The 55,193-nt window shown below is 69.7% G+C and carries 51 protein-coding genes and 9 pseudogenes (1 of these 60 running past the window's edge); 34 read left to right on the forward strand and 26 right to left on the reverse strand.

The genetic code is table 11. From position 1 onward, the window contains the following. Positions 1 to 720 (reverse strand): annotated as a pseudogene (locus tag ACFY3J_RS19350) (N-acetylmuramoyl-L-alanine amidase); the annotation flags it as partial. 340 nt (positions 721 to 1,060) lie between these two features. On the opposite strand from ACFY3J_RS19350, the gene ACFY3J_RS19355 reads away from it, so the two are divergent. Beyond that, positions 1,061 to 1,258: a hypothetical protein gene (locus ACFY3J_RS19355; RefSeq protein WP_384180514.1), complete on the forward strand. Its 198-nt coding sequence runs from the start codon at positions 1,061 to 1,063 to the stop codon at positions 1,256 to 1,258. A gap of 460 nt (positions 1,259 to 1,718) precedes the next feature. On the opposite strand, the gene ACFY3J_RS19360 is transcribed toward ACFY3J_RS19355, so the two are convergent. Continuing rightward, positions 1,719 to 2,387, reverse strand: a complete 669-nt coding sequence (locus ACFY3J_RS19360; protein ID WP_384180516.1) for a hypothetical protein — start codon at positions 2,385 to 2,387, stop codon at positions 1,719 to 1,721. Between ACFY3J_RS19360 and ACFY3J_RS19365 the strand changes: the two genes are divergently transcribed. After that, positions 2,378 to 2,743, forward strand: a complete 366-nt coding sequence (locus ACFY3J_RS19365; RefSeq protein WP_390841333.1) for a hypothetical protein — start codon at positions 2,378 to 2,380, stop codon at positions 2,741 to 2,743. The genes ACFY3J_RS19360 and ACFY3J_RS19365 overlap by 10 nt on opposite strands. Positions 2,744 to 2,776: 33 nt before the next feature. Here the strand turns inward: ACFY3J_RS19365 and ACFY3J_RS19370 are convergent. Together ACFY3J_RS19370 and ACFY3J_RS19375 are read right to left on the reverse strand one after the other, a co-directional pair. Further along, positions 2,777 to 2,878: pseudogene (locus ACFY3J_RS19370) on the reverse strand (IS5/IS1182 family transposase); the annotation flags it as partial. A gap of 75 nt (positions 2,879 to 2,953) precedes the next feature. Continuing rightward, positions 2,954 to 3,427: a hypothetical protein gene (locus tag ACFY3J_RS19375; protein ID WP_384180521.1), complete on the reverse strand. Its 474-nt coding sequence runs from the start codon at positions 3,425 to 3,427 to the stop codon at positions 2,954 to 2,956. A 69-nt stretch (positions 3,428 to 3,496) separates the two neighbouring features. Between ACFY3J_RS19375 and ACFY3J_RS19380 the strand changes: the two genes are divergently transcribed. After that, entirely contained in the window at positions 3,497 to 4,183 is a 687-nt protein-coding gene (locus tag ACFY3J_RS19380; RefSeq protein ID WP_390841334.1) for a hypothetical protein, read from the forward strand. 200 nt (positions 4,184 to 4,383) lie between these two features. On the opposite strand, the gene ACFY3J_RS19385 is transcribed toward ACFY3J_RS19380, so the two are convergent. Then, the gene (locus tag ACFY3J_RS19385) at positions 4,384 to 5,895 is read right to left on the reverse strand and encodes a serine/threonine-protein kinase (RefSeq protein ID WP_384180525.1); all 1,512 of its coding nucleotides are present in this window, start codon (positions 5,893 to 5,895) and stop codon (positions 4,384 to 4,386) included. Between the two features lie 361 nt (positions 5,896 to 6,256). Then, on the reverse strand, positions 6,257 to 7,732 hold the full coding sequence (locus tag ACFY3J_RS19390) for a PucR family transcriptional regulator (RefSeq protein ID WP_390841335.1): 1,476 nt from the start codon (positions 7,730 to 7,732) through the stop codon (positions 6,257 to 6,259). Between the two features lie 165 nt (positions 7,733 to 7,897). On the opposite strand from ACFY3J_RS19390, the gene ACFY3J_RS19395 reads away from it, so the two are divergent. Both ACFY3J_RS19395 and speB read left to right on the forward strand, forming a co-directional pair. Next, positions 7,898 to 9,262, forward strand: coding sequence for an MFS transporter (locus ACFY3J_RS19395; protein WP_384180530.1), 1,365 nt, complete (start codon positions 7,898 to 7,900; stop codon positions 9,260 to 9,262). Positions 9,263 to 9,274: 12 nt separating this feature from the next. After that, a complete protein-coding gene (gene speB, locus ACFY3J_RS19400; protein WP_384180532.1) occupies positions 9,275 to 10,273 on the forward strand; it encodes an agmatinase in 999 nt (332 codons plus the stop codon). Between the two features lie 69 nt (positions 10,274 to 10,342). On the opposite strand, the pseudogene ACFY3J_RS19405 reads toward speB, so the two are convergent. Next, positions 10,343 to 10,532: pseudogene (locus ACFY3J_RS19405) on the reverse strand (transposase); the annotation flags it as partial. A gap of 14 nt (positions 10,533 to 10,546) precedes the next feature. Next, positions 10,547 to 11,284: a VOC family protein gene (locus tag ACFY3J_RS19410; RefSeq protein ID WP_390841336.1), complete on the reverse strand. Its 738-nt coding sequence runs from the start codon at positions 11,282 to 11,284 to the stop codon at positions 10,547 to 10,549. A gap of 347 nt (positions 11,285 to 11,631) precedes the next feature. Between ACFY3J_RS19410 and ACFY3J_RS19415 the strand changes: the two genes are divergently transcribed. Both ACFY3J_RS19415 and ACFY3J_RS19420 read left to right on the forward strand, forming a co-directional pair. Beyond that, the gene (locus tag ACFY3J_RS19415) at positions 11,632 to 12,792 is read left to right on the forward strand and encodes an FAD-dependent oxidoreductase (protein WP_390841337.1); all 1,161 of its coding nucleotides are present in this window, start codon (positions 11,632 to 11,634) and stop codon (positions 12,790 to 12,792) included. A 344-nt stretch (positions 12,793 to 13,136) separates the two neighbouring features. Next, a pseudogene (locus ACFY3J_RS19420) lies at positions 13,137 to 13,241 on the forward strand ((2Fe-2S) ferredoxin domain-containing protein); the annotation flags it as partial. Between the two features lie 428 nt (positions 13,242 to 13,669). On the opposite strand, the gene ACFY3J_RS19425 reads toward ACFY3J_RS19420, so the two are convergent. The 3 genes from ACFY3J_RS19425 to ACFY3J_RS19435 form a co-directional block, all read right to left on the reverse strand. Beyond that, positions 13,670 to 15,718 (reverse strand): spermidine synthase, encoded by a 2,049-nt coding sequence (locus tag ACFY3J_RS19425; RefSeq protein ID WP_384180538.1) that lies wholly within the window; start codon positions 15,716 to 15,718, stop codon positions 13,670 to 13,672. 611 nt (positions 15,719 to 16,329) lie between these two features. Then, positions 16,330 to 16,473 carry a hypothetical protein gene (locus tag ACFY3J_RS19430; protein ID WP_384180540.1) on the reverse strand — a complete coding sequence of 48 codons (144 nt, stop codon included), beginning with the start codon at positions 16,471 to 16,473 and terminating at the stop codon, positions 16,330 to 16,332. A gap of 22 nt (positions 16,474 to 16,495) precedes the next feature. Further along, positions 16,496 to 17,362 carry a CBS domain-containing protein gene (locus ACFY3J_RS19435; protein WP_390841338.1) on the reverse strand — a complete coding sequence of 289 codons (867 nt, stop codon included), beginning with the start codon at positions 17,360 to 17,362 and terminating at the stop codon, positions 16,496 to 16,498. A 167-nt stretch (positions 17,363 to 17,529) separates the two neighbouring features. Here ACFY3J_RS19435 and ACFY3J_RS19440 point away from each other — a divergent pair, with 167 nt between their 5' ends. From ACFY3J_RS19440 to ACFY3J_RS19480, 9 genes are all read left to right on the forward strand, one after another. Next, a complete protein-coding gene (locus ACFY3J_RS19440; RefSeq protein ID WP_384180544.1) occupies positions 17,530 to 17,967 on the forward strand; it encodes a hypothetical protein in 438 nt (145 codons plus the stop codon). Then, positions 17,964 to 18,893 carry a hypothetical protein gene (locus tag ACFY3J_RS19445; RefSeq protein WP_384180547.1) on the forward strand — a complete coding sequence of 310 codons (930 nt, stop codon included), beginning with the start codon at positions 17,964 to 17,966 and terminating at the stop codon, positions 18,891 to 18,893. The genes ACFY3J_RS19440 and ACFY3J_RS19445 overlap by 4 nt, the downstream gene beginning before the upstream one ends. Beyond that, a complete protein-coding gene (locus ACFY3J_RS19450) occupies positions 18,880 to 20,322 on the forward strand; it encodes a V-type ATPase 116kDa subunit family protein (RefSeq protein ID WP_384180549.1) in 1,443 nt (480 codons plus the stop codon). The genes ACFY3J_RS19445 and ACFY3J_RS19450 overlap by 14 nt, the downstream gene beginning before the upstream one ends. After that, entirely contained in the window at positions 20,307 to 20,720 is a 414-nt protein-coding gene (locus tag ACFY3J_RS19455; protein ID WP_384180551.1) for an ATP synthase subunit C, read from the forward strand. The genes ACFY3J_RS19450 and ACFY3J_RS19455 overlap by 16 nt, the downstream gene beginning before the upstream one ends. Before the next feature lie 2 nt (positions 20,721 to 20,722). After that, complete coding sequence (locus tag ACFY3J_RS19460; RefSeq protein WP_384180553.1) at positions 20,723 to 20,950, forward strand: V-type ATP synthase subunit F; 228 nt, start codon at positions 20,723 to 20,725, stop codon at positions 20,948 to 20,950. Then, the gene (locus ACFY3J_RS19465) at positions 20,947 to 21,456 is read left to right on the forward strand and encodes a hypothetical protein (protein WP_384180555.1); all 510 of its coding nucleotides are present in this window, start codon (positions 20,947 to 20,949) and stop codon (positions 21,454 to 21,456) included. Before ACFY3J_RS19460 ends, ACFY3J_RS19465 begins: the two co-directional genes overlap by 4 nt. A gap of 152 nt (positions 21,457 to 21,608) precedes the next feature. Next, a complete protein-coding gene (locus tag ACFY3J_RS19470) occupies positions 21,609 to 23,255 on the forward strand; it encodes a V-type ATP synthase subunit A (protein ID WP_384180557.1) in 1,647 nt (548 codons plus the stop codon). Beyond that, positions 23,252 to 24,646 (forward strand): V-type ATP synthase subunit B, encoded by a 1,395-nt coding sequence (locus ACFY3J_RS19475; RefSeq protein ID WP_384180559.1) that lies wholly within the window; start codon positions 23,252 to 23,254, stop codon positions 24,644 to 24,646. The genes ACFY3J_RS19470 and ACFY3J_RS19475 overlap by 4 nt, the downstream gene beginning before the upstream one ends. Continuing rightward, positions 24,643 to 25,263, forward strand: a complete 621-nt coding sequence (locus ACFY3J_RS19480) for a V-type ATP synthase subunit D (RefSeq protein WP_384180561.1) — start codon at positions 24,643 to 24,645, stop codon at positions 25,261 to 25,263. The genes ACFY3J_RS19475 and ACFY3J_RS19480 overlap by 4 nt, the downstream gene beginning before the upstream one ends. 63 nt (positions 25,264 to 25,326) lie before the next feature. Here ACFY3J_RS19480 and ACFY3J_RS19485 read toward each other — a convergent pair whose 3' ends face one another. After that, on the reverse strand, positions 25,327 to 25,749 hold the full coding sequence (locus ACFY3J_RS19485; RefSeq protein ID WP_384180563.1) for an Hsp20/alpha crystallin family protein: 423 nt from the start codon (positions 25,747 to 25,749) through the stop codon (positions 25,327 to 25,329). 170 nt (positions 25,750 to 25,919) lie between these two features. Here ACFY3J_RS19485 and ACFY3J_RS19490 point away from each other — a divergent pair, with 170 nt between their 5' ends. Further along, positions 25,920 to 27,314, forward strand: a complete 1,395-nt coding sequence (locus tag ACFY3J_RS19490; protein ID WP_384180565.1) for a nicotinate phosphoribosyltransferase — start codon at positions 25,920 to 25,922, stop codon at positions 27,312 to 27,314. Between the two features lie 970 nt (positions 27,315 to 28,284). Here the strand turns inward: ACFY3J_RS19490 and ACFY3J_RS19495 are convergent. Next, positions 28,285 to 28,941, reverse strand: coding sequence for a helix-turn-helix domain-containing protein (locus ACFY3J_RS19495; protein ID WP_390841339.1), 657 nt, complete (start codon positions 28,939 to 28,941; stop codon positions 28,285 to 28,287). A 589-nt stretch (positions 28,942 to 29,530) separates the two neighbouring features. On the opposite strand from ACFY3J_RS19495, the gene ACFY3J_RS19500 reads away from it, so the two are divergent. Continuing rightward, entirely contained in the window at positions 29,531 to 30,286 is a 756-nt protein-coding gene (locus ACFY3J_RS19500; RefSeq protein WP_384180571.1) for a DUF4118 domain-containing protein, read from the forward strand. Positions 30,287 to 30,345: 59 nt separating this feature from the next. Here ACFY3J_RS19500 and ACFY3J_RS19505 read toward each other — a convergent pair. Continuing rightward, positions 30,346 to 30,525 (reverse strand): annotated as a pseudogene (locus ACFY3J_RS19505) (hypothetical protein); the annotation flags it as partial. A gap of 5 nt (positions 30,526 to 30,530) precedes the next feature. Here ACFY3J_RS19505 and ACFY3J_RS19510 point away from each other — a divergent pair. Continuing rightward, entirely contained in the window at positions 30,531 to 30,800 is a 270-nt protein-coding gene (locus ACFY3J_RS19510; protein ID WP_384180573.1) for a helix-turn-helix domain-containing protein, read from the forward strand. A 183-nt stretch (positions 30,801 to 30,983) separates the two neighbouring features. Further along, positions 30,984 to 31,196, forward strand: coding sequence for a hypothetical protein (locus ACFY3J_RS19515; RefSeq protein WP_384180575.1), 213 nt, complete (start codon positions 30,984 to 30,986; stop codon positions 31,194 to 31,196). 563 nt (positions 31,197 to 31,759) lie between these two features. On the opposite strand, the gene ACFY3J_RS19520 is transcribed toward ACFY3J_RS19515, so the two are convergent. After that, a complete protein-coding gene (locus ACFY3J_RS19520; protein WP_390841340.1) occupies positions 31,760 to 31,930 on the reverse strand; it encodes a hypothetical protein in 171 nt (56 codons plus the stop codon). Positions 31,931 to 32,287: 357 nt separating this feature from the next. On the opposite strand from ACFY3J_RS19520, the gene ACFY3J_RS19525 reads away from it, so the two are divergent. Both ACFY3J_RS19525 and ACFY3J_RS19530 read left to right on the forward strand, forming a co-directional pair. Further along, positions 32,288 to 32,725, forward strand: a complete 438-nt coding sequence (locus tag ACFY3J_RS19525) for an archease (protein ID WP_390841341.1) — start codon at positions 32,288 to 32,290, stop codon at positions 32,723 to 32,725. Positions 32,726 to 32,778: 53 nt separating this feature from the next. Then, complete coding sequence (locus tag ACFY3J_RS19530; RefSeq protein ID WP_390841342.1) at positions 32,779 to 34,206, forward strand: RtcB family protein; 1,428 nt, start codon at positions 32,779 to 32,781, stop codon at positions 34,204 to 34,206. Positions 34,207 to 34,694: 488 nt separating this feature from the next. Here ACFY3J_RS19530 and ACFY3J_RS19535 read toward each other — a convergent pair. Further along, positions 34,695 to 35,724, reverse strand: a pseudogene (locus ACFY3J_RS19535) (alcohol dehydrogenase catalytic domain-containing protein). Positions 35,725 to 36,560: 836 nt separating this feature from the next. Then, a complete protein-coding gene (locus ACFY3J_RS19540) occupies positions 36,561 to 37,427 on the reverse strand; it encodes a universal stress protein (protein WP_384180606.1) in 867 nt (288 codons plus the stop codon). Between the two features lie 182 nt (positions 37,428 to 37,609). Between ACFY3J_RS19540 and ACFY3J_RS19545 the strand changes: the two genes are divergently transcribed. Next, positions 37,610 to 38,428 carry a universal stress protein gene (locus tag ACFY3J_RS19545; RefSeq protein WP_384180608.1) on the forward strand — a complete coding sequence of 273 codons (819 nt, stop codon included), beginning with the start codon at positions 37,610 to 37,612 and terminating at the stop codon, positions 38,426 to 38,428. Positions 38,429 to 38,593: 165 nt separating this feature from the next. Here ACFY3J_RS19545 and ACFY3J_RS19550 read toward each other — a convergent pair whose 3' ends face one another. Further along, positions 38,594 to 39,268, reverse strand: a complete 675-nt coding sequence (locus tag ACFY3J_RS19550; RefSeq protein WP_384180610.1) for a CBS domain-containing protein — start codon at positions 39,266 to 39,268, stop codon at positions 38,594 to 38,596. Between the two features lie 273 nt (positions 39,269 to 39,541). Continuing rightward, positions 39,542 to 40,203, reverse strand: a pseudogene (locus ACFY3J_RS19555) (CBS domain-containing protein). Between the two features lie 192 nt (positions 40,204 to 40,395). Between ACFY3J_RS19555 and ACFY3J_RS19560 the strand changes: the two are divergent. Both ACFY3J_RS19560 and ACFY3J_RS19565 read left to right on the forward strand, forming a co-directional pair. Continuing rightward, positions 40,396 to 40,632, forward strand: a pseudogene (locus ACFY3J_RS19560) (universal stress protein); the annotation flags it as partial. Between the two features lie 52 nt (positions 40,633 to 40,684). Next, complete coding sequence (locus tag ACFY3J_RS19565) at positions 40,685 to 41,704, forward strand: hypothetical protein (protein ID WP_390841343.1); 1,020 nt, start codon at positions 40,685 to 40,687, stop codon at positions 41,702 to 41,704. Between the two features lie 213 nt (positions 41,705 to 41,917). Here ACFY3J_RS19565 and ACFY3J_RS19570 read toward each other — a convergent pair whose 3' ends face one another. Both ACFY3J_RS19570 and ACFY3J_RS19575 read right to left on the reverse strand, forming a co-directional pair. Beyond that, complete coding sequence (locus ACFY3J_RS19570) at positions 41,918 to 42,151, reverse strand: hypothetical protein (RefSeq protein ID WP_384180612.1); 234 nt, start codon at positions 42,149 to 42,151, stop codon at positions 41,918 to 41,920. A gap of 64 nt (positions 42,152 to 42,215) precedes the next feature. Beyond that, positions 42,216 to 42,779 (reverse strand): TetR/AcrR family transcriptional regulator, encoded by a 564-nt coding sequence (locus tag ACFY3J_RS19575; protein ID WP_390841344.1) that lies wholly within the window; start codon positions 42,777 to 42,779, stop codon positions 42,216 to 42,218. Between the two features lie 88 nt (positions 42,780 to 42,867). Here ACFY3J_RS19575 and ACFY3J_RS19580 point away from each other — a divergent pair, with 88 nt between their 5' ends. The 5 genes from ACFY3J_RS19580 (at position 42,868) to ACFY3J_RS19600 (ending at position 47,432) form a co-directional block, all read left to right on the forward strand. Further along, a complete protein-coding gene (locus ACFY3J_RS19580; RefSeq protein ID WP_390841345.1) occupies positions 42,868 to 43,677 on the forward strand; it encodes an SDR family NAD(P)-dependent oxidoreductase in 810 nt (269 codons plus the stop codon). A 219-nt stretch (positions 43,678 to 43,896) separates the two neighbouring features. Next, positions 43,897 to 44,184, forward strand: a complete 288-nt coding sequence (locus ACFY3J_RS19585; RefSeq protein WP_384180618.1) for a TetR/AcrR family transcriptional regulator — start codon at positions 43,897 to 43,899, stop codon at positions 44,182 to 44,184. A gap of 98 nt (positions 44,185 to 44,282) precedes the next feature. Next, positions 44,283 to 44,966: an epimerase gene (locus ACFY3J_RS19590; RefSeq protein ID WP_384180620.1), complete on the forward strand. Its 684-nt coding sequence runs from the start codon at positions 44,283 to 44,285 to the stop codon at positions 44,964 to 44,966. 437 nt (positions 44,967 to 45,403) lie between these two features. Further along, on the forward strand, positions 45,404 to 46,177 hold the full coding sequence (locus ACFY3J_RS19595) for a polysaccharide deacetylase family protein (protein WP_384180622.1): 774 nt from the start codon (positions 45,404 to 45,406) through the stop codon (positions 46,175 to 46,177). A gap of 697 nt (positions 46,178 to 46,874) precedes the next feature. Continuing rightward, complete coding sequence (locus tag ACFY3J_RS19600; RefSeq protein WP_390841346.1) at positions 46,875 to 47,432, forward strand: DinB family protein; 558 nt, start codon at positions 46,875 to 46,877, stop codon at positions 47,430 to 47,432. A gap of 327 nt (positions 47,433 to 47,759) precedes the next feature. Here ACFY3J_RS19600 and ACFY3J_RS19605 read toward each other — a convergent pair whose 3' ends face one another. Then, positions 47,760 to 48,914 (reverse strand): serine hydrolase domain-containing protein, encoded by a 1,155-nt coding sequence (locus ACFY3J_RS19605; protein WP_384180626.1) that lies wholly within the window; start codon positions 48,912 to 48,914, stop codon positions 47,760 to 47,762. A 221-nt stretch (positions 48,915 to 49,135) separates the two neighbouring features. On the opposite strand from ACFY3J_RS19605, the gene ACFY3J_RS19610 reads away from it, so the two are divergent. After that, on the forward strand, positions 49,136 to 50,257 hold the full coding sequence (locus tag ACFY3J_RS19610; protein WP_390841347.1) for a histidine kinase: 1,122 nt from the start codon (positions 49,136 to 49,138) through the stop codon (positions 50,255 to 50,257). After that, the gene (locus ACFY3J_RS19615) at positions 50,245 to 50,889 is read left to right on the forward strand and encodes a LuxR C-terminal-related transcriptional regulator (RefSeq protein WP_384180630.1); all 645 of its coding nucleotides are present in this window, start codon (positions 50,245 to 50,247) and stop codon (positions 50,887 to 50,889) included. Before ACFY3J_RS19610 ends, ACFY3J_RS19615 begins: the two co-directional genes overlap by 13 nt. Before the next feature lie 1,149 nt (positions 50,890 to 52,038). On the opposite strand, the pseudogene ACFY3J_RS19620 reads toward ACFY3J_RS19615, so the two are convergent. Both ACFY3J_RS19620 and ACFY3J_RS19625 read right to left on the reverse strand, forming a co-directional pair. Beyond that, positions 52,039 to 52,217, reverse strand: a pseudogene (locus tag ACFY3J_RS19620) (site-specific integrase); the annotation flags it as partial. Continuing rightward, positions 52,184 to 52,330: a DNA-binding protein gene (locus tag ACFY3J_RS19625; RefSeq protein ID WP_384180907.1), complete on the reverse strand. Its 147-nt coding sequence runs from the start codon at positions 52,328 to 52,330 to the stop codon at positions 52,184 to 52,186. The pseudogene ACFY3J_RS19620 and the gene ACFY3J_RS19625, both read right to left, overlap by 34 nt. 150 nt (positions 52,331 to 52,480) lie before the next feature. Between ACFY3J_RS19625 and ACFY3J_RS19630 the strand changes: the two genes are divergently transcribed. Beyond that, a complete protein-coding gene (locus tag ACFY3J_RS19630) occupies positions 52,481 to 52,663 on the forward strand; it encodes a hypothetical protein (RefSeq protein WP_390841348.1) in 183 nt (60 codons plus the stop codon). 19 nt (positions 52,664 to 52,682) lie between these two features. Here the strand turns inward: ACFY3J_RS19630 and ACFY3J_RS19635 are convergent. Both ACFY3J_RS19635 and ACFY3J_RS19640 read right to left on the reverse strand, forming a co-directional pair. Continuing rightward, a protein-coding gene (locus ACFY3J_RS19635; RefSeq protein ID WP_384180634.1) for an IS5 family transposase occupies positions 52,683 to 53,500 on the reverse strand; the annotation gives its coding sequence in 2 pieces (ribosomal slippage) (positions 52,683 to 53,146 and positions 53,146 to 53,500; 819 coding nt in all). Positions 53,501 to 53,611: 111 nt separating this feature from the next. Next, positions 53,612 to 54,118 (reverse strand): DUF6584 family protein, encoded by a 507-nt coding sequence (locus ACFY3J_RS19640; protein ID WP_384180909.1) that lies wholly within the window; start codon positions 54,116 to 54,118, stop codon positions 53,612 to 53,614. A gap of 322 nt (positions 54,119 to 54,440) precedes the next feature. Here ACFY3J_RS19640 and ACFY3J_RS19645 point away from each other — a divergent pair. Next, a protein-coding gene (locus ACFY3J_RS19645) for an IS3 family transposase (RefSeq protein WP_390841349.1) occupies positions 54,441 to 55,193 on the forward strand; the annotation gives its coding sequence in 2 pieces (ribosomal slippage) (positions 54,441 to 54,726 and positions 54,726 to 55,193; 1,203 coding nt in all); it runs 449 nt beyond the window's last position.

Here is a 55,193-nt window from a genome sequence, read left to right on the forward strand (position 1 = left end):
GGGACTGATCGACTCGTCGGCGCCCCACCCGGCCCGCGACACGATGGTCGGCCTGGGCGCGGTGGACGGGGGGCCCGCGGGCGCGGTGGCGCCGGTGCTCGGGCTGGGGCCGGTGCTCTGCGACGGGGACTTGGAAGTGGGCGCGGGGGAACTCGGCTCCTGGCTCGGCGGGGCGGGCGCGGTCGGGGGCTCGGACACGGCCGGATCGGTGGTCGCGTCGTCGCCGGCCGGTGTCTCGGCCGGCGGGGAGTCGGCCGGTTGGGTCTCGGTGGGGTCGGGCGACTCGGTCGGATCGTCGGGCGCGTCGACCTGGAAGGCCGCCGGTTCCATCGCTCCGGTGCCACTCGGGGCGCCGGTTGTGTCCTTGCCGGGATCGATCATGTCCAGGCGCAACCCGGCAGGCAGACGGTCGGACGTACGCCCGCCCGCGGTGACCCGTACCTCCACTCCGTCGGAGGGGCCCACCCAGGCCGGTTCCGTACCGCCGCGCTCGGCGGCCGCCTCGCCCTGGCCGCCGCTGCCGTCCAGCCGCAGCCAGTCCGACCACTGACCGGATCCCGCCGCGCGGGTGCGGGCCTCGATCGTGCCCTCGACCCGCGCCGAGGGGTCGCCCCAGGTGATGCCGAGCATGCTGAACGGCTCGGTCCGCTCCTGCTTCAGAGTCGCCTCGGTGCCGTTCTCGATCGTCGGCAACTCGGCGGTGAGGGCCTGGCTCCTCACCGGACCCGGCTTGCCGTCAGCATCGGGGCCGTTGCCCGACTGGTCGGAGCCTGTGGTCAGTAAGAGCCCTCCGACAATGCCTGCCGTGACCACGGCAGCCGTACCCCAGATATAGCGAGGTCTACCCATGATTGATCTGCGATGTCCTTCGTGAGGGGTGAGATAAGGGGTCACATCGCACCGGCAGGGCGGGGCGACCCACCCAGCAGACCTTTAAGATCCGCTAAGGGTTGCAGCACCACACCCCAAGCCGCCAAGTGATTCAGACCACAGTTCCGGACGATCGACCAGCCGGGGTCCGTGAAGGGGAACGCGGGTGTCCTGCTGGCCTTGTGCGGGTTTGCTGCTGCACGCGGCGGTGGTACTGCAGCGGACGGTCGCGGGCGAGCGGCTGAAGGCCCGCAGGAACGTGGCCTTACGGGCGGCACACCGGCGCGGGATACCGGTCGAGGTGCTGGCCGCGCGGATGCGGCTCTCACCCGGCTGGGTGAGGCAAGTCGTCGGCGGACGGAAACCGGCCGTGGAGGAGGCGGCGTAGGCAGGACCGCAGCGGTGCTCCGTTCGGGTGCATTGCGGTTACGTCCGACGCGCCGGGGCGTTGGGCCGGTATGAGCAGGAGTCGCAGGTTGCGGGAGCTGTCAGGGCCGGCAGCGTTCGATCAGCTGCAAGCGCAGTTGGCTCGGGCTGCTGCGGGGGTGGTGAAGGCGGAGAGGTCGCCGCGGCGGAAGCCGCCCGAGGAGGCGCTGCGTCCGGCATCCGCGGAGCCGGACGACGACGCGGAGTTGCCGCCGCCCGGCTCGGACTGACGTCACTCCCCCGTCTTCTCACCGCCCGGGTGTGCGCGGTCGTCGGTGGAGCAGCCCCGCTCGAGCACCGTCGGCCCGGTTTCGGCGGACAGGCCAGCCAGCCACACGTCGCGCTCGGCGTGCCCTTCGAGCACAGTGACCGCGTGGGCGGTGGCGATCTTCAGCTCGGAGACGATCCGGGCGGGGACTTCGTCATTGTCCCAGTGCTTCGTCCAGCCGCTTGTTGACGGCGTTGAGGTGCTTGACGCCGATTTCCACCTCGGACGCCATGAGGTCGAACGATGCCTGGTCGCCGCTGACGGCGCCCAGTGTGCAGGCGATGGCTGAGTTGCCGAGGTGCTCGAGGGCGAGGCTCCAGCGTTTGTTGGTGGCCGTGTCGGGGAGCGGGTCGCCTTCTTGGGCGGTCTCGATGTCGGCGGTGAGGGTGGAGCAGCTGTCACGGAGGCCGTCGGGGTCGACTGGGTCGGAGGCTTTGCTGACGGCTTTGAGGTCGCCGGTCAGTGGGCTGAGGGTGTCGAGGCCGCCGCCGTCTCTCCAGTCGGCCAACTGTTGGGCGATGCCCTTGCCGGCGCTGGGTGTCGGGTCTGGCGCGCTGCTGCTGGCGGCCGGTGCGGCCTTGTCGTCGCTCTTGTTGCCGGAGATCGCGAGGCCTACGCCGGCGAGGCGACGATGGCGGCCGCGGCCGATCCGGTGGCAATCGTACGGGGGGCGCTTCTTCGTCAGCGGCTCGAATTCGGGCGCGGGTGCCGGTGTCGCGTCGTTGCTCAGAGGGTCCGTGACCGTCCGCGTGAGCGTGTCAGGATCTGCTCGTGGAGTGTGACGTGTGTGGGAGGGCGATGTCGCGATGGCCCGTGCTGCCAACTGCTTGGCACGAGGAGATCTGGTCCTGCTCCTGGTGCTACGCCGCCACGCATGTAGGTGGTGAGTGGTTCGAGATCGGGCGGCCGCCGTATCTGCCGATGGAGATGCGCTGGGAGAAGGCCGATGCGGATGGCCTGTCTGCTGACGTCTCCCACGCCTTCGGAATCATCGACAGGACCCTGTGCGGGATCCAAGAGGTCGGCATGTCGCCGTCTGACTACTGGTGGCAGCCGGAGCGGGAAAACGCCTGCGAGGCCTGCCGTGAAGCGGCGGTGGTCATCAGTGAGCGCTGGCCGCAGGCCATGAGGAGCGAAGACGCGCGGCTGAGTGTGGTACGTCGACCGGCCGCCGGATAGAAGTGCCCGAGTTCTGCCTGCCTCAATCGGCAGCTACGAGTACTTCCAGTTCGGGGTGGATTCCCCGGCGGACCTGCGGCTCATCAGGTCGATCATCGCGATGCGGATCATCGCCTCGGAGCGGTGAGCGTGGGAGCACGCCGACACCGACGCACACCAGGCCCGTGACCCGCCACGTCACGATGCACACCACTCACTCCGCGAGCCTGACTACAAGGAGGACACCGCGTCCCCGTCCCGCCAAGCGATCCGCGTCGGCATCGGCTCCCCCACCACCGAGTCCCGCAGGAACAGCGGTGTCGAGCCGGCCATGCTCAGGTAGCCGTTCACACTCTGCGTGAGTGCAAGGCAGTAGCCGTCAAGGGTGTCCGCCCAACCCGTGCTCGGCCGGGCAGCCCCTCCGTCCCTCGTCGCCCAGCCCCACTCGCGCCACACCCCCATCACCAGGTCGAAATACCGGTCGCAGGTGTCCGGCGTGGTTCCCAGCACCCAGTACCGGATGTCGAAGGTCGCCCAGCCGTCATCGGGATGGTTCAGGTCCTCGGACAGGACAACCCCACTGTGCAGGCCCGCGTGGGGCAGGTCCGGATGCCGTAGCGCCAGCGACAGTTCCGGGGGCACTTCACGGAGCGTCTCCGTGAAGTGCCGTAGCAGCTGGGTACGGGCCTCTGCCTGTGTTCTCATCGTTCTCACCCGCACAGGATGCCCGTGATCAAGCGGGAGAGGGGGGCTCCAGTGGGAGAAATACCAGGTATGCGTGAGGAGTTGGACCGGCTCGGGCGTGCCCTGCGTGCGCAGCTCGTCGAGCTGATCGACGACCTTACCCCCGGCGCCGACCTCGGCCTCCTCTTCCTCGACGAGCCGAACGTCGCCGACTGGCACGAACCTCTGCGCTACAGCTACTCGGCCGTGTTCCGTGGGGAACGTCCCGAAGGTATCGGCGCTGCCGACGTCGCCTCCCGGGCGGCCGGCCTGCTCAGCCCGGCCGACTGGGAGATCGCGGGGCCTCAGGAGGAGATCGACGGCACGAAACGCACGTACGTCCTCACCGCCCGCCGCTCCGACGGCACCCGCATCGAAGTCCGCACGGGCGACTACAACTCGGCCGTGCTCTACAGCGTGCAGACCCCCGCCCTGGCCCTGCGCGAGCCGGAGGAGTTCCAGTGGCCGGAGCCGGTCCGGACGCCCGAGACCCTCACGCCCGGCTACGTGCTCTGCTACGAGTGCGACGGCCTCGGCGCCTGCCACGGCTGTGGTGGACGCGGCTGGGTGCCCAGCGAGCCCCATGGGCGCAGTAACTGCCGCCAGTGCGGCAGGCACCGCGTCTGCCCCATCTGCCGGGGCGGGAGCCAGTTGGCCGTCTCCCAGCTGTCGCCGTACCAGCTGTCCACATCGCATGGACGGCGTGATTGGCGCACAGCATGGGCCCCACGACGTTGACGACTCGGCTCCTTCGGCGGTCGTGCATCCCGGCCTCGCCCAGCAGGCGGTAGCGGTCCGACCACCGCTTGGCTGACCTGGAAACGCTCCACGGCCCACCGCAACGGCCAGTCGTCGTCGAACCCAGGAGGCCCTCACCTCGTTCAAGGACTGCGTCAGGCGTGTCGCCTGTCACCAACGTCCAGGAACAGCACACCTGGCTAGGAGTCATCCCCTACCAGGGAAGCGAGGTGATTGAGGAGCCGGTCGAGCTCTGCGGTACTGGTGAACTCGTGATGCTTCTCGGCGTCAGCGAGTTTGTGCATGACGTCGCGGACCCGTTTGCGTACGTCCTTGGTCTTGTCCTTTCCTTCCTCCCTGCCCTCGGCCAGTTTGTCCCCGGCCTCGGAGAGCTTGCCCTCCAGATCGTGGGCGAGGTGCGGGTCGAGGCGGCCTTGGTTCGCGGCGTCGCTCAGCGCCTGGGACAGCTGGCTGAGCAGCACCCCGGGATCGTCCGACAATGCGGCGGGTGCGTCGACGGCCACGGCACTGGCGGTGGCTGACCCACGCTCCGGCGCAGGCGACACTGAAGCATCGGCGGCGGACAGCGCAGCTCCCTCGGGCGGGGTGGCCGACACTGCAGCATCGGTGGCGGACGGCGGTACGGGCGAACCGGAGGCGACGTCCGTGGAGTCGGGCTGAAACACGAAGAAACCCACGACCGCCAGGGCAGCCGCTGCGATCCCGGAGATCGCGGCCGTGCGTGGCCGGCGGCTACGGCTGCGAGATCGTCGTGTCGTGGGGGCCGGCAGCACGGCCGTGCGGTCCACCACGGCGCCCCGCCCCGCGGCAGACGGTGATGTGAGCCCCGCAGGCAGGGCCGCACTCCACCTCTCGGGGGCGGACAACCAGTCGGCAACCCCCTCGGCGTCCGGACGCTTTTCCGGCTCCTTGGCGAGCAGCGCCAGGACGAGTTGTTCGAGCTCCACCGGAAGCTCCACCCCCACGCTGTGCGGAGGCAACGGCGACTCCTGGACATGCTGGTAGAGCAGCGCCGTCGGAGTATCCGCGCGGAACGGGGGGTGCCCGACGAGAAGCTCGTACAGTACGCAGCCGAGCGCGTACATGTCGGAGGCAGGACCGGCGTCCTTTCCGAGGGCGCGTTCGGGGGCAAGGCAGGAAACCGTTCCCACGATCATGCCCGCGCTGGTGAGCGCGGCCGCCGTGTCATCGGCGAGACGGGCGATACCGAAGTCCACCACCTTGACCGTGCCGTCCGGCACCAGAAGGAGGTTGGCAGGCTTGATGTCGCGGTGGATGATGCCCTGCTGGTGCGCGGCGGCCAGGCCTGAGGCGGTCTGGCTGCCAATGGCAGCCACCTCGCGGGGCGTGAGAGGTCCCCCCGAGGCCAGCCGCTCGGCGAGACTGCGCCCCTGGACCATCTCCATGACCAGGTACAGGCGGCCGTCGGCCTGGCCGAAGTCGTAAACGGCGACGACGTTGGGGTGGCTCAAGCGAGCGGTCGTCTGCGCCTCCTGGTGGAAGCGGGCCGCGGCCGTCGGGTCAACGCCACCGGCCAGGAGCAGCTTGACCGCGACCGGGCGGCCGAGGACCTCGTCGCGTGCGCGCCAGACCTCTCCCATTCCACCTCGGCCGAGAAGCTCCTCGAGCTGGTACCGACCCGCCAACAACACGCCGAACGCCCTCTCCATAGCCGTCAGGACCGAACTCACAAGTACGCACCATGCCGGATCGCAGCTGCCGGCTCACCACGGCATCGGGAGCACATTTCGTTCGCGAGATGAGACACCGCCCGGTCAGGGCCGCTGATCGTGCGGTGGCCCGGTTGGGAGCCAAGGCTGATGAGGCCCGATCGCCAAGGCCCCGGCAGGCTATCAGGCCTTGATCCACTCGGGTGGAGAGCTATCACCGCGGCTGGGTGCCCGCCGGGTGGGAGGTGACGGAGCCGGGGGCACCTTCTTCTGCGGCGCGGGCGGCGCGGGCGGCGCGGATCGTCCTGAATCGGACGCCCAAGCAAGGAAGCGGACGTCGAGCCGTTGGGCGAAGGCTTCGGGTCTCGCCAGAGCCCCGTCCTCAGATGGCCTTCAGGGCGAGCCACAGCGCGGTCAGATCATCGGTGTCGGCGATCTGCCTCCCGGTCAGTTGCTCGATGCGGCGAACGCGGTAGAGCACTGTCTGCCGGTGGACTTGCAACGCCTCGGCCGTCCGTTGCCAGGACCTGCGGTTCTCGAAGAACACCCGCAGGGTCGTGAGCAGTTCGTCGGCCTGCCCCTGCGGCAGATCGAGGACGGGACGCAGTACGCGATCGACGAGTGCCCGTGCCTCTGCCGGGTTGCGGGGGCCGAGGAGTGGGTCGGCCTCCGCGTACCGCAGCAGTGGGGTTCCCTGTTCCCGCACGATGTCGAGTGACCATGTGGCCTCCCGTACCGCGTCGGCCATGCGGTCGGCGCGGACGATCAGATCGCTGACGCCCGCCCGACCGAGCTGCCCGAGGGCCTGCACAAGCACCGGAACAGCGGCGTCGGGAAGGATCGTGAGCGAGGTGCCGCCGCGCTGCACCGTGACGTGGCTGACGGCCGAGCGCCACAGTTCGAGGTGCGTGGTTGCGAGCAGGTCCTGATCGTCGTCGTTGCGTGCCGCCACGCACACTGCTTCCTCGAGCCGGAGGCCGATCTCCTCCAGCCGCTGCTGGGCTGTGGCCGGCGCCAGTTGCGCATCGAGGATCTGGAGCAGAAGTTCTGCACCTCTCCTGCGGTCGTGCTCGATCGTCAGGCGGGCTTGGGAAAGCGCCAGTGCACACACCGTAGCCGCGTGCTGCAGGAGCAGCGCGTCCGGCAGTTCGCTCTGCTCGGGGAGGGCGACGAGGACCGCGTCCGGATGCGTCGGTACGTCGACCAGGAGTGCGTAACGGTCTCCGGCGAGGTGGACCGCGATGACCCCGGCGCGGAGCCTTCCGCGACGCTCGGCCACGGCGATGCGGATCTCCTCGCGGAGCGGAACGACGCCCGGATACCAGTCGTGGCCGGTCGCCCGGTCGCACACCCGGACATCGCAGCCGAGCTCGCGGGACAGGGCACTCGTGAGCGATGTCAGTCCGGAACTCTGCGAGGAGATCTGCTGCAGCGCCTGGTAGATCCGTTCGGTCCGGATCAGGCGCTGGGACTGTTCGAGGAGGGTCGCCTCGGCGACAGCGCGGGAGATCGCGACGAACGGCATGGGATAGGCGATCCAGAGCACCGGGAAGCCCAGTTCCTCGCTCGTCCGGGCCAGCAGCCTGGTCAGTGGCGGGGCGTACATCTGCTCGCCGATGGCCAGAGCGGCGGCACCGTGATCGACCAGGTGCCGGATCAGCTCCTTCTGGCCGGACGCGCTCCGGGGGATGGGCCTGCCGTTCGTCATGAGGAGTTCACCGCCGGCCACCCAGCGCCACGGCTCGGGCAGGTCGGTCGTGTGCGTCCACGAGACGGGCCGGTCCAGCACGTCGGCCCCTGAGTGGAGCTTAAGGCGCAGATGCGGCATCTCGAGCAGTTCACCCACCGTGATCGGCATGGGCTCACGGTATGACGGCGCCTGACCATCCGCATAGCGGCATTGTGCAAATGGATAAACACGGTCGAGAACTTTGAGCGCTCCGGGTCTGCGCGACGCAGGTCACGGCGGCGTACATGTGGACGCAACACCTCCGCACGGCCGCCGCGAGCCAAGGACTCCTCCATGACTGCTCGATCGAATCTCATAGACGACGCGCCACTGACGCGCTTCCACAAGAAACTGACCGCCTACTCGTCGGGCGGACCGTTCATCGACGGTTACGCGATCGCGGTCATCGGTGTCGCTTTCACGACGCTCACGCCGGCCCTGGACATGACCACCGGCGACAAGGGGCTGGTCGCGGCCGCCAGCCTGGTCGGCATCTTCGTGGGCGGGGCGGTCTTCGGATACGTCACCGACAAGATAGGCCGGCACATCATGTACATCGCCGACCTCGCCGCGCTCGCGCTGTTCTCCGTGTTGTCCGCCTTCACGACGGAGGTCTGGCAGCTCGTGCTCCTGCGCTTCCTCCTCGGCGCGGCCATCGGTGCCGACTACCCGATCGCCACGTCGCTGCTGGCGGAGTACCTCCCGCGGCGGTTCCGCGGCCGGATGCTCGGTGCGACCTTCGTCGTCTGGGCACTCGGTGCCGCGGCGGCGTACGTCGTGGGCGTGGGCCTTGCGGGACTCGGCGCGAACGCCTGGCGGTTCATGCTCGCCAGCCCGGCCGTGTTCGCCCTGGTGACCCTGTTCCTGCGGCTCGGTACGCCGGAGTCGCCACGCTGGCTGCTCAGCAAGGGCCGTGCCGACGACGCCGACCGGGCGATCAAGAAGGTCTTCGGTCCGCAGTACGGCGTGGTGGACCTGCCCGCGGAACCGGCGCTCGCGCGAACCGGCTGCACCACGGTGTTCCGCCCGCCGTACGTCAAGCGCACCCTGTTCGTCGGAATCTTCTGGACCGCCCAGGTGATCCCGCTGTTCGCGCTCTACTCCTTCGCCCCCGACCTGCTGGCGGGCATGGGAATCACCGGCAACACCGCCGAGGTCTTCCTCGCCGTGCTCTTCGTCATCGGCGGCATCCCCGGACTCTGGCTGGTCGAACGGATCGGCCGCCGGGCGCTGCTGCTGTGGTCCTTCGGGATCATCGCGGTCGCCCTGGGCATACCCGGTCTGGTGCCCGGACTGCCGACCTGGGTCTCCTTCACCTCGGTCTGCGTCTTCGCCCTCGCCTCCGGAGGCTCCAGCTTCCTCGAGGTGGTCTACCCCAACGAGCTCTTCCCGACCGAGGTCCGCGCCACCGCCGTCGGGGTCGGAACGGCGTTCTCCCGCATCGGATCGGCCGCGGCCACCTTCCTGATGCCCTTCGCCCTGGCCAAGAGTCAGAGCCTGCCGCTGCTCATCGGCGCCGTCGTGTCGGTCGTCGGGCTCCTGGTCACGCTGGCCTGGGGCATCGAGACCCGAGGCCGGGCGCTCAGCGACACCGCCGCGGGCGCCGACCACCGGGCCGGACCCCCCTCTTCCTCCCTCACCACCACCGTTACGAACTGACAGGAGACCGTGATGAACCACGACAGCCGGCCCGCCCCGATCGGAGCCCTGGACGCCACGAAGGTCCCCCGGTTCGCCGGCCTGGGCACTTTCGCCCGGATCCCCGACATCGGCTCGGTCAGCGACTACGACATCGCGGTCCTGGGCGTGCCGTTCGACGGGGGCACGTCGTACCGCCCGGGCGCCCGCTTCGGACCGATGGGCGTCCGTCAGGCCTCGCGTCACCTGCGCCCCAGGTTCCATGTCGAACTCGACACCGCACCACTGGAAGCGGTCCAGGTCGTCGACGCCGGTGACGTTCCCTGCACGCCCTTCAGCATCGACGAGGCGGTTGCCCAGATCGAGGACTACGCCCGCGACGTCGTGGGACACTCCGACCGGCGCATCGTGACCATCGGTGGTGACCACACCGTCGCGCTGCCCATGCTCCGCGCGGCCAAGGACAAGTACGGTCCGATCGCGCTGGTCCACTTCGACGCGCACCTCGACACCTGGGACACCTACTTCAACGCCCCGATCACACACGGCACGGTGTTCCGCCGCGCCTTCGAAGAGGGCCTGCTCGCCGAGGACAAGTCCATACACCTGGGCATCCGCGGACCGATCTACGACCAGATGGACCTCGTGAACGACAAGGCGTTCGGCTTCCGCGCGATCCGTGCGGGGGACCTCGACGTGATCGGAATCGAGGGGGCGGTGGACGCCGTACGGCGACGGGTGGGCGACGCACCGGTGTACGTCTCGATCGACATCGACGTCCTCGACCCCGCATTCGCCCCCGGGACGGGCACTCCGGAGATGGGCGGGTTCAACAGCCGGGAACTGCTTCGCCTGCTCCGCAGCCTCGACGGACTCAACATCGTCGGCGGTGACGTGGTCGAAGTCGCTCCGGCATACGACCACGCCGAAATCACCAGCGTCGCCGCCGCCACCGTGGTCTTCGACCTGGTCACGCTCATGACGAAGAGCAATGTCACCAAGCCCGTGCTCAGGTCCGCGAACGGCTCCTGATTCAGGACGCGACTGAGCAGCTACCGGGGCCGTCAAGGCGCCGACCGCTTTGACGGCACCACCACCTTCGGCCAGGAGTTCGCGGCCCGTGGAGCGGCGGGCTTCGGTCCACTCGCCGTTCTGCTCGGCCAGGACCGCGCCGACGAGCCGGACCACGGCGGTAACGGTCGGGGAAGACGCCGACCACGTCGGTGCGACGGCGGATGTCCTTGTTCAGCCGCTCCTGCGGATTGTTCGACCGGATCTGCCGCCAGATCTCGCCGGAGTTCCGCGTCAGCCCCGGCCGAGGACGCAGAACTCGTTGCCCGCAGGGTCGGCCAGGACGACCCAGGAGACGTCACCCTGACCCACGTCGGCCCGTGTCGCGCCGAGGCCTTCGAGCCGGGCGACCTCCCTCGCCTGATCCCCGACGGGGTCGGACATCACGTCGAGATGGACGCGGTTCCATACGACCTCGTCGTCGGGCGTGCGGCGGAACTCCAGGTACGGCCCGACGCCCTTGACGGAGCGCAGCAGGGCGCGGTCGTCGGTCAGCTCGTGGACGGTCCAGTCGATCGCCTCGCCCCAGAACCGGACCATGGCCCGTGGGTCGGCGCAGTCGACGACCACGGCGGCTATCGGCCCGGTGTCCCGGTAGAGCTCCCGGGGCTCCAGGACGCTGAACACGTTGCCTTCCGGGTCGGCCATCACCGTCCACGGCGCGTCGCCCTGGTCCACATCGGCGGGCGTCGCCCCGAGCTCCTGCAGACGTGCGACCAACTCCGCCTGATGGGCGTCGGAGGTGGTGGCGAGCTCGATGTGCACGCGGTACTTCACCGTCTCCGGATCCGGGACGCGGACGAGATCGATGCAGACGGCGGACGGGTCCGGCCAGTCGAAGCCCACGGGTTCCAGGTTGGTGACGCCGGGCCCTTCGCTGGAAACACCCCAGCCGAGCACCTCCGCCCAGAACTGGCCGAGCGCCGAGTCGTCCCGGGCCTTGAAGTTGACCTGAACAAGTTGCAGCGTCATGGCGCACACCCTAGGTGATCCCCCATCGGGCAGGCGTGCGAAATCCAGAGCGATGCCAACCCGGACACTGACTACCCCCACCGCTTCCAGGAGCTGATCACGGTGCTCAACGGCCGCCAGGGTGAGGTGTACCAGTCGAACCCGACATCGACCGCGCGGACGTCCGCACCCTCCACGCCGCCCACCGCACCCTCGTGTTCCAACTCCTCGGCCGCCCCGTACGACCATGCGCCCTTCTGCCCCGCAGCTGAGCACGACGCGGATCATCCATCCGCTGGCTCACGCCGTCGTTTCGGTTCGGTGACGGGGCGGGACCGGCTTGGTGAGGGGCCATACGTTGTATCGACATGAGACCCCGTATCGCCGTGATCGGCAGCGGCCCCGCCGGCCTTGCCTTCGCCCGCGTCCTGCACCGTCATGGTCACCCTGTCACCGTCCTCGAACGCGATCCCGCCCGCGACGCCCGTCCCGCGGGCGGCACGCTGGACCTGCACGAGGGGCTGGGCCAGCTGGCGCTGGAGAAGGCGGGGGTGCTGGCGGAGTTCCAGGCGCTGTCCCGGCCCGAGGGGCAGGCCATGCGCATCCTGGACGCGGACGGGACCGTCCTCCGCGACTGGCAACCTCGTCCGGGTGACCGGGCCAATCCCGAGATCGACCGCGGGCAACTCCGTGACCTGTTGCTCGGGCCTCTGGACGTTCAGTGGGGGCGGGTCGTGACGGAGGTAGTGCCGGAGAGCCGGGACGGCGTGCTGGTCCATTTCGCGGACGGGCCACAGGAGACGTTCGACCTCGTGATCGGCGCGGACGGTGCCTGGTCCCGGGTCCGCTCGGCGGTCTCGTCCGCGACGCCGCAGTACACCGGCGTCACCTTGGTCGAGACCTCTCTGGACGACGTCGACACCCGTCACCCCGACCTCGCCCGGCTGGTCGGCGACGGTTCCGTGGCTGTGTACGGCGTGAACCGCGCGCTCGTCGCCCAGCGCAACAGCGGCGGCCACGTCAAGGTATACGCCCAGTTCCGCGTGCCGCTGGACTGGCACACGAACCCGGACCGGCATACGGGCTTGAACCAGCGCGCGGGCCTGGGCCTGGCCGACGTCGAGGCCGTGCGATCAAGCCTGGTGGCCCTGTTCGACGGCTGGGCCGCTCCCGTCCTCGACCTCCTCCGCCACGGCACAGCTTTCGTCCACCGCCCCCTGTACGCCCTTCCCGTCTCCCACACGTGGGCCCACGTCTCCGGGGTGCCGCTACTGGGCGACGCCGCCCACCTGATGCCGCCGTTGGGGGTGGGCGCGAACCTCGCGATGCTGGAAGGCGCCGAACTCGCCGAGTCCATCGCCGCCGCCACCGGCCCTGGAGATCTGGACGAGACCGTCCGCGCCTTCGAGGAACAGATGTGGGCACGGGCCGGCAGGTGGGCGAGCATCACGATGGCTGGTCTGGAACGCCTCGTGAGCCCGGACCCCTCCGAAGCCCTCGCCCTCTTCGACGAGGTCCAGCCTTCCTGACTGCCAAGCGCGAGAACATGGCCCAGTCCGAGGGTTCCTCGCCCCCGGACTGTCCCGGCGCGAATGAATGAGTTACTTCTGGTCCCCCAAGCACCCCGCCTGGCACCGATCCACCGGACCTGCCGGGCGCGGGCCCGGCCTGGGGTTGCCTCCGTGGTGAGCGACCTGGCCGAGAACGGTCCCAAGAACGCCGGTAGCGGCTGCCGGCCGTCGGTGTTTCGACGGTCACAGCCGGACCATGTACGGATGTGAGTAGGTGGCGTACAGGAAACCCCGGTGAGATTGATCTTGCTGGGGTTCTCCTGCCTCGTGGCTCCGGCGGGGCCGGTGCGGGTTGGAAGTAGTGGGCTGCGCGGGCCGGCGGGCCGGGGCTCGCCGAGCCGCCGGACATCCTCGACCTGTACCGGTTCGGCCCGTCCCGGCGCGTACGGCGAGCCGTGGAGGACTGAGATCCGTCCGTTCCGTCAGCGATGGGCGTGAAGGCCGTCGGCCAGACGGTGGAGGCTCTGCCGACAGCCGCCCTCAACCAGTACGGCGCCCACAAGGTGCGGATGGTTCTGGCGGCGGTCGGTGTGCTTGTGCTCGACAACTGCCGGTTCCCTTGACGGACACATCCGCACCGCCGACAGCCCGGCCGCTGGGGTGATCGCACCCAGGGCGGCCACGGCGACTCCGGGCCCGCCATCGAACCCAGCTACCCGGACAGCGGGTGCGGAAGGCCGCGAAGGGATCGACACGCTCGGCGGCCGGGCCGAGAGCGTCGCCCAGGTCCTCGACCCGGCAGCGGCCTCGCAGGTCGACGCCTGATCGAGGGCGAGCCATCCGCTGCGCTCCGCCATGACCACTGCTTCCCGGCCGGCACCAACCTGGCCGAGCTCTATCGGCTGTTGAGGGCTACCGTCTCGTCCGGCGCCAGCGGTGACTGCACGCCCGGCCCGCGCCCAGCGAACCGCATGGCGACGCAGGCCCCCAGGTACAGCAGGGCGACGACCAGCAGCAGCGCCTGATAGCCCGTCACCAACGCCAGATATTCGAGCGCGCCCCCGGTCAGCGCGCCCAGCAGATTCGCGCCGAACGCGGATGTCGGGTCCGGGGCGAGCGCGAGGCGGTCCGAGAAGATGAGGTTGGCGCAGAAGATGGGAGCGAAGGCCAGGGCGATGGCGGCGGCGAGCCGTCCGGCGAAGGGCAGCGAGAGCACGGCGTGCGCCGGGACGAGCCAGGCCACCGCGAGGGTGCCGAAGAGCAGGAGCTGCAGCAGCAGCTGGTTGACCCGCCGTAGCCGGCGCCGGACCTCGACCGCCGCGAGGACGGCGAGCAGGACGCCGATGAAGACCAGGGCGTTGACCAGCCAGGTGGTACCGAAGTAGAGCGCGAAGCCGATCACGTTCTTCGTCTCGAGCAACATGAAGGCCGCGCCCATCAAGAACATGTCGGTGTAGCGGATTGTGCCTCGGATGCGAACCCCGGTCAGGCGCACCGCCAGGAGCGTCACCAGCAGGATCGCGCCCAGCGCGCCCAGGTACAGCGTGGGAATGTCCCGGTGGAGCAGATACGGGAAGGGGTGGTCGTCGCTTGCGGCCGCCGGGACCGCGCCGCTGGGCTGCCAGATCTGATCGCACGACTGGTCGGCCGCCGTCATCCCGGCGACCAGCACGGCCGCGTTCTTGCTGAACGTCGTCATGCAGGGGGCGTGGCCGTAGATGTCATCGAGGGAGCCGGCGAAGCGGTCGATCAGCCAGCTCTTCCGGTAGTAGTTGTACATGGCGAACGCGCCGTGCGGCGCCAGGTGATCGCGCGCTGCCTCGAACGCCTGCTGGGTGAACAGGTAGCTCTCCAGGCGCAGATTGCTCGCCCCGGCCACCAGCGTCAACGAGTCCGGCAACGCCAGGACGACGAGGTCGTACTTGGTGCTCGTCCGTTCCAGGAAGGCCCGTCCGTCGTTGATGTGGACGTGCACCCTGGGGTCGTCGTACGGCCTAGCGGGGTGCAGTTGTGCGCCGATCTGCTGCAGCCGGGGATCGATCTCGACCGCGTCCACGCGCTGCGCTCCGTGCGCCAGTGCGACCGCGACGTCATTACCGTTGCCGGCTCCGATGACCAGCACACGCTTGTGCGGGTTGCCGGGCGTCTGGTCGTACGCCTGCCGATAGGGCGAGTTCTTTTGCATCAGTACCGGGAGCGGCGCGATGTTCTGGTGCGGGACGCCGTTGGCGGAGATGCTGTAGCCCCGGGTGGTGGGCGTCAAGGGCGTGAGCTGGATCTTGTAGTAGGGCGACCAGGAGATGCCGGCCGTCGTCGTCTCCACGAACAGCGCAGCGGCCATCGCTGTGAGCGGGATGCCGTACCGCAGGGTGTTGCGCCGTCCGCCGAGGATCAGCAGGGCCGCGGCGGCGAGTACGCCCCACACGGCCGACGGGGCGCGCAGCCAGGACAGCAGGGCGAAGGACACCGAGCCGGAGAGGCTGCCGAGCAGGTCGTAACGGTAGGCATCGAGCGAGGGAAGCCGGCGGAAGAGATCGGCGGTGATCTTGCCGATCGCGGCCATGATCACTGCGGTGAGGAGGAAGATGGTCGGCAGCGTCACCCACTCGGGCAGGCCGGTGGTCTTCACGGTGGTGAAGTAAATGACCTGGTCGCTGCTCTGACGCACTTGCACCGGAAACTCGCGTACCAGGATGACGAGAAGCGCGAGCGGGACCGGTGCCCAGCGTTTGAGCCATTGCCCGCGCGTGGCTGGGATCAGGAACCCGATGCCGATGCCCAGGAACGACCCGAGCAGGATGAAGTTCGAAAAGTAGCTGAGGTGGACGACGTTGGCGCCCGCCCATCTGATCAACGCCAGCTCGACGAAGAGCATGGTGGCGCTGGCCAGCAGGAGCCTCCAGCGCACCGAGCGGTCGGCTTGTCCGGTTTTGATCAGTTTCACGCGCAATTACGGTGCCATCTTCGGTGCGATGGGTCGAGGCGACTTGCCGCAGACCGCCCCAGCCGCAGCGAAAGGCAGGCGTCGCCTGCTCCCGTGCTTCCCCGTCCAGGAGTTTCGCCCTCGCGTGGCCCGTTTCGAACGGGGACCTGGGGCGGACCGGGAGCCTGGCTCGGCGCATTTCTGGATGCCATCGTGCCACCTCAGGGCACCTGCGGCAGGCATCGGCTCTTCCATCCCAGCATGGAACCCGGACATGGGGAGCGCCCTGTGGGGTGGGTGAGGCTCCGCGCGTTCCTCCACGTCAGGTCAGTGACCGCAGGCGGGCTTGGGATGGTCCAGTACCTGCCAGGCAGCAGGACCGACCTGTCCGTCAGGGGTGAGGGCACTGCACGACTGCACCTGCTTCACTGCCACTTCCGTGCCGGATCCGACTTTCCGTCGACCTTCAGGTCGTGACCATGGTTGTAGTTCAGTAGGCACTGAAGCCGGCTGACCTTGGAGCCCACCATTCCCTTGGCTGAAGCGCCGCCTACGATGACCGAGTGACAGCCCGCCGCACCCTTGGCACCGGTCCCCAGACCGCGCACGGCATCCGCGCCGCCCAAGCCGATCTACTCGACGCCCTCCCCGCAGTCCGTCTCCCCGACCTGGACGAGCTGCGGACCCGCGGCGTACTCGCGGTCCCCGTCTCTCGCCTCGACCAGCACGAATCCGACCCGCTCGATGCACACCACGCCAACGACCACGCTCCCCATGGTCCGATGACAGCGGCCGAGGTCAGGCGGTGGTGAGCAGGTTCTTCACCTCGACGACGTCGGCGATCTCCTCGATCTGGGCCACCAGCCGGGCCATCGTCGCCGAGGGCAGGCGCCCGGTCAGCTCCACGATGCCGTCGTGCACCGTCACGTCCACGCTCTCCCGGTCTGCCGGGGGACAGCAGCCTTCGATCGTGGCCTGCACCTCCGCCTGGATGCCGGCATCGTCCCTGATCAGCGCTTGCAGCAGCGCGTCACGGCGCACGACGCCCACCAGACGGCCCTTGCGATCGGTGACGGGCATTCGCTTCAACCGGGACAGCGCAGCGAGCCAGGCGGCCTCGGCAACCGTCGCGCCGGGCAGAACCGTGATCGCGGGGCTTGTCATCAGGTCGGCGGCCGTCTCACCACGCGCCTTGCCGTGCATTCGGCGTTCACGCAGCCTGCCGATGCGTCCGGGCCGGTGACCGGAGGCGTCGAAGGCGACCTTCGCCAGCAGATCGGACTCCGAGACGACGCCGACCACATGGTCCTCGGCGTCCACGACCGGGAGCGCGCCCGCGTGCTCGCGTGCCAGCAGACGGGCGATGTCGCGATACGGCAGGTCTTCGCGGAGGGAGGCGGCGGGCACGTCCATCACGTCCCGCACCAGAGGCTCCCCGGATTCGGGGAGTGCCGGCCGCGGCGCAGGCGTGGCGGCCGACGCTGCCTGCTCCTCCGTGCCGGACTGTCCGGCCGCGGTGCCCGTGTGCTTGGCCGCGGCCGTGGCCACGGCACCCAGGTAGCGGAGCAGCCTCTCCTGCCGTGTCGTTTCCTCGGGACTCCAGGGGCGGGAGGGCATATTCCGCCGGGCGTCGGCCTCTGCGCGGTGGTTCTCGTGCGCGTTCACGGCGGCCTCCTGACTCCGTCGAGTTGGCTGCCATCCCAGTCTTCCGCTCTCCGTGCCCGTGCCAAGAGCCGATCGGCCCTGATGGAACGGCGTGACGGCCCTATCCGGTGCGGGGCGGACGCGGAACGGTGAGACTGAAGGAGCAGCCGATCAGCAGGAGGCCGCCGATGAGCCTGCGGGACTTCCTGGAGCGGTTCCGTCCGGCGGGCACGCCGGGAGCGTCCGCCACGGGCGTGCCCGCCGATCGTACGGCGGAGCGTGCCGCGGAACTGGAACCTGCCCTCGGCCGACTGGCGGATGTTCAACGGCAGGCGGCACGGATCCGGGCCGCCGCTCAAGAGGGGGCCGAGGCCCTTCGGCGGGACACCTCACGCGAAGCCGAACGTCTTGTGGCGGCCGCGCGGGAACAGGCCCCGGAGGTTCGCCGACAGGCCGCTGAACCGCTTCTCCGGGAGGCACGGCAGGAAGCCGACGCCCTGCGCGCCGCCGGCGACCGCGCGGCCTCGGCGATCCGCGCGCGGGCCATGGAGCGCATGCCGTACCTGGTGGACCTCGCGGTGGCTGATGCCCTGCGTCTGGCAGGCGGGGCGCAAGGAGAGCCATGAGTGCCGGTTGGGTCGCCGGAGCGGTGCGGGCGAAAGCCCTCGTCGGCCGGTATTCGGGTGCCGGTGGGGCGCGGGAGATCGCCCGTGGCCCGACGCTCGACGACGCCCTGCGGTGCCTGGCCACGACGCCGTACGCCCGCTACGCGCGGACAGCTGCGGGCTTGCCGCAAGCGCAGCGGGCGGTGGCCGCCACCGTGCTGTGGCATCTGCGGGTTCTGGCCGGATGGCTGCCGCCGGGTGGTGCCCGTCTGCTCGTTCCGCTCGCCTCCGGGTTCGAGATCGCCAACGTCATCGCCCGGTTGCCCGTACCGCAGGGTCGCCGCGCGGAGGCGCCCGAGCCGTACCGGCTCGGGGCGCTGGAGACCGCCTGGCGAACTCTGGAGCGTGCCGGGACGCCCGCGGAACTGCGCGCGGCGCTCACCGCCTCACCCTGGGGCGACCCGGGTGGCGACACGCCGTGGGCCCTGCTCACGGGCATGCGGATGGCCGCCGCTCGGCGCACCGCCGTCGCCGTGCCGTCCGCACGCCGCTGGGCCCAGGGACGCGCACTCCTGCTCGCGGCGCGTGAACTCTTCGTACACCACCGCTCTCTTCTGGAGCCCGTGTGGCGCGATGCGGCACGGCTGCTCGGGACCCGGGCGCCGGCCGCCGTGTCGTACCAGGAGTTCCGTGAGTGCCTGCCCGCGGCGGCCGGCTGGGTCCTGGCGGATGTCGACGAGCCGGGCGAGTTGTGGCGGGCCGAGGCCCGCTGGTGGCGGACGGTGCAGTCCGACGGGGCGGCAATGCTGCGCGAGGGCCGGTACGGGCCGAGGGTGGTCGTCGGTGCGGTCGCGGTGCTGACCGTGGACGCCTGGCGGGTGCGGGCGGCGCTGGAGTCGGCGGCGCGCGGCGGACGACCCGGGGAGGCTTTCGATGCCCTGGTCTGAGGCGGTGACGCCGGTCCGGATGCGCCGTGTGGCGGTGGTCGTGCCGCAAGTGGCCCTGCGGGACACACTCGTGCGAATCGCCGAAGCCGGCTGCGTGGAACTCGACCGCGCCGAGGAGGCCGCCCCGGGGGCGGCGGCCGTGCGGCTGCAGCGGTTGCGCGGACGGGGAACGACCGCCGGACCCGCGATCGCCGCTCCAGCTGTGCTCGCCGCCGCCGCGCCCGATCTCGATCTGCTCGAACAGCGTGGCAGTGTCGATCTGCTGGCGGGCGAGGCCCAGTTGGAGGAGCGTGCGGAGGGCGCCGTACGGCGTGGGGAGGTGGCCGCGCTGGCCGGATGGTGCCCGGCCGCCGAGGTTCCCCACGTCGCGGGCCGGCTGGCCGCGGCGGGCGGTGCCCTGCTGCCGCTGCCCTCCCCGCGCGGAACCGATCCCCCGACACTGCTGCGGCCGGCCCGGACCGCCTCCTTCACCCCGCTGGTGACGACGTACGGCACGCCCGCCTACGCGGACCTCGACCCCTCGTGGCCGGCGGGCCTCGCCTACGTCGCGATGTTCGGGATCATGTTCGGTGACGTGGGGCACGGCGCGCTGCTGTTGCTCGGCGCGCTCGCGCTGCGCCTCGGGCGGCCCCGGCGGTGGGCCCGGCTGGGCCGGCTGTGGCCGTTCCTGGCGGGCTCGGGATTGGCCTCCATGCTCGCGGGTACCGCCTACGGCGAGTTCTTCGGACCCACGGGGCTGCTGCCGGTGCTGTGGCTGAGCCCGCTGGAGGATCCCACCCGTCTGCTGGCTGCCGCGGTGGCCCTCGGGGCCGGTCTGCTGACGCTCGCGCACGCCGCCGGCGCGGTGAACCGCGTACGTGAGGGCGGCTGGGGCACGGGGCTGTACGCGGCGTCCGGCTGTGCCGGACTGCTGTTCTATCTGGGGCTCGCTCTGGCCGCGGCGGGCATGCTGCTGCACCTGCGGGCCCCGGCCGTCGCCGGGGGTGCCCTTAGCGTGGCCGGGCTGGCGCTGGTGGCGTCGGGTCTGTTCCGGGCCACGGCGGGCGGTGGCGCGGGACTCGCCGAGACGGCGGTGCGGCTGTTCGACGTCGTCGTGCGCACCGGCACCAACACCCTGTCGTTCGCCCGGCTCGCGGCGTTCGGCCTCACCCATGCCGCGCTCGCAGGCCTGGTGTGGCACGGCACCACGGCCCTGGCAGGGCGCGGCGCCGCCGGAGTCGCAGGCGCCGTCCTGCTGTTCGTCGTGGGCACGGCCGTGTCCTTCGGCCTGGAAGCCCTGGTCGCCGGTGTGCAGGCCCTGCGGCTGGAGTTCTACGAACTCTTCTCCCGGCTCTTCGAGACAGAAGGCCGGCCGTTCCGTCCCTGGCACGTTTCCCCGGCGGAACCCGCCGACTCCGCTACGAAGGTGATCCCATGCTCACCTGGCTGATCGTCCTGCCGGTCCTGGTCGCGGTGCTCGGCGCCGTCCGGCTGCTGCGGCGACGCCGGACCAAACACGCCTTCCGCTGGCTGCTGGCCACGAACCTCGCCCTGCTGGGCGGCGCCTTCGCCGTCCTCGCCACGGCACTGGCGGGACCCGCGCAGGCCTCGGCGCAGGCCGCCCCGCCCGGCGGAGTCAACGGATCCGCCTTGATCGGGGCGGCCATCGCGGTGGCCGGCGCGTCGATAGGAGCCGCGATCGCCGTCGCCTACACGGGAGCCGCGGCGCTCGCCGCGCTGAGCGAACGGCCGGAGATGTTCGGCCGGGCGATGGTCATCGTCGGCCTGGCGGAGGGCATCGCCGTGTACGGGCTGGTGGTCGCGATCCTGCTGATCGGAAAGGCCTGACGATGGGCACCGTGGCCGCCATCGGCGCACGAACCGACGTGTGCGGGCTGGCCCTGGCCGGGGTCGACGTCCTCGTCGCGGAGGAACCGGACGCCGTCCGCGAGGCTTGGCGGACACTGCCCAACACGGTCGCCCTGGTGATTCTCACGCCCGAGGCCGCCGAGGTGCTGGGGGACGCGGCGACGGCGCCCCGCCCGGCCCGGCCGTTGACGGTGGTGATGCCTGCATGACCACGCCCGTGGATGCTCTGGACCCCGTACGCGCCGAGTTGCTGCGCGCGGCACGCGCCTCGGCCGACGCCGTCCTGGACCGTACACGGGCCGACGCGGCTGAAACCCTGCGCGCCGCTCGCGCTACGGCTGAGGCAGTGCGCACGCGGGCCCAGGAGCTCGGCGAGGCCGACGGTGCCGCCGAGGCGACCCGGGAACGGGTTCGGGCGGCACAGGACGCCTGGGCGGTGGAACTCGCGGCCCGCGCCGACGTCTATGCGGCGCTCAGGGCCGCGGTTCGCGCGGGCGTGCGGCGGGCGCTGGCCGAGGACGCTGTTTCGCAGTCGCGCCTGGCGGAGGTGGCACGGGCTCAGTTGGGACCGGAAGCGCGGGTCACGGCCGCCGCGGAGGGCGGGGTGACGGCCGAAATGCCTGGCCGCCGGGTAGATCTGTCGGCGGACGCCCTCGCCGAACGCGCCCTGGACCGGCTGGGTCTCCAAGCCGAGACGCTTTGGGGGTCACCGTGACCGTCGTCGGCCACCAGGCCTCGGACTCCCCCGGCGTGGGCCCGCTTGCGCAGGTCACGAGCGGTGCTCCGGCAACCGCCCGGGGGGACCGCCCCCGGATTCTCCGCGTCGCCGGTCCTCTCGTGGAGATCACCTGCCCTCCTGCGGTCGCCATGCATGATCTGGTCGTACTGGGCGACGCACGGCTGCCGGGCGAGGTGGTCGCCATACACGGTGACACGGCCACCGTCCAGGCCTACGAGTACACCGGTGGGCTGGCCCCCGGCCAGCCCGCGGAACCCCAGGGGCGACCGCTGTCGGTGCGGTTGGCCCCTGATCTCCTCGGCGGTGTGTTCGACGGTCTGCTGCGCCCTCTGGCCGGCAGCGGCGACCTTCTCACCACAAGCGGGCCGACGACTGGCGAACCGGACCTGGGTGACTGGTCGTTCACGCCAAGGGTGTCGGAGGGGACGCGGGTCGCGGCCGGCGACGTCCTCGGGGAGATCGGCGCGAGCGTGCCACTGCGGCTTCTGGTGCCTCCGGACCTGTCGGGCGAGGTGACTCGGATCGCGCCGGCGGGCGGGCACTCCTCGGACGCCGTGCTCGCCGTCGTGGGCGGGTGTGAGGTGCGGATGGCCCAGTCGTGGCCGGTGCGCAGACCGCGACCGGTCACACGGCGACTGCCGGCGGACGTGCCCCTGAACACCGGGCAGCGCGCCGTCGACCTGCTCTTCCCCGTGGCGCGGGGCAGCACGGTCGCCGTTCCCGGTGGCTTCGGCACCGGCAAGACCATGCTGCTCCAGCAGATCGCCAAGTGGTGCGACGCGGATGTGATCGTCTACGTCGGCTGCGGCGAACGCGGCAACGAGATGGCGGACGTCATGGAGGAGCTGACGGAACTGACTGATCCGCGGACCGGGGGCCGTCTGGCGGAGCGGACCGTGACGATCGCGAACACCTCCAACATGCCGATGATGGCCCGCGAGGCGAGTGTGCACACCGGGGCGACGATTTCGGAGTACTTCCGCGACATGGGCCTCGATGTCGTCCTGATCGCAGACTCGACGTCCCGCTGGGCGGAAGCACTGCGCGAGTTCGCATCCCGCATGGGTGAACTCCCCGCCGAGGAGGGTTATCCGGCCGGGCTCGCCTCCCAGTTGGCCGCGTTCTACGAGCGGGCGGCGGCCGTACGCACGCTCGGCGGCGCGAACGGGTCCGTCACGGTGATCGGGGCCGTGTCCCCGCCGGGCGGCGACCGCACCGAGCCCGTCACCGCGCTCACCGAGCGGTTCGTGCGGTGTCTGTGGAGCCTGGACCGCGATCTCGCCTACGCACGGCACTATCCGGCCGTGTCCTGGTCGGAGTCCTTCTCCCGGGACGCCGCCGGGCTGGCCGCCGTGCACGCGCGGGCCGACGACCCCGAGTGGGCCGAGCGGCGCGGGCGGGTGGCACGGCAGCTGGCGGAGGCGGACCGGCTGGCCGACCTCGTCGAACTCGTCGGCATCACCGCCCTGCCGCCCCGGGAGCGGATCAGCGTGCTCGCCGGACGGCTGCTGCGCGAGGCCGCGGTCCAGCAGAACGCGCTGTCCCCGGCGGACGCCTACAGCACCCCCGAGAAGACCGCGGCCCTGGTGGAAGCGGTGCTGACGGTGATCGACCGCTGTGCGGAGCTGGTGGACTCCGGTACCCCCGTGGACGCCGTCGAGGCGGTCGACTTCACCCCGCTGCTGCGGGCGCGCGAGACGGCCGGCCCGGCGGAGATCGCTCCGGTGACCGCGGCCCGCGACACCGTGCTGGCCCGGCTGAAGGAGGCGGCATGACCGGTCCCCAGGTCATCGAGTACACGGATGTGCGGGAACTGCGCGGCCCACTGATGGTCGTCGAGGGGGTGAGCGGCGTGGGCTGGGACGAGTTCGCCACGATCGTCCTCGACTCCGGTGAACGACGGCACGGGCTGGTCCTGGAGGTGAACCGCGACCTCGCGGTGGTGCAGGTCCTGGAGGACACCGCCGGCATGAACCGCACCGGCACCCGGGTCGCCTTCTCGGGCACGCCGTTGCGGATCCCGGTGGGCCCCGGATGGCTGGGACGGGTGTGCAACGGGCGGGGCGAACCCGCTGACGGCGGGCCGCCGGTGTTCGGCGGATCGTATGCGGCGGTCGGCGGCGCGCCGATCAATCCGGTGCGCCGGGAACCGCCGAACGAACCGGTGCTCACCGGTGTCGGCGCGGTGGACGCGCTGACCACACTGGTGCGCGGCCAGAAACTGCCGGTGTTCTCGGCTGCGGGGCTACCGCACTTGGAACTGGCGGTGCAGATCGCGGCTCAGGCGACCTGTGGGGGTGAGCCGTTCGCCGTCGTGTTCGCCGGCATGGGGCTCACCCACGCCGACACGGCGTTCGTCCGCGAAGGGCTGGCCGCGCGTTCCGCCGCACGGGAACTGGCCCTGTTCCTCAACACCGCCGACGACCCGGTGATCGAACGGCTGCTCACCCCGCGACTCGCCCTGACCGTCGCCGAGCACCTGGCGTTCACGGAGGGCCGCCACGTCCTGGTGGTGATGACGGACATGACGGCCTACTCCGAGGCGCTGCGCGAGGTGTCCGCCGCGCGCGGCGAGATACCGGCCCGGCGGGCCTACCCCGGCTACCTCTACAGCGACCTCGCCTCCCTTTACGAGCGCTGCGGCAGAATCAAGGGCCGCCCGGGATCGGTCACCATCCTGCCCGTGCTCACCATGCCTGCCGGCGACATCACCCATCCCGTCCCCGATCTCACCGGCTACATCACGGAAGGGCAGATCGTGCTGTCCGCCGAGGTCCAAGCCGTCGGCACCTATCCGCCCGTGGATCCGCTGGCCTCGCTGTCGCGTCTGATGCGCAAGGGAACCGGAGCCGGACGGACCCGCGCGGACCATCCGGCCGTCGCCGCACAGTTGATCGCCGCTCTGGCCCGGTCCCGGCAGGTGGCGGAACTCGCCGACCTCATCGGCCGCTCGGCGCTCAGCCCGGCCGATCTGCGCCTCCTGGACCTCGAAGACGCCTTCCGGAACCGGTTCCTCGTCCAGGGCACCGACGAAGAACGGTCGTTGGACGATTCCCTTGACCGGGCCTGGGAGGTGCTGCTGACCCTGCCGCGCAGCCAGCTCGGCATGCTCCCGGCCGACCTGCTCGACAGCCGCACTCCGCCGCAGGACGAGGAGGCGCAATGAGCCCGCGGAGGCGCCGGGTTCCGGCGGGACGAGCTGGGCGCCTGCGGCTGCGCCGTAGTCTCGCCACGGCCGAGCGTGGAGCGGACCTGCTGGAACGCAAACTCCGGCTCCTACTGGACCGGGAGCACACCGCGCGACGGGCAGCTGAGGACGCAAGCCGGATGTGGCGGGAAAAACTGGCCGACGCGGAAACGTGGCTGCTGCGCGGGGTACTGCTCGGCGGCGAACACGCGCTGGCCGTGGCGGCGCCCGCGGACCGGGCGCGCGTCGACGTCACGTGGGCCACGCTGATGGGCGTCAGCCACCCGGCAGGAGTGGACTGGACGGACCCCATACGCTCCCCGGCGGAACCGACAGCCGCCAACACGGCCCTCGCGCACGCCGAGACGGCCTATCGTGCCGCGGTCCGCGCCGCGGCGGACCTTGGCGCCCACCAGGCAGCCGCCGAACTACTGGCCGCCGAAACCGAACGGACGCGGCAGCGGGTCCGGGCCCTGCGCCGGCACTGGATCCCCCGGCTGCAGGCCGAACTGGCAGCGATGGAACTGGCGCTGGAGGAGGCCGAACACGAAGAAGCGGTACGACGCCGCTGGGCCTCCACCCGCACTGACCGGTGAAACCCTGCCCAAGGCGTGCCGACGGCGGGCCCGAGCGGGCCCGCCGTACATCGTCGGCCGGTGTCACTTGCCGTGCCGGATCTCCACGTGCTTCGCCTCCGCCTTCTGGGCGCCCAGGCCCACGCTCACGGTCAGCATGCCGTCGGCGTAGTCGGCCTTGACGTCGTCCTCGTCCGCACCGGGCGGCAGCGACACGCTGCGGCTCATCGTGCCGTACCGGATCTCGCTGTGATCCTTCGTGATGTCCCTCTCGGTGCGTTCGGCCTGAACCGTCAGCACGCCGTCGCTGATGAATACGTCGATGTCCTCGGGCGACATGCCGGGAAGCTCCGCCCGCATCACGTAGCGGCCCTCCTCGGTGTAGTCCTCGATCCGGACCGTGTACAGGTCACCCATCGCGGGCATCGCGAACCGTGCCGGAAGGTTCTCGAACCAGTCAGGGATCTCCGGAAACGCGAACCTCTGCCTGCGTGTCAGTGTGGTCATCGTCGTGCCTCCTGAGCTGTGCCCCTTCCTGTGGGCACCTCCAGTTCAGCGCGCAGAACTCCGGGGCGCTGAGGCCGAACAGCCCATGCAGGTGGGTCTGAGGTCCCTTTCGTCCACCGCGGTCGCGGCCAGACTGGAACCAAGGCACCACGACACCGGCGGCGATCACCATGTCCGACGTCACGACCACCGACCTCTACGAAGTGACCATGGCCATGTCCTATCTCCGGGAGGACATGTGTGCTCCGGCCACCTTCAGCCTCTTCGTCCGCGACCTTCCTCCCGGTCGGGGCTTCCTGGTCGCCGCAGGCCTGGAGTCCGCGTTGGACTTCCTGGCCCGCTACCGCACGGAGCAGGAGGACGTCGAAGCGTTCGCGGACGCCCTGCGCCGCCCTGTCCAGGACCTCGAACCGCTCCTCGGCCTCTCCTTCGAGGGCGACGTTCGTGCGATACCGGAGGGCCATGTGGTGTTCGCCGGTGAGCCGTTGCTGGAGGTGACCGCCCCCCTGCCGCAGGCACAGCTCGTCGAGACGTACCTGCTGAACCAGCTCTGCCACCAGACGGTGGTGGCGTCCAAGGCGGCGCGCTGCGTACTGGCCGCCGCAGGCAGGCCGGTCATCGACTTCTCGCTGCGCCGCACTCACGGCGCGTGGGCCGGGCTGCAGGCCGCCCGGCTGGGCGCCCTGGTGGGCTTCGCCGGTACGAGCAATGTCGCCGCTGCCGCCTCCCTGGGCATCCCGGCCTCGGGCACCATGGCCCACTCCTACATCGAGGCCTTTCCCGGCGAGGAGGAGGCCTTCCGCGCCTTCGCGCACTGCCACCCCGGTCCGGTCACCTTCCTCGTCGACACCTACGACACCGAGGAGGGCGTGCGCGTCGCCGCCCGGGTCCTCGCCGATCTCCGGCGCGGCCCCGGCTGCGCGATCCGCCTGGACAGCGGTGACCTCGACGCACTCTCGCGGCGGGCACGCGCCCTTTTGGACGCCGCCCGGCTGGCCGACGTATGGATCGTGGCCAGCGGCGGACTCGACGAGTACGGAGTGGACCGGCTCATACGCGCCGGTGCCCCGATCGATGTGTACGCGGTGGGCACGCGTGTGGGCGTGGCGGCGGACGCCCCGTATCTGGACGCTGCGTACAAGCTCGTCGAGTACGACGGCCACCCGGTGATGAAGCTGTCCTCGGCGAAAGTCACGGCCCCGGGCCGCAAGCAGGTCTTCCGCCGCGCCGGACAGCCCGACGTCATCGCCCTGGCGCTGGAAGAACCGCCGGACTCCGCACAGCCGCTGCTGCGCACGGTCATGCGGGGTGGGCGTCGGACGTGGCCGCCGGACCACTGGCAGGACGCGCGCAGGCGATTCCGCGAGGACATTGCCGTTCTGCCTGGATCGGCACGCCGGATCAAGGGCCCCGAGCCGGTCCCACCGGTCCGGTCCCAGGCCCTTGAAGAGCTGACCGCCTCGGTGCGAACCGATATCGAAGCCCGCCTGGGCGCGGGGCATCGCGCCGCGCCCCCGGACACGGCGGTGCCCCACCCCTCCGTGCTCTCGGTCCGCGCGCAGTGACAGGCGTTTGCAGCGGAGGGCCGGCAGGCGCGTCGCGGGGACCAATGGCCCCTGGCAGATCCCTCCTCCCAGGGCCTTCCACGGAATCGGCGGCACCTCTCCGTGCCACCGCATAGAGGAGGCGAGAGCGATGTCCGCTCCCGCACCAGCGAAGAACAACGACCGGGCCGTACGGAGTGCCGGCTCCGAAGTCGGCGGCACCTGGATGCGTGCCCTCGTCGGCGACGAGATCGTCGTACGCGGAACCGCAGCCGGGGCCATCGCCCGAGACGGCGAGATTGTCCATCCGGCCACACCGGCGGTCGCCGCGAAGTCCCGGCCCTCGGGCGGAGTGGCGATGGTGCCACGTGCGTCGAGCCACACCCTCCCGGTGGAGGCAGGCCCGCACCGGCGCGACGCCCGTATGGCTGCCTTCCCAGTCGCTCCAGCGCACCAGCGCACCAGCGCAAGCCCGACTGCGCACCGGTTCGGTCCGACCGTGCGTCCGTCAGCAGGTGCGCGGTGACGGGATGCAGCCGCGCCAACTGAGTCTCCCGTGTATGCATGTAGTGGCTGTGCACTGCCCGCCCGGCACCCCCACGCCGCCAACGGCAGCATCACGAGAGCGACGGCCGTCAGAACGACGCGCAGTCTGCGCTCCAGCCGGTCCACCAGCGCCGTCGGGCCGCGCGACGACCACTTACCAGGCGGGCCGGCAGTAGGCCGATGACCGGGCGTCTGCGGTGTCCGCATGGCACGGCCCTCGCTCGGGAGCCGTCACTTCCGTCTGCCTTTTCACCGTCCGCGCCAAAAACCCGCCGGATATGGGTCCCACGGGTCCTCTTCAGGTGCCGTTCGGCCACAATGGGCTGGGATACTTCGGGGTGGGTGCGAGTCGGCAGGGGAAGGGGCCCAATTACCCGGAGCCGCGATCGAACGGCAAACGGCCCTGCCTCCGAGGGGCCGGCCGAGTAACCACCCGAGTGAAAGATCAAAGGCCGTGGATCCGGCGGCCGCTGATCTCTGCCGGGACGACGCGGATCCACAGGTTTCGGAGACCGCCGGCCCACGGCTCGCTGCCGGGCTGCTCAGCGAGGCGTTGGGCTTCAGGATCGGTGACGTGCTCGGCGGTGCCGGCGATCAGGACGCTCCAGCCGACGCTCCGGCTCTCGTCGACGTGATCGACTTGGAAGGAGACCTCGCCGCCGGGTTCGGCAACCGCGGCACCTCGGGGATCCGTGCGGTAAACGACCGTCATGCCGTCAACCACGTAGTTGACCGGGAAGACGCCGGGCCCCGGATGGGCGGGCAACGCGATACGCCCGATCCCATGGGTGCCGAGCCGCTCCCAGCATTCCTTGGTGGTGAGCTTCATGAGCACAGGGTGCCGAGCCGCTCCGCCCTGGCCTGCGGGCACGTCGCTTCGGCCTTCGAGCAACTCCTGGTAGGTCATCCCCAGAGCGGCGGCGACCCGCAGGAGGCCACCGGGGTCGAAGTCGGCCCCGGACTCGATCAGGTGCCGGAAGTAGCGCGGCGACATGCCTGCCTGGCCCGCCAACTCCTCCTCCGTGAAACCGAGATGCGCAAGCCGCACCTCAATGCGACGCATGAGATCGCGATCAGCCCGACCTGCGGTGTCCTCATTCACGATCGCCTCCCCGAACCGATGGGGCAGTGAATCTCGCGGTCATTGGCTCGAGTCTGGATTGTCCGCTCCGACGATGATCCTGATATACAAGGATATCTTCAGACCGGATGTCCACGCAGCGTGACGGAGCTGCATTCGATTCATCTCGCCTGTCTCGATCCGCGCGATGGGCGTGTCGGGGGTCTCCGGCTTATTCGTCGTCATCGTCGACCAGCCTCCCTGTCACCGGGCGGCGCTGGTCGTCACGCTGTTGAAGCTGACCGCTTCGCGCAGAGGTGCGGCCCGACCACTCGGGCACAAGTGTCTGCCGGGTGAGGTTGTCGATCGCGTTGACGGTGCCGAGAGCGATGGTGAGAAGGGTCAGCCGGTCCCGCTCCTGTCGCCTCCCGGTGAGCCGCCCGATACGGCGACGACTGCCGGTGCCCTCGGCACGCCCACCCACCGCTCCACCCGCCCTCACGTCGTCTCGCGCATCTTGGGGGTCAGGATTCCGCAAAACACCCGACATCAGCGCAAGGAAGACGTTAAAGGTCGTTCTGGGTCACGTGCGTCCTGCTACACCGGAAGACGCAAGCAGGAGGTGCCCACGATGCCCCACTACCTCGTCAGGGGACTCGCCGCGATCATCGCCGCTCTCGTGGCGCCGCTGGCGGTCTGCGCGGTATTGCTGCCCCTCCGCGCCGGACTGGCCAACACCGTCGTCGCGCTGATCCTGGTCGTGGTCGTCGTCGCCGCAGCGGCCCTCGGCCACCGCCTGGCCGGCGTCCTCGCCGCCCTGTCCGCGGCCGTCTGGTTCGACTTCTTCTTCACCGTCCCCTACCAACGGCTCACCATCAGCAGCCCCGCCGACATCACCACCGCGGTCGTGCTGCTCACCGTCGCCCTGGCCGTCTCCCAACTGGCGGCCCGCGCCCGACGCCTGAAGGTCGTCACCATCACCGACGCCGACTACCTCGCCCAGCTCCACCACGCGGCCCGCCTGGCCCAAACGGCGACCTCGCCCGACGCGGTGGTGGAGTGCGTACGCACCCAACTCGTCGACCTGCTCCACCTGCGCGGCTGCCGCTTCCAGTACGGCACCCTGCTCGGCCACGCCCCCCGCCTCGAAAGCGACGGCTCCATCACCGTCGGCCGCAAGACGTGGGACGTCGACCGCCTCGGCCTGCCCGACCAGGACATCGAGCTGCGCGTCTTCGCAGGCGGCCACTTCCACGGCCGCTTCCTCCTCCAGCCGACGCCCGGCCACACCCCGCCCCTCCAGGCACGCCTGGTCGCCGTAACCCTGGCCGACCAGGCCGGCGCGGCGCTGCAGACCATCTGGAGGGAAACGGCACCCCGCCCCTGAGACGGCTGAGTTTGTACCGGATCACCCTCCCGAGCCCCTGACCTGTCCGCGCCCTAGTCCTAGTCGCCACCGTCGTCGTCCTCGTCGAGTTCGACCGCCTCCGGGTCGCGCAGGGGCCAAAGCCCGCCCGCCAGGGTGGACGGGGTGAAGCTGTAGCGGCCCAGGACGTTGAGATTTTTGTGCTTGAGCGGGGACAGCCGGGCGATGTCCACGTCCCTGATCTCGTGGCCCTCGGCGCGGCGGCATGTTCGCCATCGCCGAACTCATGCCGCACCTGATCGAACGCGGCATCACGCTGTCCTCCTCCCAGGTCCACCGCCTGGTCTCCGACACCCCGGAACGGCTGTCCCTGCCGGTGCTGGCCACCCTCTGCGACATCCTCGACTGCACGCCCACCGACCTGATCGCCACCTCGGCCCAGAATCTCCCGGCCCGCCGCGCCGCCGGCGAAGAGGCGCCGATCAACCTGGCCGCCCGCCGACCCACACGGGTCCGACTGACGCCCGAGGGGTGAGCCGTGACGCCTGAGGAATACGAGCGGTGGCACGTCCGGAACTGCGCACGCTGCGGTCGCCGGGCGGCGAAGTCGGCGGAGTGGTCGGACGGCCCGATCTGCCGGACCTGCTACGAACGTGCGATGCCCATCCGCGGCCACTGAGCTGGCTGCCGAGCCGACCGGCTTCTGCCCGGACAGCCGATGAACCCGGCCAGTCTCCAGGCCCACCTGCGCGAGATCGGTGTCCCTCCACAGCGCGGCAGGACTTCCGCGATCCGCCAGCTCGTCCTCCAGGCCTCAGCCCCCGTCATCGCGAAGGCCCTCGGCTACCACGACGACGAGACCGCCACACGGCTGGTTACCGAAGCCGGCGGAACCTGGAGCCGATACGCCCCCGGTGACCACTCACACTGACCTGGGCGACGTGGGTGCTCTGGCGGGCCAATCTCCCGGGACCGGTGCCATGTCAGTACCAGGTGGCATGCTCTGCCGCCATGAACAAACAGCAGTTCTTCATCGAGGGCAACGCTCGCGTACGGGTTGTGCGTCAGGTGCGCAACGAGCCGGGCGCCGGGCCCGGTACCACCTGCTGTCCTTCCTGGCCCTGTACATCGCCGCGAAGAAGGACACGACCCTCGCCCCGCTCCTCACCCTCGACATCACCCGCACCGACCCGGCCATGCTCAAGCGGCTCCTCGGCCTCGGCGTGCCGATCGCGTTCACCTACGGCGCCGAGGCCGGCTTCTTCTCCGTCACCGCCCTGATGACCGGCTCCTTCGGCCCCGACGCCCTTGCCGCCCCCACACCGCCGTCAACCAGCTCGTCTACATCGTCCTCCAGGTCGCCGTTGGCCTGTCCCACGCGGCATCCATCTACGTCAGCCGCAAACTCGAACTCTGTAACCACGAGGCGGCCCGCCGCATCAAGAACACCGCCCTCGCCTGCGCCGCCGCCGTCATGACCTGCGTCGGCACCGTCTACCTCACCCTGCCCAGGCTCGTACTGGCCCTCTCCGCTTTCACCTCGGTGGGCAGCAGCGCCCGGTACTCGAACCGCCCAGTGCGGCGCGTGCCGCGGCGCAGGACGCCTTCCCGTTCGCGTTCCTTCAGCTCCCCGGTGATGTGGAGTTCCCGTCCGCCGACCTCCACGTCGATGTCCTCGCGCTTGATGCCGGGCAGTTCGCATTCGATCGTTCACGCCAATCTCGCCGACGGCATCCTCACCGTCACCGTCCCCAAGTCTCAGGCAGCCAAGCCCCACCACGTCGAGGTCGAGGGGTGAACCATCGTTCCTACTCGGGCACGATCGACGGGTGCGGACGACTGACTCTCGATCCGTACCCGTATGACCGTGTGGTCACCAGCGGAAAGGTGGCACGAGAACGTGGTACGACACCTGCCGCACATCCCTGCACCATGCAACAACGCCCCGCCCACGATGACCGGCAGGCGCGGAACGCATGCCCGGCCGACTGGCCGGCTCTCGGGTCAAGGTGTCTAAGCACGATGACCGATGCCGGGCCCGGATGGTCTCCGCGAGGTCACCGGAGTCTTCCGCACACCGGTGATCTTCGTGTCGAGGCGTGGGCGCCGACGCGCGAGGAATGCATCGTCGAGGCAGTGCGGGGCATGGTCGGCAGCTTCGCCGAACTGCCTCCAGGTGCTTCCATGGTTACCCGGGAGTGCGTGGTGTCAGCCGAGGACGACGGCCGGATCCTGGCTGCCGTGCTCGAGGAAGTCATCTACCGCATGGACGCTGCGGACGAGCTTCCTGCGGACGCCACGGTGACGCCGGAGCCGGGCGGGGTACGGGTGCGATTCAGCATGGCCGACAGTTCGACGGCCACGCAGACCGGGGCCGTACCCAAGGCGGTCGCGTTGCATGGGCTGCGGCTGGCCCGGGATGCGCACAGGTGGGCCTGCCGGGTGACGCTGGATGTGTGATGTCCGTCCCGGTGTCCTGCGCCGGAACGGCTCGCCGAGGAGGCCGAACCGACATGGACATCCGGCTGGTGGCGGAGGGACCCTGGCGGTTCCGCATCGAGCAGACCGGCGCCATGCGCGCACCCGGAGTTGTCCTCTCGCCACGGGAGCTGCTGCCGGACGAGCCCGGCGATCAAGCCCTTCAGCAGGTGGCCAATGTGGCCACGCTGCCGGGCATCGTCCGCGCCTCGTACGCCATGCCCGACATCCACTGGGGCTACGGCTTCCCGATCGGCGGCGTGGCAGCGACCGACATCGCCCACGGCGGGGTCATCTCGCCCGGAGGCGTGGGCTTCGACATCTCCTGCGGGGTACGCCTGCTCACCGCGCACGTGGACCGCACCGCCCTGCTGCCGAAGCTGCCCGTACTGATGGACCGCCTGGACGTGATGATCCCGCGCGGGCTCGGGCGCGGCGGACTGTGGCACCTGGCGGGCCGGGCGCAACTGCACGAAATCCTGTGCGGCGGTGCCCGGTACGCCATCGAGCAGGGCCGCGGCGTGCCGCGCGACCTGGAGCGGTGCGAGGACGGCGGAGCTGTCGACGACGCCGATGTCACCCAGGTCGGGGAACGTGCGCTGGAGCGCGGCGCCGGGCAGGTCGGCAGCCTGGGGTCGGCCAACCACTTCCTGGAGGTCCAGGCAGTCGACGCGATCTACGACGAGCCGTGCGCGCGAGCGTTCGGCCTGCGCCCCGGTCTGGTGTGCGTCATGATCCACTGTGGCTCGCGCGGTCTGGGCCACCAGATCTGCGCCGACCACGTGCGGGCCATGGACACCGTGATGCGCCGGTACGGCATCGAGGTACCCGACCCGCAACTCGCCTGCGTACCCGTCGACTCGCCCGAAGGTCGCGCCTACCTGGGTGCGATGGCCGCGGCTGCGAACTTCGCCCGCGCCAACCGCCAGCTGCTGGCCGAAGCCGCCCGCAGCGTCTTCCTCGAGGCCACCGGCGCGGGCCTGGACCTGCTCTACGACGTCTCGCACAACCTCGCCAAACTGGAACGCCACACCGACAACGGTGCCGCCCAGCACCTGCTGTGCATCCACCGCAAAGGCGCTACCCGGGCCCTGCCACCGGGCCACCCCGACCTGCCGGACGCACTCCGCCCCTTGGGTCAGCCGGTGTTCGTGCCCGGCACAATGGGCACCGCCTCGTACGTCATGACCGGCAGCACCGGCAATCGGGCGTTCGACTCCTGCTGCCACGGCGCGGGCCGCGTCTGGAGCCGACACCGCGCGCACCGCGAAATGTCCGCCGGGCAGTTGCGCCGGGAGCTGGTCGACGCGGGGGTCGCTGTGCGCCCCGCCTCCTGGAGGAGCATCACCGAGGAGGCACCAGAGGCGTACAAGGATGTCGACGCCGTCGTCCGGGCGAGCGAACACAACAACCTGGGCCGCCTTGTCGCCCGCCTGGTGCCGCTGGGCGTCCTCAAAGGCTGAAAACCGCCCCGAACGGCACACCCAGGCGCGCACCAGCAGCGTGTCCGGGACCTCGGGTTGGTGCAGGCAAGCAGCCACGGTGTTGTCGGGAGCGGCAGCAGGACCCGCACGGCCGCCTCCACCGTACCGCCCGTGCTGATCATGTCGTCCTCGAGGACCGCCGGCCGTCCGACAACGTCACCGACCACTCACCGGCTTGCGCGCTCGTGCCTGACACGCAGGTCTTGCGCAGCACGGTAACGGGTCGCCGTAGTCGTCCGGCGTAGTGCTCGGCCAGTTTGACGGCTCCCAGAGGCCGGAGTCTGGGCGCCGCCCGTCGGCGGCAGGCCTGATGGGGCGGCGAGGAGCGGGACCACACGCCCCGTATCAGCACTGGCGACTGCTCACTCGCACCTTCAGCTCTCCCGTGCAGCCTCCGCCTACCCGGGAAACAGTTGGACCTTGCGCCAGGCTTGACCCGGCGCTGCCAAGTTGTTCGACCAAGCGCCCTACTCGCGGCGCAGCACGACTTTGAGTGCTCCCGTACTGGTGCCGCTGCCGAACACTTCGTAGGCGTCCTCCATGTGGTCGAGGCCGAAGGTGCAGGTGACCAATCGGGAGACGGACAGGTGCCCGAACCTCATCAGCTCAAGCAGCCATGGCGTGGAGGACGTATCCACCTGGCCCGTACTGATCGTCACGTTCTTGTGCCACAGGAACTCAAGGTGCAGCGTCGCCGGTTTGCCGTGCGTGCCGATGTTGGCGATGTGCCCTCCCGTGCGGACGGCGCGCGTGCACAGTACGAAACCGTCCGGGTCGCCTGATGCTTCGATGACCACGTCCGCGCCTGGTCCCTCGGACAGTTCGGCGATCATCGTTCCCGGTGACTCAGCGGCATCCACCCCCGCACGGACGGCGGCCTCCAGCCGGGCCTTGGCCGGGTCGACGACGACGATCCGGCGAGGCGAGTAGAGCCGCGCGACAAGCGCCGTGGCAAGACCGACGGGGCCCGCGCCCATCACGACGACGGTGTCTCCCGGGCACACATGTCCATTGCGGACCCCGACCTCGTAGGCGGTCGGGAGGAGTTCGGCGAGCAGCACCATGTCATCGAGCGGGAGGTTGGACGGCCGCAGGGTGGTGGAGTGATCAGCGAACGGCACGCGCACCAACTCCGCCTGGGTGCCGTTGATCAGATTCCCCAGCATCCAACCGCCGCCCCCGCGGCACTGTCCGTACATGGCGTCGCGGCACTCCCCGCAATGACCGCAGGCTGAGACGGGACGACACGATCACCTGGTCGCCGGGACGGAGGTGGTGAACTTGGCCACCGGATTCCATGACCTCCCCGACGGCCTCGTGACCGAGCACCGTCCCCTGCTTCACCTCGGGAAAGTCTCCCCGCCGGATGTGCAGATCAGTGCCGCAGACGGTGGTGGCGTCGACGCGGACGATCGCGTCGGTCGCCTCCTCGATCACGGGGTCCGGGACGGTCTCCCAGGAGGCGTGTGCAGGACCGTGGTAGACGAGCGCTCTCACGGTGGTCACTCCCTCGCTCCCCCACCTCTACGGTCACCCCCGCGGTACTGCCGGGCAACACGGCCCGCACACCTTGCCGACTCCATGGCATCTCAGTTCCGCTCCATGTAGGGGCGGCGAAATGCGGGGGCCATGACCGGTGCCCCACAGGTGTACGACGGTCAGTGCCTGGGCGGCCGCGGATTCCAACGCGCCACTGGTGTCGGCACGGCCTCGGACCATGACTCTTCCCTGGCGGCCATCGCGCCGGCCATGGCGGGACCGGCGTCGGAAGCATCAGGTTCACACGTACTCAGGCGGGCGACGGACACGTCTCCCGGCACCTGGCATGGCAGTCGCGACCGGCGAGGTAGCGGCGCACCAGCCGCTCGGTCTCCGTCATGCAGTCCTCCGCAGCCGGCGAGTGGACCTGCGCGAAGCTCGCCTCCCATCGTGCCGACAGCGCGACCCGCGACCTTGTTCGTCCACATCGCGGCCACGGGGTCCGCCCGCGTGGCACGCGGCCAGGTGCCGGCGCGAAGGACATCGCCCACGACAGCCCCTGCCCGTACCAGGTGGAAGAGGCGGCGGTCCTCCGGCATGCGGTGCATCACCACGAGTGTTCAGGCACCTCCGCTCAGGGCTGCTGAACTCGCCAGGTCCAAGTAGACGTCGGGGGCGAACCAGCGGTTGAGGGTCGGCTCGCGCTCACACAGGCCCGGCGCGCCGCGACCGTGTTGCAGCCCGGGAATCCCAGATCGAGGATTCTTGAGCTTCTGGGCCCGGCCGCCGCCGAAGAACAGCGTCGCGGTACGGATCCCGCACACCCGGCCCGCCACGCGGCGCGAAGGCTGGGCTCAGCCATGAGGAACGACGGCGACAGGGCAGCGTCCGTGATGAATGGCGGCCTGCGCCACAGGCCCGAGACGGGGCACCAGGCCGGCACGATGCCGACGCCGGCCCAATACCAGCACAGCAGCTCCCTCGCCGGCCTCCACGACGGCCTTGGCGGGACTGACGAGACGGATGCTGTCGGCCACGTCCACCTGTGGGTACTTCTCCCGCCACGAGTGCAGCTCTCCGCTCAGCTGCTCGCGCGCACCCCGCGTCATGTCTTCGCTGATGTGGTGGTCCACTCCCCGGGGCACACGTACGTGGAGCGGCACGCTGCGACCGTGGACGGCGAGGAGGGGGACACCCCTGGCCGCCGCGGTGTGGAAGGCGAAGTCGAGCAGGTCGTCCGAGGATCCGTGCAGTTTCAGGGCCACAACGACACGGCTCGCCGGCGTCGGTTGTCTCCGCTCCGGGCGCTCGGCGCGCACCAGCACCACGGGCCGCTCGGCCCGCGCCACGACAGGCATGCTGACGTCCCCGAGGAAGTAGCTCTCAACGGGCTCGAGCCCCCGGGAACCGAGGACGAGCATCTCCGACTCCGAGGCCGCTTGGAGGAGGGCGTGCTGGGCGTCGTCGGCGACCAGGTTCCCGACGACTGACAGGCCCGGATGGCGCGCTTGCAGCTCCGCCTGCGCCGTATGGACGAGACGCTTCGCCCAGTAGTTCTGATCGACTTCGGCGGGGACCCGGGTTGGTTCCGGTGCCAGCAGCGGCCACGCGTGCAGCAGCCGCAGCGCGAGCTTGCGTCTCACTGCTTCGTCCGCGGCCCAGCGGGCAGCGGCCAGACTCTCGGGCGAGCCGTCGAGGCCTACGGTGACGACTGGTGGCATGGCGGCGGCCTCCGTCTCGTAAGAAGCTGGAGAGGACGGTGAACGGGTCCGGGACGTCGCCTGCATGCCGGGCGCGATGAGCTTCTCCCATTCGAGGATCCCCCGGCCCCGACCGCGGCGCATTCGGACCCGCGGAGGAGCGATCGGAGCCGTGGAATCCGCCACGAGAGGAGAAGGGCGCGGTGAGGATTCCCCTGGTGGTGGGCGTGGACGGATCCAAGTCGAGCCTGGAGGCAGTCGGATGGGCAGCCGACGAGGCGGACCGGCACGGGATCCCGCTCCATCTCCTGCACGCGGCGGCCGGTGAGCAGGAAGCGTCCGACGTGATCAGCGCTGCCTCGGCGCGTGCCAGGCAGGATGCTCCCGCGGTGCGGTTGTCCAGCGAGGTCTCGCACGAGGATGCGGCCTCCGCACTGGTCGACAAGGGACGCAATGCCTTCGCGCTGGTGCTGGGGTCCAGGGGGCACGGGGACCTTTCCGGCATGCTCCTGGGCTCGGTCAGCCTCGCCGTGGCAGCGCGTGCCGACTGCCCGGTCGTCGTCGTCCGCGGCAGCCCGGAGCATCGCGCCGCCCGGTTCGGGAATGTCGTCGTGGGAGTCGAGGACGGGGAGGGCAGCGGCACGGCGGTGGACTTCGCGTTGCGCGAGGCCCACGTGCGGGGCTGTCGACTTGTGGCGGTACACGCCTGGAGCGCACCGACCGGTGCCTGTACGACACCGCGGGCCCCGTCGTGGTTCCTGGAAGCCCACCGGCGTCCGCCGGCGCAGGTGCTCGACGACGCCCTGCGTCGCCCTGCCGAAAGGTATCGGAACGCCTCGGTGAGCCGGCAATTGATGGAGAAACCGGCGCGCCGTGCCCTGTTGGAGGTCGCGTCGACGGCGGATCTGCTGGTCGTGGGCGCCCGGCGCCAACTTGTGCATTCGGGCTTGCAGTTGGGCCTGATCAATCACGCGCTGCTGCATCACGCGCCGTGTCCCGTCGCCGTCGTGCCGCAAAGGTGACCGCCACGGGACGAGAGACGGACCGTCACCGGCCTCCTTGGGCCGATCTCCGGTCCCAGCAGGGACTTCCGGCCCGGTGAGGGCAGACCGCTGTCGTTCCATGGTGAGAAGATCAGGGGACGACCAGCGGCCTGCTGCTGGAGGCCGACCACCTGTTTCTTCACCTCAGGTGCGGGTGGGTGCGTCGCCGGGGCCGTCCGTGCGGTGGGCAAGGTTCCCGGAGACCGACACGACGCCGTCGACGCCACGGCACAACTGCTCGATGACGGGAATCAGACTCCTGGACTCCACGGTGCCGGCGAGGGTGACCCGCCCGTCGCGCACTTCCGCGGTCACGTCCCGTGGATCGATCCCCAGGGTGCGCCGCAGCAGATCTCCGGTGATCTCGTCGCTGATGGCCTCGTCGCGGCGTAGGAAGATCCGCAGCAGGTCACCACGGCTGACGATGCCCAGGAGCCGGTCCGCCTCGTCCACCACAGGAAGCCGTTTGACGTGCTGGGTCTCCATGAGGCGGGCGGCCTCGACCACGGTCCACTCCGGCCGCGCGCACACCGCGGGAGCGGACATCAGTTCCTCGGCCCGCGAACCCTCGGCCTTGGCCCGCTCCCAGGCCTCCAAGTGCGGGATCGGGGTCCTCCCCGATGGGTCGGCCTGGTCGGTGGTCTTCCGCAGCAGGTCGGCCTCGGACACCACACCCATCGGGCGGTCCAGCTCGTCCACGACGGGAACGGCGGTGACGTCGTTCTCCTCCAGCAACCTGACGAGCTCCTTGAACGGCGTGTCACGCCGCGCCCGGACGACATCGCGGGTCATGAGTTCCTCGACCGTTCGGTGGTGCATGGTGCCTCCCGGATACGGGCCGCCCACCTCGCGGACGGGGACCTCTCGCTTCGTGCGGCGGTGTGTCGAACGCGGCAGGTTGGATACAGCACCATTCTGCGGAGGGGGCAGCGCTCATGCGAGCTCACCTCGGCGACCAACTGGTCATCGAAAGCCCGGCGACCGGCGCCGCGAGGCACGACGGCGACACTGCGTGGCGAAGGCATCGATCTCTCACCCGCCGGGGCCAGGCACTGCTGCCCGCAACTGCGGAACCTCGGCCCGGAGGATGCATCACTCCGGCCCACCAGTAGCTCCACTGAGCCGGGACTCGACGTCCACCACGCCCTCCAGCCCGCGCACGAGGCGCTCGGCAACCCAGATGAGCGAGGTGTGGTGGACGGGCCCACGGAGCGTGACGGTCCCCTCCCGCACGGACACATGGATGGCATGGGCGTGCAGGGGAACAGGTAGGACACCACCGTGCGGCGGATCTCCTCCTCGATGTCCTCGTCCGACCGCAGGAACGCTTTCAGAAGGTCACCGCGGCTGACGATGCCACACAATGTGCCCTCGTCATTGACGACGGGCAGCCGCTTGACACGATGCACGGCCATGAGGCGAGCCACCTGAGCCAGGGTGGCGTCCGGGTGCACCATGACGGCAGGCTGGCTCATCACCTGCTCGGCTGTCATCCCCTCCGCCTTGGCCAGGTCAAACCGGCGGCGGATCCGCTCGAATCGGGTGAGCCCGCGGTCTCGGAACTCCTCCTTGGGCAGCAGGTCGGCCTCGGACACCACACCGACGACCCGCCCTTCCCCGTCGACGACCGGTACGGCACTCACATGCAGCTCGTCCATCGCCCGCACGATCCTTTTGAACCGCGTGTCGCGCCCCACGGCGACCACGGGTGCCGTCATCACGTCACTCACGATGTGCGGAGCAGTGACAGGCATGTCCTCGGTTCCTGGAGGCGTGCCGGACGAGTTGACCGAGCCATTGCCTCCAGCATCACCGCGACCGGGTCTGCTGCAAACCGGCCGGAGACGCACAGGTGCGGACCCGATGGCGTGTCGCGGCGCCGTGCAGGCAGTGGACGGTATTCATAAGAGGCTCTCGGCAGCCGGGTGACGAAGGCGGTGACGGCGATGGAACTGCCACTGGTCGTGGGTGTCGACGGATCGGACTCCAGCCTGACCGCGGTCGACTGGGCCGTGGGCGAGGCGGCACGGCACGGACTGCCCCTCCACATCGTCCATGCCTCCCTGTGGGAGAGCCATGGGGGAATCCAGCCGTTGTTCAGCACTGACCGCCCTGCCAAGGAGGTTATGGCTGAGCACGTCGTCGCTTCCTGCGTGGAACGGGCCCGGCGTCGCAATCCCGAGGTGAAGGTGTCGGGCGAGGTACTGCCCGAGGACGCCGTGTCCGTGTTGCTCCGTGCTGCGCCCGAGGCCTTCGCGCTCCGCCTTCCCGTACAACGGCGAACTTCTCGACGCGGTCCGGGACCGCCTCGCCCGGCCCGAGGACCTGAGCGGCAACGAACCGCAGCAGTTGACGCACCTGCTGGCGGGGTGGGGCGCCCAGGCAGCGCTGACGTTGCCCGTGTTGTGCGCGGCGCTCCCGCACTTTCCCGGCCAGGCCGCCCAGGCCATCTCCTCCGTGGCCGCCGACTGTGCTCCGGAGGACCGCGCTCGGGCCGTCACCTCGCTGCGAGCGCGGGCCGAGCAGGGAGTCCTCCCCGCGGAGAAGGCCCTGTACGACCTCGTCGGCGAGACCGCGCCCCTTCTGCACTGCCTCGAACAGGAACTCCGGCTTGGTGCCGGTCAGCTCAGGGAGGCCGCCAAGACGGCCGGTGCGCTCGGTCCCCGGGGAGCGGCGCTGGCGCCGGTCCTGCGTGAGGCGCTCAGCGGCCCCGAGAACTACACCACGCCCGCCCTGGACAAGGACACGGAACTCGCCGAGGCTCTGTGGCGCGTCACGGGGGAAGCGGACGAGGCGGTCGCCGTGCTGGACTCGGTCTTCGCCCGCGCCGAACAGAACCCTTGGTCCCGGTGGTCAGTGGCGCGGGCCGCCCGCACGACGGCCCTCCTCGGCCCCGCGGCACGGCCGCTCGCCGCCCGCCTGGAAGCCGCACTCGACGATCCGGCGGCGGCGCCGGCCTCGGTGGTGGCACTCACAGCCGTGGCGGAACCCGACTCACTGGACCGCACCGCGCTCGCCGCGGCCGCCTTGCGGTCCGCCGAAGTGGACGCCGATCCAGCGGGTGCCGTCGATGCGCTGGAAGCCCTCGGCCCCGACGCTTTGACCGGCGACCACCTGCGCCGACTCGCCGTCCTCGCCGACGGCGACGCCCGGATCGTCCGCTCCGGAATCGAAGACCAAATCATCGGCCAGGACACCGTATTCCGAAGGCACGCCCAAGAGCTCCTCACCACCTTCACGGCCGCAGATCCCTAACCTGCCGGGCATCGTCGGGCGTCGCCTCGATATCCGAGGCAGGCGGGCGCGCACCGCCCGGGACTGTGAGCGTCGTAGTTGGCCGGGCCGGCCAACTACGACGCTCAGTCACAACACGTATGTTCGCGAAGACCTGCCTCCTGACCTGGAACGATTGCGTACTCTGCGGGTCTGGCACGAGATGTGGCTGCGCCGTATCGACCGCAAGATCGCTCAGCTGGTGCAGTGACAGTCGGAGCAGGAACGTGGCCGCCGCGCGAAGCCGCGGGCGTAGCACAGCAGGCGCTGCAGCGGCCCCGGCCGGGTATGGCCGGCCTGTTCGGCCGGCTTCCAGCGGTTCTTCCGTTCGACGCTCGACAGTAGCCCGAGCAGGTAGGCGCGGGCCGCGGCCCGGGGCTCAACCCGGCCGAATCTGCCCGCGATCCGGGCCGTGACCTGGTCGAACATCGCCCGCCGGCGTATGGGCCACTGTCGCCCAGTCACCGTGGAGCTCGGCGGCAGGCTGTATGACCTATGGCCGCAACACGACATCGACGGCCAGGGTGAGCTTGTTGACGAATTCCGAACGGTCGGCAACACGGTGCTTCCAACCCTCACCGGCGGCGGCCAGGACCTCGGCGATCTGCCTCGGTGCGACATCACCGGCGGGCCGGCCGGAGGCGGCGATGGCCTCGGCGAGCGCGTCACGGAAGGCAGCCCGGTAGTCGTCATACATGCTGTCGAGCTGTGCTGTGCCTTGCTCCAGCAGGTCGTCGACGCCCTCGTTGAGGTGCGTACCGACGTAGCGGCCCAGGTGGGCGTCAAGCGCGGCCACCAGACGCGCGTCGAGGCCCACGTCGGGTGCGGTCAGCGCCGCGCGGACGTCGTCCAGGGCCTTGTCCAACTCCTGCTGCATGGTCGCGCGGAACAGTTCCCCCTTGCCGGCGAACAGGAAGTACAGCCCGGGGCGGGAGATGTCCGCGGCCCGGGCCACCGCGTCCATCGACGTCTTGCGATAACCGAAGGTGGCGAAAACGGTCAGTGCTGCTGCTAGCACCTGCTCGCGGCGCTGGGCGTCTCCCCGGGGTGTTGACATAGGCGCACTATACAGAGTGAGCATGCTATACAGTATTTGTTGTTTCTGTTTAGTGCGGTTGGAAGCCGCACTCCTGAGAGAGAGCATCATGAGCAAGACTGTTCTGATCACCGGCGCCGCGACCGGCATGGGCGAGGCGATCACCTTCGAATACGTCAAGCGCGGCTGGAACGTCGTGGCCACCATGCGTGACACCGCCAAGGCCAACCCTGCCTTCGCCGACCTCGCCAACATCCTGGTCACCCGCCTCGACGTCACCGACCGCGCCAGCATCGAGCAGGCCGTCAGGGAGGCGATCGATCGCTTCGGCGCCATCGACGCCCTCGTCAACGCCGCCGGCTACGGGCAGATCGGCACGGTCGAGGAAGTCAGCGCCGAGCAACTGCGCGACCAGTTCGAAACCAATGTGGTGGGCCTCGTCCAGGTGATCCAGGCCGTACTCCCGCACATGCGGGAACGCGGCTCCGGCCACATCCTCAACATCGGCTCCATGGGCGGCCACGTCAGCCTGCCCACGATGGCCCTGTACTGCGCCTCCAAGAGCGCCGTGCAGAACCTGACCGAGGGGCTGGCCAAGGAGGTCGGCCCGCTCGGCATCCACGTCACCCTGGTCGAGCCGGCGGGCTTCAACACCCGGTTCGCGACCAACTCGAACCTCCCCGCCTCCTCCATCCCCGCCTACGCGCCCGCCTACGCAACCATGGCCGAATTCGACAAGCAGGCGGTAAGGGGCGACCTCGTCAAGTCCATGGCGGCCGTTGCCGACATCACGGGCATCGACAAACCCCCGCTTCACCTGGCTCTGGCCACCGCCGGCCTGGAGATGGTGCGGGGCCGCTTCGCCGAGCTGATGGACGAATACGCCCGCTGGGAGACGGTCACGGCCGGCACTGACTGACGGCCACACCCCCCACAGCACCCCTCGCGGACGGCCCCCAATGGGTCGGCGCCACCGGACTGCCTTCAGCCGGAAGCGTCGGCCCCAGGCGGTGCCACCGAGCCCCGAACCACGGGAATCAGGCATTGTTCGACGCGCCTGGCCGGTCGCCTTCGCACAGGGCGATTCGGCGCAGCGGGTGGAGAAAGCCACCGGGCGCAGCTACGACTAAGTTGTCCTTTGGCCGCCACCGAGGAGTTCGCCCAGTACCGCATCGCCGGCGCCCGGGGCGACCGCATCACCAAGGCCGCCGACGGCAACAACGCCCTGCTCCAACGCTACTTCGGCAGCAAGGTCGAGCTGCTCGACACTGCCCACAGCCGTCTGGTCACGGAGATCGTCGACTGGCCGTACACGAGGCCCACAAGGCAAGGGCCTGCCAGATCGCCCAGGCGCAGAAGAACGGGCTCGTCTCCGACGCGCTGCCCGCCGGGGAACCCCGTGACCTCATGCTCGTGCTCTCCCTGAGCAACACCCCGCTCATACCTGCCATGAGCGCCCCATCGCCGCCACCGCCACTGCGGTGCTGCGGACCTGCACCTTCTCCCTCTACCTGGAGTCTGCCCGTGAAAATCGTCATCTTCGGCGCGTCCGGCATGATGGGACAGGGCGTACTGCGCGCCTGTCTCCTCGACCCCGCTGTCACGCGTGTGCTGGTGGTGGTCCGCAGCCCGCTGGGCATCAGCCATCCCAAGCTGCAGGAAGTCATCCACCAGGACTTCACCGATCTGTCCGCCATCCACGGACAACTGGCCGGTCACGACGCCTGCTTCTACTGTCTCGGCATCTCCTCCGCCGGCCGCAGCGAGGCCGAGTACACCCGCATCACCTACGACTACACCCTCGCCGCCGCACGTGCCGTCTCCGCGTCCAACCCCGGACTGACCTTCACCTACATCTCGGGAGAGGGCACCAACAGCCGCGAAGACGGCCGGACCATGTGGGCCCGCGTCAAGGGCCGCACCGAGAACGCCCTACTGGCCATGCCAATGAACGCGTACATGTTCCGCCCCGCCTATATTCGCCCCCGCCACGGAGCCGCCTCCAGGACCCCGGTGTACCGCGTCCTTTACGCCCTAACCTCCTGGCTCTACCCGCTGCTGCACCGCCTCGCTCCCCGTCACACCACAACCACCGAACACATAGGCCGCGCCATGCTCGCCGTCACTCGCCCCGGAGCGGTCGAACAGCGGATCCTGTACAGCCCGGAGATCAACCGGCTGGGCGGCGACAGCGGGGCCGCCGCATAGACTGACCCCCGTGCGGCCCGCCTGCCGACACTTCTCGGGCCCGCCGGCCGGGCAGGGCGGCGAAGGAGAACGACCCACCGACGCGCACCACCCCGTCCGCAGCCGCGATCCGATCACGCTGACCGTCCCGGAGATCCGACATCTACTCGTCGCCGCCTTCACCCCACCAGCCGTGACCGCGGCCAGGCTGCCGCACTGGTCCAACTGGCGCCGACGCCACCGGGCAACAGCCCGACGCAGCCACTGTCGATGACGGACCGTCGGCGAACCCGCCGGATAGATCACGAAACAGTACTGGAGTGCTTGTTGTCCGCGAACTCCCCCGGAAGTGTCCGCGATCGGTAACGGACGCATCCCGTGGCCGGCACCCCTCGTCCTGCCAAGTGGTCGGAAGGCGACCAGGCATCGGCGAGGAACTGCGGGAAAGCGGGGCGGACATGGCACGGCACAGCGGCGGGCGGGGCTGGTACGGCAAGGTGGCCGGGGCGGCACTCGGGGTGACGGTACTGGCCGCCGGTGCCTCGGTGTGGACCGCGCAGGCCGGTGCCGCAGGCGGCTCGTCGCCTCAGGCGGCCGCGTCGGCCACGCCGGGCAGTGACGTCAAGTCAGTGAAGGTGACCATCGCGCACGCCTCGGACAAGGGGGCGCGTGGCGTCAACATCACCATCGACGACGGCCCCGACCCCGTGTGGACCCCTCAGGTGCTCGACGTGCTGCGGGAGTACGGCGTGAAGGCCACGTTCTGCATGGTGGGAACGCAGGCGCAGGCCCACCCGGACCTCGTGAAGAAGGTGGTCGCGGCCGGACACCGGCTGTGCGACCACACGGTGTCGCACGACACCACCATGGACACCAAGTCCCAGGCCTACCAGGCGCAGCAGATACTCGACGCCGAACGCATGATCACCGAGGCGTCCGGGGGCGTACGGCCGATGTACTACCGCGCTCCCGGCGGGGCCTTCACCCCCTACAGCCGCAAGCTGGCGGCCTCCCGGGGCATGCGCCCGCTGGGCTGGAACGTGGACTCCAAGGACTTCGAGCGGCCGGGCACGGACGCCATCGTCGCCACCGTCGAGCGGGAGCTGCCCAATGGGCCGACGCTCCTCTTCCACGACGCGGGCGGCGACCGCTCCCAGACCGTCGAGACCCTGCGCCGGATCCTCCCCCGACTCAAGGAGCAGGGCCACTCCTTCGGCTTCCCGATGCGCTGAGCCCGGCCCTGGCCGGCAACAGCGTTCGACGTCCCGGCCCTCGACTACAGCTCGATCTCGATGTACTCCCTGTCGATGACCTCCACGCCCAGGCCATGCGCGCGGCAGTTGTTCGCCCGGAAGCACACCTGCGCGAGGCCCTCAGCCACGAGCCGCTGGGGCTGGCATTCAACGCAAATGGATCGCATGGCTCGATCGACGATCCGCTTCCGACGACACGAACTCCTTCTCCGCCCTCGGCCCGCTCGTCCTGGGCGTCCCGGCATGCCGGGATTTCCGAGGTCGTCCCGCTCGAGGTTGAGTTCGATGCCGAGATGCGTGCACAGGACCTTGTTCGCCACGACGGTTTGCCCCCGAACGGCCGTAGGGACTTGCTTTGTGCGGTACAGGCCGGATCTGACATCTGGGTGGAAATGCGACAACGCCCCGCGGTGCCCAGGGCTCCATCACCACTCCACCGCAGGTCAGCACGACATCTGCCGCCAGAAAACCCGAGCTTCCCAAGCTGAGAGCGCAAGTTTCGATTCTCGTCACCCGCTCCACGAAGAAGGCCCAGGTCAGAGGCCCGGGCCTCTATGCTGCCCCCTTTATCGTCACCCCGCCCGCAGGTGTCCCGCGCCACTAGGACACATGCTGACCTAAATGGTCTCTAGCGTGGTTCTGGCCGACGGAACAGGAATACTGAAAGGCAGAGATCATGACCGGCAACGAGCCGACCACCAGCCACCTGGGTGAGCACCCGGCCACCACCGGCGAGCGCGCCGACTGGCTTGAGGCACTGGCCAAGCAGCGGCACTTCCTGCGCTTCACGACCCGTGACCTCACCGACGAGCAGGCCCGTCTGCGAACCACTGCCAGCGAGTTGTGTTTGGGTGGCCTGATCAAACACGTCACGGAGGCCGAACGGGCCTGGGGGGACTTCATCGTGAACGGCCCGTCGACCATGCCGGACTTCACGGCGATGACCGACGCCGACTGGGCGCGTCGGGCGGACGGGTTTCGATTGCTGCCCGAGGAGACGCTGGCCGGTGTACTGGCCAACTACGCGGAAGTAGCCTGCCGGACCGACGAGCTGGTGGCCACTCTGCCCGACCTGGACGCCGCATGGCCGCTGCCGAAGGCCCCGTGGTCTGAACCCGGTGCTCAGTGGTCGGCCCGCCAGGTGCTGATGCACATCGTTTCCGAGACCGCCCAGCATGCCGGCCACGCCGACATCATCCGCGAGTCTCTCGACGGCGCCAAGAGTATGGGATAGGCCCCAGCGGGACGGCCCGCTACCCCTGGTCCGGCAGGCAGTCGGGCGGCTTTGCCATCCATCACGAAACATCACTGATCAGCGGTTCCGGGGCAGTCTCTTCGATGCGCGGTCGGCGCTGGCGGGTCTCCCCTTAGTGGTTGGCTCCGGAAGTCCTTCGGGGGTTGACTCCGGAGCCGGTGTTGTATCTATCGACCAGCCAGGCGATGTAGTCAAGATGACGCCGGATCCGCTGCGGGAGTGCGAACGCCGCCGTCGCCGCCCCTCCTTCCTGATTCCGGACCGTGCGCCGCGCAGATGTCCCGTACCCGCTCCATGCGGAGGACCTCAACGCCGCTGATGGTCGGCGTTCGGAGTCGCGCACAGGGCGTCGTCGACCAGCTTGCTTTCGGCCTGTACCACGTGCAGGACGTCGTCCGCCGATTGGGCGAACACGCCTGACAACGAGACTGTGACGCTGCGCCGGCCGTCGGCGGTGACGCCGGTGGCGCTGATCCAGCCGGAATCGCCGCCCTCGTGGCCCCAGTACACCCCGCCGCAGGACAGCGGGCGTGAGAAGAGTCCCAGCCCGTCACGGGCGCCCGGCATGAGCTGCTCGAACTCCTTGCTGACTGGGCTGGCCTGTTCCATCTGCGTCAGCTGCGCCGGGGGCAGGAGCCGGCCGCCGAGCAGTGCGCGGAAGAATCGGTTGATATCGGCGGTGGTGGAGACGAGTCCGGCCTCTCCATTGGTGCCCGAGCCGACCTGCTCGGTGACGTCCACGGGCGGTTCGCCGGGCTTGAACCTTTGGTAGGTCTCGGCGTGTGGCTGGGGCAGCTTGGGTGAAGTACCCGGCCAGAAGGTGTGCTTGAGGCCGAGCGGCCGGACGATCCGATCCTGTACCTCCTGATGCCAGGGGTGTCCGGTGACCCGCTGGATGATCATGCCGAGCAGGACGTAGCCGGTGTTGGAGTAATTCCAGTCCTTGCCGGGCTGGAAGTCCGGCCGGTGGCGCATCGCCCGGCCGACGGTCTGCTCGGGGGTGTAGGTGTCGTATCGGTGCTGGTAGAAGTTCTTCGCCGAGGTGTAGTCGGGGTAGTCGTCGTGAAGGCCGCTGGTGTGCTGGAGCAGTTGTCGGATGGTGATCGCGCGGCCGTCATTGCCGTTTCCGGACACCACGCCGGGCAACCATCGCTCGACCGTGTCGTTCAGGGAGAGCTTGCCGTCGCCGGCGAGTTGCAGGATCACGGTGGCCACGAACGCCTTGGTGACGCTGGCTATCCGGAAGTAGCCGTTCGAGGGGACCGGCCGACGGGCCGTCAGGTCGCCCACGCCGCTGGTGGCGGTCAGGTTCCGGCCGTCAGGGGTGACCAGGCGGGCCTGCACTCCCGTCACGCCGAGTGCGGTGATCGCGTCGGCGTCGCGCCGAAGCTGGGCCTGGTCGTCGTGCTGTTTGGCGGCCCTCGCGCCCGACGTACAACTGGTGGAAAGGGTTCCGACCACGATGGCGGCCAGGGCCAGGTTTCGTCGGATGGATCGCCCGCGCCGCCGTGGTGAATGAATCGGTGAACTCGTCATGGGCGTTGACGCTAGGTCTGGCAGGGGGAAGCGGACGATACAGCCCACCAGTGAGAACAAGGGGTAGTGGGCTGTAGTGCCAGGCTCGGTCGCCATGGCTCAGACTTGTGCGAATGAACCACCATGGGGCCAGTCGGCTTTCGGCGATGTGGCGCGGTCTGGGTTATCTACTGGGAAGCCTGTTCACCGCTGCGGTCGCCCTGTTCGCGCTACCCGTACTCATCGTCCCGATGATGGCTCGCACTTGGGCGTCCTGGCATCGTCGCCGCGCCGACCGGCTGCTGCTTTCTCCGCGTTCTGGTCCCGTCCGTGTCGGTACGTGGCGTGTTCTCGGGTGGCTGTGCACGTGCATCGTGACCAGTCTGGTGTTCGGACTCGTCGTGGTGCTGTGCGCAGGTAACGCGGTGGCCACGGCCATCACGGTGCCCTTGTGGTGGGCGTTGCCCGCCGGCACCCGCGCGGGCGGCTTCGCCGCCGGTGTTCCACTGTCCGGCTGGGGCACGGCGTTGACCCTGGGGACCGCACAAATCGTCATCTTCGCGGCCCTGACCTACTGGCTGGTTCCACTGCTGGCGCGCCTACACGCCCGGATCTGTGTTGCGTTGCTGTCCCCCTCGGCCACCGAGAGGTTGGCGCAGCGTGTGGAGACGCTGACCGAGACGCGGGCCGACGCCATGAACGCGCACGGCGCGGAACTCCGCCGGATCGAACGAGACCTGCACGACGGCACCCAGGCCCGGCTGGTGGCCATCGCGATGCGGCTGGGCCTGGCCCGTGAGTCGCTGAGCGAGGACCCCCAGACGGTGGCCAGACTCTTGGAGGAAGCGCATGAGAGTACCGAAGAGGCCATGGCGGAGCTTCGTGTGGTGATCCGGACGATCTACCCACCGGTCCTCGCCGATCGCGGCCTCGCCGGGGCGCTGGCCGCGCTGGGGACCCGATCGGCGATCGACACCACCCTCGACATCGGCGATCTCGGCACGATCCCCGCCGCGGTCGAGGCCGTGGCCTACTTCACGATCGCCGAGGCGCTCACCAATGCTGCCAAGCACAGCCAGGCCACCCGGACCGCCGTCCGCGTCGCACGCGACGGTGACCGGCTGTCGATCGAGGTCACCGACGACGGAATCGGCGGCGCCGACGAGACGCTGGGTACCGGCATCGCCGGAATCCGCCACCGTGTCCTGGCGCTGGACGGCACCGTCCACCTCCACAGCCCCAGCGGCGGCCCGACCACGATCACTGTGAGCTTGGCATGCGGGTCGTGATCGCCGAGGACAACGTCCTGCTGTCCAACGGGCTGGAACTCCTGCTGACCGCCAAGGGCTTTCACGTCGCCGCGATCACCCAGGACGCCCCCGGCTTCGTCGCTGCCGTCACCGAACACCGACCGGACGTCACCATCGTCGATGTACGGCTACCGCCAACCTTCCGCGACGAGGGCATCCACGCCGCCATCCACGCCCGCCGCCAGCACCCCGGCCTGCCCGTGCTCGTCCTCTCCCAATACGTCGAGCAGCAGTACGCCGGCGAGCTGATCTCCGATGGACGCGGCGGCATCGGCTACCTTCTCAAGGACCGGGTGAGCCGGGTGAGCGAGTTCATCGACGCGCTGCGGCGGGTCGCCGCCGGCGGTACCGTCATGGACCCCGAGGTGATCAGGCAGCTCCTCACCCGGCACGCCCACGACCCGATTGCCGCCCTCACGCCACGCGAACGCGAAGTTCTCGCCCTGATGGCCGAAGGAAAGGACAACGCCACGATCGCGGCCCGGCTCGTCATCACCGAGAACGCCGTCCACAAGCACATCGGCAACATCTTCGCCAAGCTCGGCCTCTCGCCGGCCGACAGCGGCCACCGCCGCGTCCTCGCAGTCCTCACCTATCTCAGCCGCCACTAACCAAGTCGTTTGCTTGGGAAGCCATTCGGGGGTTGACCCCGGAGCCGGGAGGCTGCCTGTCGCTGTGTCAGATCCCGAAGGCGACGTGGTAAAGGCCGCAGGCACAATCGAGGGCGTCCTCGGGGCTGCCGACGAAGGTGCCCGTGGGCAGGATGGTGTCTTCGTGCTTATCGGTGCTGGCGACGTAGAGAGCGAAGCCCCGGATACTGGCGAACCGCCGTAGCGCAGGCGCATGAGCTTGATGGTCTCACCGTCTGGCAGCTCGCCGTCGACGTAGGCGAAGGCGCCGCGCCGGCGCACATGCACGGCGGCCAGCTGCCGGAGCATCAAATGGTCAGGAGCGGTCAGCGCGTACGGCGTCAAACTGGGAGGGTCCACCCAGCACGACCGGGAACACAAGCAGCGAATGACCAGGGCGGTCGGGCGTACATCCAGACGCTGGACTGCGAGCTCGAACTCAAAGTTGCCGAGTAGGAGCTTTCGCAGGACGCATCTGTTCGGCCAGGCCGGTCGGCTGGGCCCCCTCCGCACGACACGGGAGCCCAGCCCGTCCCCCTCCTCCCATCGCAAAACTCTTGCCCAGCCTGTCGGCAGTCGAGCGACAGCCGCTCGGTTTCTGTCCGCACCAACGGAGGAAAAATGAGACGTTTTCACATGACTGCACTGGTCGCGTCGGTATGTCTCTCCGTCGCCGCCCTTGCTGCCGCGAGTACCACCGCGGCAGCGCAGGCCGACGCGGCTCAGTGCGGCCGGCTCGGTTACGGGGCCGGGACCGGGCTCAGTGGCAGCTTGAACAAGTGCACTTGGGACGACGGCCGCATCCGAGTGTTCGGCATCCTGCGCGACACCGTGCCCAGTGACGGCGCCACACTCTTGACCGTACGGATCGGGTAGTACTCCCGTGAGTGGGCCGTCTGCGCCGGCGACACCCCGATCGACACTGACTACCAGGACGGCGGTGTCGGCTTGATCTACAGGAGCGCCAGCGCGGACCGCTGCTGAAGAAACTTTCGGCCCGGCGTCCGCCCCCACACCCGCCGGGCCGGTGCGCACCCGGGAGACCGCGTCGAACGGCTACCGCCTTCGACGACGTACGGGACCACGGTCTCCAACCCGAGCGTGGGCGCCTGGCACGCCTCAAGCGCCCCGGCTCTTGGACTTCTTGGTGCCGTCGGGGCCGACGTACCGGACCCGGTAGCGCAGGCCGACGCCGTGGCGGTCGGTTTTGACCATGCGGGTCTTGCCGTCCGGGCCGGCCTCGGTCCGGTACAGCGGTCTTGGACGTGGCCAGCCATCAGGCAGCCTCCCCGAGCTGGGAGGCGCCCCAGGTCCGCACGTCGGTCGGGTCGAAGCGGAGGTACCGGCCGACGCGGAAGCCGCGGGGGCCGGTGCGCCTGCGGTGCCACTGGTAGACCGTCTCGATACCGGGGGACTCGAACATCTCGACCAGGTCGGCGCAGTCCGCGAACGGTGGCGAACGCACGACTACAGGGCGCAGGTGCATCCGGTGACACTGTGCGCACGGCGCGACCTTGTTACCTCGTTGGGCGGATGGATGGCGCTCCCAGTCTCTGAAGTCACCGGCCACTTGATGGCACTGAACGCCGTGAGCATCGGGTGGTTCATCGAGGAGTGCGCATTGCTCTTCCGCAAGTGGCCCGGACAGTGCACTGCTGCTGACGGCCGCCGCCACGAAGTCGATCGGCCTGCCCGGATGAAGATCATTGCGGAACGCGCGGAAGCGTTGAGCAAGCTCAGCACGTGGCACCTGTGAGCCCGACTTAGACCGTGTCCTACGTGGTGAGGCGGACGAGTCGCTTGTAGCAGCACAGAGCGGCGGCGAGTCCGAGGAGGGCCAGGTAGTTGCGGGGATCGCGTTCGTAGCGGGGGCTGAGTCGTCGGTAGCCGGTCAGCCAGGAGATGGTCCGCTCGATGACCCATCTGCGGCGCCCTAATCGTTCGCTGGACTCGATGCCTTTGCGGGCGATGCGCACGCCGATGCGCTTGCCGCGTAGCCATTTACGCAGGTGAGGGACGTCGAAGGCCTTGTCCGCGTGCAGGCGCTGGGGCTTGAAGTACCGGCCGCGGTGGGGGTCGTGTCTCGTTTGGTGACCCGCCACCATCGGCTTCAGCCCTTCACTGTCATGGACGTTGGCCGCTGAGACGCCAACGACAAGGGGCAGTCCGTTCGCGTCCGACAGGACGTGCATCTTGGAACCCGGCTTGCCCCGGTCCACGGGGCTCGGACCTGTGTGTCCGCCCCCTTTTTGGCCCTGACGTGGGCGGAGTCGAGGACGACACGGGAGACATCGATGAGGCCGGCGTCGTCCAGCCGGTGCAACACGGCTTCATGTAAACGGCCCCAGACGCCTGCCCTGGACCAGATGAGGAACCGGCGGTGGGCGGTCGACTTCGAGATGCCGAAGCACGGCGGCAAAGCCCGCCAGGCGCAGCCACTGACCAGCACGTAGATGATCGCCGCGAACAGCGTCTCATCAGGCGTGTCCAGCGTTCCGCCGCCCTGCGGCCGAACCTTCGACGGTGGGATCAACGGCTTGGCGATCTCCCACAGCCCATCCGGAACAATCCAACTCCATGTACCCCGCCCCATAACCAGCCCAACGAGCCACCGCCACGTAGGACACGGTCTTAAAGTGCTGTCACGTAAATGATCTACGGCGTGTGGACTGGAGCGGCGCCTCACAGTCCGCAGCGACCTGGGTCAGTCGAAGAGGGCAACGAGTCCGTTCACCCAGATCGCAAGAAATGCAAGGACCGCCACCAGGCATCCGGCCCCCGCCAGGAAGTCGGTGAGGGAGCTTCCACTGCTGTCTTCCTTCCACCCAGATGGCATCGTGTCCCAGTCGACGGGGCGTCCCATAGCCTCGGAGCAGGCTGCTCGTACTGCTGCTAGTTGTTCTCTGGCAAAGGCCGTTTGGGCAAGCGACTCAGGGCCCTGCCAGGCAAGTGCTTGCATGCGCTGCGGAGCTGTGCGGTACCTAGCCTCGAAGGCGGAGGTCTCCGCTGCGTCCCGGTCTTGTTCGAGGTACATCCAGCGGCCCGCTTCCGCAGGCTCTCCGTACAAGCGGTAGACCTCGGCCAGACGTTGACGAAGCATCAGGTCATGTGGAAAGGACGACACCAGCCCGCGCAGGCGCTGGCGCGCGACGGGAACCCGGCCAGCGGCCAGGTCTGCGTCGACTCGGGCAAGGGTGTCTCTCAACGGCATGAACGCATGATCGAGTACCGCAGTGACCACCGTCGACCCGGTTTTGTCGCTCAGCACTCGCTCAAACCCGTCTCCAAGGCGCTTCCACACTCTGTTCGACCTGTACAAATGCTGGTCGAAGGAGATGCGGCGGCGCCAGTGGGTTTTGTCTGGGACATTGGGCCGGGACCAGGCTCTCCCGACCGTCCGGGCCACCCGAGGACCGCATCGGGCGGTGCTGCCGTGCGCACCCGCACGAGGCGGGAGGTACGCGTACGAGCCTTCACCCCGGATCTTGGACACTTGAGATCGTGGATCTTGAGGATCTGAGAACGGACATCTTGTGGTCATGAAGCACTATCCGCCGGAGTTCAAGGCGGACGCGGTCGCGCTGTACGAGTCGCGGCCCGAAGCGACGATTAGATCGGTCGCCGCCGATCTGGGGGTCAACCCGGAGATGCTGCGGAACTGGGTCCGGGCGGCCGGAGCAAGCCGGCCCCGGGGGCGCCGGGCGGAGGTGCCGGCGGAGCCGCCCACACCGCTGGAGGCGGAGAACGCCGCCCTGCGCAAGAAGGTCCGCGAGTTGGAGGAGGAGCGCGAGATCCTGCGGAAGGCAGCGAAGTATTTCGCCGGGGAGACGCGCTGGTGAACCGCTTCCAGTTCGTCGCCGACCACCAGCGCCGTTTCGGCGTGAAGCGGCTGTGTTCCATCCTTGGAATCGCCCGCTCGAGCTTCTACTACTGGCGCCGGACGACCGCGGACCGAGCAGCCCGGCAGGCGGCCGACGCCAGGCTGGCCGCCCGGATACGGGCCGTGCACCGTGAATCGGATGGCACCTACGGGGTCCCGAGGATCACTGCCGAGCTCCGCGAGGAGGGCGAGCGCGTCAACCACAAGCGGATCGCGCGCGTGATGCGGAGCATCAATCTGGCAGGAGTGCGGCTGCGTCGCAGGCACCGCACCACGGTTACGGACCCGGCCGCGGCGAAAGCCCCCGACCTGATCGGCCGCGGCTTCACCGCGAGCGAACCGAACACGAAGTACGTCGGCGACATCACTTATCTCCCTGTCGAGAGCGGCAAGTTCCTCTATCTGG

Origin of the sequence: Streptomyces sp. NPDC001231 (genome assembly GCF_042896885.1) — a bacterium.
GTDB lineage: Bacteria > Actinomycetota > Actinomycetes > Streptomycetales > Streptomycetaceae > Streptomyces.

Bases quoted from the DNA above. Each gene is read 5' to 3' on its own strand.
- ACFY3J_RS19375 (WP_384180521.1), bottom strand. From the start codon at position 3,427: ATGAGAACACAGGCAGAGGCCCGTACCCAGCTGCTACGGCACTTCACG.
- ACFY3J_RS19380 (WP_390841334.1), top strand. From the start codon at position 3,497: ATGCGTGAGGAGTTGGACCGGCTCGGGCGTGCCCTGCGTGCGCAGCTC.
- ACFY3J_RS19390 (WP_390841335.1), bottom strand. From the start codon at position 7,732: ATGCCGATCACGGTGGGTGAACTGCTCGAGATGCCGCATCTGCGCCTT.
- ACFY3J_RS19395 (WP_384180530.1), top strand. From the start codon at position 7,898: ATGACTGCTCGATCGAATCTCATAGACGACGCGCCACTGACGCGCTTC.
- speB (WP_384180532.1), top strand. From the start codon at position 9,275: ATGAACCACGACAGCCGGCCCGCCCCGATCGGAGCCCTGGACGCCACG.
- ACFY3J_RS19410 (WP_390841336.1), bottom strand. From the start codon at position 11,284: ATGACGCTGCAACTTGTTCAGGTCAACTTCAAGGCCCGGGACGACTCG.
- ACFY3J_RS19415 (WP_390841337.1), top strand. From the start codon at position 11,632: ATGAGACCCCGTATCGCCGTGATCGGCAGCGGCCCCGCCGGCCTTGCC.
- ACFY3J_RS19430 (WP_384180540.1), bottom strand. From the start codon at position 16,473: ATGGGGAGCGTGGTCGTTGGCGTGGTGTGCATCGAGCGGGTCGGATTC.
- ACFY3J_RS19440 (WP_384180544.1), top strand. From the start codon at position 17,530: ATGAGCCTGCGGGACTTCCTGGAGCGGTTCCGTCCGGCGGGCACGCCG.
- ACFY3J_RS19445 (WP_384180547.1), top strand. From the start codon at position 17,964: ATGAGTGCCGGTTGGGTCGCCGGAGCGGTGCGGGCGAAAGCCCTCGTC.
- ACFY3J_RS19450 (WP_384180549.1), top strand. From the start codon at position 18,880: ATGCCCTGGTCTGAGGCGGTGACGCCGGTCCGGATGCGCCGTGTGGCG.
- ACFY3J_RS19455 (WP_384180551.1), top strand. From the start codon at position 20,307: ATGCTCACCTGGCTGATCGTCCTGCCGGTCCTGGTCGCGGTGCTCGGC.
- ACFY3J_RS19460 (WP_384180553.1), top strand. From the start codon at position 20,723: ATGGGCACCGTGGCCGCCATCGGCGCACGAACCGACGTGTGCGGGCTG.
- ACFY3J_RS19465 (WP_384180555.1), top strand. From the start codon at position 20,947: ATGACCACGCCCGTGGATGCTCTGGACCCCGTACGCGCCGAGTTGCTG.
- ACFY3J_RS19470 (WP_384180557.1), top strand. From the start codon at position 21,609: ATGCATGATCTGGTCGTACTGGGCGACGCACGGCTGCCGGGCGAGGTG.
- ACFY3J_RS19475 (WP_384180559.1), top strand. From the start codon at position 23,252: ATGACCGGTCCCCAGGTCATCGAGTACACGGATGTGCGGGAACTGCGC.
- ACFY3J_RS19480 (WP_384180561.1), top strand. From the start codon at position 24,643: ATGAGCCCGCGGAGGCGCCGGGTTCCGGCGGGACGAGCTGGGCGCCTG.
- ACFY3J_RS19485 (WP_384180563.1), bottom strand. From the start codon at position 25,749: ATGACCACACTGACACGCAGGCAGAGGTTCGCGTTTCCGGAGATCCCT.
- ACFY3J_RS19490 (WP_384180565.1), top strand. From the start codon at position 25,920: ATGTCCGACGTCACGACCACCGACCTCTACGAAGTGACCATGGCCATG.
- ACFY3J_RS19500 (WP_384180571.1), top strand. From the start codon at position 29,531: ATGCCCCACTACCTCGTCAGGGGACTCGCCGCGATCATCGCCGCTCTC.
- ACFY3J_RS19510 (WP_384180573.1), top strand. From the start codon at position 30,531: ATGTTCGCCATCGCCGAACTCATGCCGCACCTGATCGAACGCGGCATC.
- ACFY3J_RS19515 (WP_384180575.1), top strand. From the start codon at position 30,984: ATGAACCCGGCCAGTCTCCAGGCCCACCTGCGCGAGATCGGTGTCCCT.
- ACFY3J_RS19525 (WP_390841341.1), top strand. From the start codon at position 32,288: ATGACCGATGCCGGGCCCGGATGGTCTCCGCGAGGTCACCGGAGTCTT.
- ACFY3J_RS19530 (WP_390841342.1), top strand. From the start codon at position 32,779: ATGGACATCCGGCTGGTGGCGGAGGGACCCTGGCGGTTCCGCATCGAG.
- ACFY3J_RS19540 (WP_384180606.1), bottom strand. From the start codon at position 37,427: ATGCCACCAGTCGTCACCGTAGGCCTCGACGGCTCGCCCGAGAGTCTG.
- ACFY3J_RS19550 (WP_384180610.1), bottom strand. From the start codon at position 39,268: ATGCACCACCGAACGGTCGAGGAACTCATGACCCGCGATGTCGTCCGG.
- ACFY3J_RS19570 (WP_384180612.1), bottom strand. From the start codon at position 42,151: ATGTTCGACCAGGTCACGGCCCGGATCGCGGGCAGATTCGGCCGGGTT.
- ACFY3J_RS19575 (WP_390841344.1), bottom strand. From the start codon at position 42,779: ATGTCAACACCCCGGGGAGACGCCCAGCGCCGCGAGCAGGTGCTAGCA.
- ACFY3J_RS19580 (WP_390841345.1), top strand. From the start codon at position 42,868: ATGAGCAAGACTGTTCTGATCACCGGCGCCGCGACCGGCATGGGCGAG.
- ACFY3J_RS19595 (WP_384180622.1), top strand. From the start codon at position 45,404: ATGGCACGGCACAGCGGCGGGCGGGGCTGGTACGGCAAGGTGGCCGGG.
- ACFY3J_RS19600 (WP_390841346.1), top strand. From the start codon at position 46,875: ATGACCGGCAACGAGCCGACCACCAGCCACCTGGGTGAGCACCCGGCC.
- ACFY3J_RS19610 (WP_390841347.1), top strand. From the start codon at position 49,136: ATGTGGCGCGGTCTGGGTTATCTACTGGGAAGCCTGTTCACCGCTGCG.
- ACFY3J_RS19615 (WP_384180630.1), top strand. From the start codon at position 50,245: ATGCGGGTCGTGATCGCCGAGGACAACGTCCTGCTGTCCAACGGGCTG.
- ACFY3J_RS19625 (WP_384180907.1), bottom strand. From the start codon at position 52,330: ATGTTCGAGTCCCCCGGTATCGAGACGGTCTACCAGTGGCACCGCAGG.
- ACFY3J_RS19630 (WP_390841348.1), top strand. From the start codon at position 52,481: ATGGCACTGAACGCCGTGAGCATCGGGTGGTTCATCGAGGAGTGCGCA.
- ACFY3J_RS19640 (WP_384180909.1), bottom strand. From the start codon at position 54,118: ATGCCGTTGAGAGACACCCTTGCCCGAGTCGACGCAGACCTGGCCGCT.